Genomic DNA, 55,830 nt, shown 5'->3' with positions numbered 1-55,830 from the left:
CAAGGCCCAGATCACCAAATATCCCGAAGGCCGACAGGCGAGCGCGATCATCCCGCTGTTGTGGCGCGCGCAGGAGCAGGAGGGATGGCTCAGCCGCCCCGCCATCGAATATGTCGCCGACATGCTGGGGATGCCCTATATCCGCGCGCTGGAAGTGGCGACCTTCTACTTCATGTTCCAGTTGCAGCCCGTGGGCAGCGTTGCGCATGTGCAGATCTGCGGCACGACCAGCTGCATGATCTGCGGCGCCGAGGAGCTGGTGGCGGTGGCGAAAGAGCTGATCGCGCCGACGCCGCATACGCTGTCGGCCGACGGCAAGTTCTCGTGGGAAGAGGTCGAGTGCATGGGGGCCTGTGCCAACGCGCCGATGGCCCAGATCGGCAAGGACTATTACGAGGACCTGACGGCCGAGAAGCTGCGCGCGCTGATCGGGCGGTTCCGCAACGGCGAGGTGCCGGTGCCGGGGCCGCAGAACGGGCGTTATGCCTCGGAGCCCCTGGGCGGGCTGACCAGCCTGAAGGAACATGAGGCGGGCCGGAACCCCCATAACGCCAGCGTGCAGGCGGCGGTGGAGCTGAAGGATACGGTCAAGCGGATCGACGGGACCGAAGTGCCGCTGCGGACGCCCTGGCTGGGCGGGGCGGCAAAGCCGGTCAAGGCCGAGCCCATGCCTGCGGCCAAGCCCGCGCCGAAGCCGAAGGCCGAAACGGCGCCTGCGGCTGTGGCGACGGTGGGAAAGAAGCCCAAGGCTCTGAAGGCCGCGCGGCAGGGCAAGCCGGATGACCTGAAGCTGATCCTCGGGATCGGGCCCAAGCTGGAACAGCTGTGCCACAAGCTGGGTTTCTTCCATTTCGACCAGATCGCCGCCTGGACTGACGAGGAGATCGCCTGGGTCGACGAGAATCTGGAAGGGTTCAAGGGCCGGGTGAGCCGGGACAAGTGGGTCGTGCAGGCGAAGATCCTGGCGGAGGGCGGATCGGTCGAGGCGGCGGAGGCGGCCGCGCGGGGATGAGCCTGATGAGGGATTGCTCTGCCGGTGTCCCCTGCGGGCCCGGCGGATACGAGGAGTAGGGACGCATGAGCGACGAGCCCGATGACACGACGATCGGCCGGGGCGGCTGGGCGCTGGTGGTGGCGTCCGGTGTCGTCGCGTTCGTGGTCCTGCGCTTTCCGCTGCATTATCACCTGTTCCCCTCTCTGGTCTTTGCCCTGGCGATTGCGCTGATCGTCCTGCTGATCCTCTACCGGCTGGCCGTCGAGGTGAACCGGCACGACGATGCCGAGACCGAGCGTCAGGTGCGCAAGATCGTTCCGGCCTCTTCGGTGGCCGAGGGGACGACGCGGGTTGGCGGTCTTGAAGGGGCGCAGCCCTCGATCGCGGTGGCGGTGCCGGTGCGACCCGATGCCTCGGCGCCCGTGCCGCAGCGGCCCGCTGCCGTTGTGACGCCGCTGTCGCGCGTCGAACCGGCGCCGATCATTCCGCCGCATGGGGTGGCTGCGCCGTCGGTGCCGCCCGCGCCGCCGAAGGCCGCGGAGGAGCCTCAGCCGTTCGACACCTTTGCCAATCTGCCGGACGACATCTGGGCGCGGCCCGCCCCAACGCCCGAACCTTCGCCTGAACCCGCGCCGTCGCCTGCCATGGCGCCTGCGTCCGCCCCTGCCGCAGCCGCGGAGCCGAAAGCCGGGTTCAGGACGAAGGCCGATCTTGCGGCCGCAGCCGCCGAAGCCGGTGCCGCAAAGCCGAAGGCAGCCGCGAAGTCAGCCCCGAAGCCGAAGGCGGAACCCAAGCCGAAGGCCGATCCGAAGCCGAAGGCCGAGGCCAGGCCGAAAGCGGCTGAAAAGGCCCCCGCCAAGGCCCCGGCAAAGGCCAGGACAGCCAAGCCGAAGGCGGCGAAGGCGGCTCCTGCCGGGCTGGAGCGGCTTTCGGCGCCGCGCGGCGGAGTGGCGGACGACCTGAAGGAGATCGAAGGCATCGGGCCGGCCATCGAGAAGCTGGTCAACGGCCTTGGCTTCTACCACTTCGACCAGATCGCCGCCTGGACGGATGAGGATGTCGCCCGGGTCGATGCCGAACTGCGGACCTTCAAGGGCCGGATCGTGCGGGACAAATGGGTGGAACAGGCCCGGATCATCGTGACCGAAGGGCTTGAGGCGTTCCGGGAACGCGCCAAGACGAACGATTACTAAAGGCCCATGATGCAGCCCCGTCCCGATGATCCCGCAGATGTCCAGCGCGCCCGTCAGGCGCGGCTTGTGGCCATCGTGCTGGTCGCGACGATGGGGCTGTGGATGGGCGCCCAGTGGTTGGGCGGACAACTCGGGTTGGAGACGCGCTATGCGTTCCTCTTCGACCTTCTGGCCATCGCGGGCTTCGTCTGGGCCCTGGTGGTGACGTATCAGATCTGGCGTGGACGCCGGGGTTAGGAAGACCAAATGCTGAAGGATCAGGACCGCATTTTCACCAACCTCTACGGGATGCATGACCGCAGCCTGAAGGGCGCGATGAAGCGCGGGCATTGGAACGGCACCGCCGAGATCATCAAGCGCGGGCGCGACACGATCATCGAGCAGGTCAAGGCCTCTGGCCTGCGCGGTCGGGGCGGCGCGGGCTTTCCGACCGGGCTGAAGTGGTCGTTCATGCCGAAACAGTCGGACGGACGGCCGTCCTATCTGGTGGTGAACGCCGACGAATCCGAGCCCGGCACCTGCAAGGACCGCGAGATCATGCGCCATGATCCGCACACGCTGATCGAGGGCTGCCTGATCGCGAGTTTCGCGATGGGGGCGAACACCTGTTACATCTACATCCGCGGCGAATACATCCGCGAGCGCGAGGCGTTGCAGGCCGCGATCGACGAATGTTACGACGCGGGCCTGCTGGGCAGGAACGCCGCGAAATCGGGCTGGGACTTCGACCTGTATCTGCACCACGGGGCAGGGGCCTATATCTGCGGCGAGGAAACCGCGCTGCTGGAAAGCCTTGAGGGCAAGAAGGGCATGCCCCGGATGAAGCCGCCCTTCCCGGCGGGAAGTGGCCTTTACGGCTGCCCGACCACGGTGAACAACGTGGAGAGCATCGCCGTGGTGCCCACGATCCTGCGCCGGGGGGCGGACTGGTTCGCCAGCTTCGGCCGGCCGAACAACACCGGGACCAAGCTGTTCGGCATCTCGGGCCATGTGATGAAACCCTGCGTCGTCGAAGAGGCGATGTCGATTCCGCTGAAAGAGCTGCTGGAGCGGCATTGCGGCGGGGTCCGGGGCGGCTGGGACAACATCAAGGCGGTGATCCCCGGCGGGTCCTCGGTGCCCTTGCTGACCAAGGAACAGTGCGACGACGCGATCATGGATTTCGACTGGCTGCGCGAGCAGCGGTCGGGTCTGGGCACGGCGGCGGTGATCGTGATGGACAAGTCCACCGACGTCATCAAGGCGATCTGGCGGCTGTCGAAGTTCTACAAGCATGAGTCCTGCGGCCAGTGCACGCCCTGCCGTGAGGGCACCGGCTGGATGATGCGCGTGATGGACCGTCTGGTGCGCGGCGAGGCAGAGATCGAGGAGATCGACATGCTTCTGAGCGTGACGAAGCAGGTCGAGGGCCACACCATCTGTGCGCTCGGCGATGCGGCGGCCTGGCCGATCCAGGGCCTGATCCGCGCCTTCCGCGACGAGATCGAGGACCGGATCAAGGCCCGGCGCACCGGTCGGATCAGCGCGGTCGCGGCGGAGTGATGCGGGTGGCGCTGGCCCTTTCGGTGACCCTGGCCCAGGCGGCCTGTGTGGGGACGGTTGCGACCGTTCCCGCATCGCGTGAGCCTGTGCGGGTCACCAACGGCGGCCAGCCGTTCCAGATGTGGGAAGGGGCCCTGGCGCGCAAGGCGGCGGATGCGGCCTGCGGCGGCAAGGTCAACGTCTCGATCTACGACCGCCATGATCCGGCCACCGGCGAATGGGTCTATCCGGGGGGCTGCGCATGACAAAGCCCGTCATCCCCGGTCACAAACCGCTGAGAACGGCGGCTTGTCATGGCATATCAAGGGGGCTTGGCCCCATCTCCCTGGCACGAGCAGCAGCCGGTCGTCGGCTGCCGGAAGCAGCCAAGGAGGCCATCATGCGCCCGTTCAAGACCCTGACCCTGATCATCCTCGCCGCCGGCACGCTGGCCGCGTCCGCCCAGGCGCGGGTGCCGATCAACGAGGAGCCGACGATCATCAACACCCTCCTCCAGGGGTTCATCGGCGATGCGATCGACGACAACTGCCCGACCATCGAGGCCCGCAAGCTGCGTGCGCTTGGCGAGTTGAACAAGCTGCGCGACTATGCGCTGAAGCAGGGCTATTCGGCGGACGAGATCCGCGCGCTGGTCAGGTCCAAGGAAGAGAAGGCCAAGGGCAAGGCTCTGGCCGCGCAATGGCTGAAGGAACGCGGGGCCGAGCCCGGCAATCCGGAAGCCTATTGCCGGATCGGCGAAGAGGAAATCGCCAAGAACAGCCTGATCGGCTATCTGCTGAGGTCGACCAGATGACCGAAGCGGTGCTGCACCTGGCCGAGCTGAACGTGGGGCGCCTTCCGGCCCCCACCGACGACCCGCGCGTGGCCGAGTTCATGGCGGCGCTCGACCGGGTGAACGGGCTGGGCAAGCGGATGCCGGGGTTCGTCTGGATGATGGAAGGTTCGGGCGAGCCGGGCACCGGGAATACGGAAACCAAGATCGAGGGCGCCCCGCAGGTCGTGTCGAACCTGACGGTCCGGGAAAGCGTCGGGACGCTGGAGCAGTTCGTCATGTGGCGGTTGCCTGCGGGGCATAAGCCCAGCCTCGACGAGGGGCAGGTGCGGCTGAAGCATCGGGAAGCGCATGGTGACAGCCTCCATGCGTTCGGCTGGAAATATCTGAAGGAAGCGCAGGCATGGAAGACCCATGGTCGCGCGCAAGGGGCGGCGGAGTAAGGCCATGACCAATCTCAGGAAAATCAACATCGACGGGATCGAGGTCGAGGTCGATGGCGCGATGACCATCATCCAGGCGGCCGAGGTCGCCGGGGTGGAAATCCCGCGCTTCTGCTATCACGAGCGGCTGTCGATCGCCGGCAACTGCCGGATGTGCCTGGTCGAGGTGGTCGGAGGGCCTCCGAAGCCTGCGGCAAGCTGCGCGATGCAGGTGCGCGACCTGCGGCCCGGCCCGAATGGCGAGGCTCCGGTCGTCAAGACCAAGTCGCCGATGGTGAAGAAGGCCCGCGAAGGGGTGATGGAGTTCCTGCTCATCAACCATCCCCTGGACTGCCCGATCTGCGACCAGGGCGGCGAATGCGACCTGCAGGATCAGGCGATGGCCTATGGCGTCGATTTCAGCCGCTACCGCGAGCCGAAGCGGGCGTCCGAGGATCTGGACCTTGGCCCGCTGGTCGCAACCAAGATGACGCGCTGCATTTCCTGCACCCGCTGCGTCCGGTTCACGACCGAGGTCGCGGGGATCACCCAGATGGGCCAGACGGGCCGGGGCGAGGATGCCGAGATCACGTCCTATCTGAACGCCACGCTGGATAGCAACCTTCAGGGCAACATCATCGACCTTTGCCCGGTCGGCGCGCTGACCTCGAAGCCCTATGCCTTCACGGCGCGGCCCTGGGAGCTGACCAAGACGGAATCCATCGACGTGATGGACGCCCTGGGGTCGAACATCCGCGTCGACACCAAGGGCCGCGAAGTCATGCGCATCCTGCCGCGCAACCATGACGGCGTGAACGAGGAGTGGATCAGCGACAAGACCCGCTTTGTCTGGGACGGGTTGCGCCGTCAGCGTCTGGACGTGCCTTATGTCCGCGAGAACGGCAAGCTGCGGAAGGCGACCTGGGGCGAGGCGCTGACCAAGGCGGCCGAGGCGATGAAGGGGAAGAAGGTTGCGGGCCTTGTCGGCGATCTGGTGCCGGTCGAGGCGGCCTATTCCCTGAAAATGCTGGTGGAATCGATCGGCGGTCATGTGGAGTGCCGCACCGATGGCGCGCGGCTGCCGATCGGCAACCGCTCGGCCTATGTCGGCACGGCGAAGATCGAGGACATCGACACGGCCAAGGAGATCCTCCTGATCGGGACCAATCCGCGGGTCGAGGCTCCGGTCCTGAACGCCCGCATCCGCAAGGCCTGGGCCAATGGCGCGATGGTGGGGCTGATCGGCGAGAAGGTCGATCTGACCTATGATTACAAGCACATGGGCACCGACCGCGCGGCCCTGGTCGATCTGGTGGGCCGGGTGACGCCGAAAGAGAACGCTCTGGTCATCATCGGCCAGGGCGCGATCAACGAGGCCGATGGCGAGGCGGTCCTGTCCCAGGCGATGGCCTATGCCACCGGCGCGCAGGCGAAGTTCCTGGTGCTGCACACGGCAGCGGGGCGCGTCGGCGCGATGGATGTGGGGGCGGTGACCGAGGGCGGGCTGGCGATGGCGACGCAGGGCGCGCAGGTGGTCTACAACCTTGGCGCGGACGAGGTCGAGATCAGCCGGGACGGGGCGGATGCGCCCTTCGTGATCTATCAGGGCTCGCACGGCGACCGGGGCGCGAACCGGGCCGACATCATCCTGCCGGGCGCGGCCTACACGGAAGAAAACGGGCTGTTCGTCAACACCGAAGGGCGCCCGCAGCTGGCCTTCCGCGCCGGCTTTGCCCCCGGTGAGGCAAAGGAGAACTGGGCGATCCTGCGTGCCTTGTCGGCCGACGTTGGCCAGCAACTGCCATGGGATTCGCTGGCGGGCCTGCGGTCGGCGCTGGTCGCTGCACATCCGCATCTGGGCCGCATCGACGAGGTGCCGGAGAACGACTGGCAGCCCCTGCCGGTGAAGGCCCCGGCCAAGGCGACCTTCCGCAATGCGATCAGGGATTTCTACCTGACCAACCCGATCGCGCGGGCCTCCAGCGTGATGGCGGAACTCAGCGCCATGGCCAAGGCCCGTGCGGCGACCCCGATTGCGGCAGAGTAAGATGGCGCAGCGCCTTTCCCTTCTGGCGACCCTTGGCACCGCGACAGCGGCGCTGGGGGCTTGCACCCCGGCGGGAGAGGTGCCAGAGGAGCGCGGGCAGACGGCGGTCTATCAGGGGGTCTCGACGATCCTTCTCGACAGGGACCTGGTCAGCTTCAACCTCGCCATGACGGGGGCGAAGGACCGGGCGGATGTCGAGGCCTATGGCCGCTGTGCTGCCGCGCAATATGCGCTGGATCAAGGGTTTGGCTTCGCGCGGCATGTGCGGACCATCGTGACGAAGAAGGGCCGGACGTGGTACGGGGATGCGGTCTATCTGATCTCCTCCAGCCTGCCGCAGGGTCTGCGGGCGATGGACGCCGAGGCGATGGCGTCCGAGTGTGCGGAACTTGGCATACCGGGCCGGTGAGACGGACGAATTGAGGATGAGGGACTGACATGGACGGGTTTCTTGCCACGGGCTTCGGGACGGCGGTGCTGATCGCGGCGCAGTCGCTTCTGATCGTGGCCTTCGTGATGCTGAGCCTGCTGTTCCTCGTCTATGCCGACCGCAAGGTCTGGGCGGCGGTGCAGATGCGGCGGGGACCGAACGTGGTGGGGCCGTTCGGCCTGCTGCAATCGGTGGCCGATGCGCTGAAGTATGTGGTCAAGGAAATCGTGATCCCGGCGGGCGTGGACCGTCCGGTGTTCTTCCTGGCGCCGATGCTGTCCTTTGTCCTGGCGATCCTAGCCTGGGCGGTGATCCCCTTCGATGACGGCTGGGTTCTGGCCAACATCAACGTGGCGATCCTGTTCGTCTTTGCCGTGTCCTCGCTGGAGGTCTATGGCGTGATCATGGGCGGCTGGGCCTCGAACTCGAAATACGCCTTCCTCGGGTCGCTGCGGTCGGCGGCACAGATGATCTCGTATGAGGTGTCGCTGGGCCTCATCATCATCGGGGTCATCATCTCCACGGGTGCGATGAACTTCGGCGCCATCGTGGCCGCACAGGACGGGCCTTACGGCCTGTTCAACTGGTACTGGCTGCCGCACCTGCCGATGGTGGTGCTGTTCTTCATCAGCGCGCTGGCCGAGACCAACCGCCCGCCCTTCGACCTGCCCGAGGCGGAGTCGGAACTGGTGGCGGGGTTCATGGTGGAATATTCCTCGACCCCCTACCTTCTGTTCATGGCCGGCGAATACATCGCGATCTTCCTGATGTGCGCGCTGATCAGCCTCTTGTTCTTCGGCGGCTGGCTGTCGCCGATCCCGGGGCTCGCCGATGGCTGGTGGTGGATGGTCGCCAAGATGTGGCTCTTCTTCTTCATGTTCGCCATGGTGAAGGCGATCGTCCCCCGCTACCGCTATGACCAGCTGATGCGGATCGGCTGGAAGGTGTTCCTGCCGCTGTCGCTGGCCTGGGTGGTGATCGTGGCGTTCCTGGCGAAATTCGAAGTGCTCGGCGGCTTCTGGGCCCGCTGGGCTGTGGGGGGCTGATCCATGACGGAAAACGTCGAGAATCTGATCCTTGCTCAACTTCGGGAGATCCGAGAGCGGCTTGGCAAGATCGAGTCCGGTCTGGAGGACGTGAAGACGGGGCAGCAGAGCGTCACTGGCATCCTGATCGGGCTTGGCGGCTACATCCGGGCCATCGATGAGCGCGTGGAGCATATCGAAGAAAAGCTGGGGATCGAACAGTGAGCAACATCGACTGGACCCGTGCGACGCGCTATTTCCTGCTGATGGATTTCATCAAGGGCTTCGGCCTGGGGATGAAATACTTCTTCGCGCCGAAATCGACGGTGAACTACCCGCACGAGAAGGGGCCGCTGTCGCCCCGCTTCCGCGGCGAGCACGCGCTGCGCCGCTATCCCAACGGCGAGGAACGCTGCATCGCCTGCAAGCTGTGCGAGGCGGTCTGCCCGGCGCAGGCCATCACCATCGACGCGGAGCCTCGCGAAGACGGGTCGCGGCGGACCACCCGCTATGACATCGACATGACCAAGTGCATCTACTGCGGCTTCTGTCAGGAAGCCTGCCCCGTGGATGCCATCGTCGAAGGCCCGAACTTCGAATTCTCGACCGAGACGCGGGAAGAGCTGTTCTACACCAAGGAGAAGCTCCTCGAGAACGGCGCCCGCTGGGAGGCGGAGATCGCCCGCAACCTTGAAATCGACGCCCCGTATCGGTGAGACCCCATGACCGACGACCTCGCCAAGATGTTTTCCGCCTGGATGGAGCAGGGCCAGAAGATGGCCAGCGCCTTCATGCCGGGCATGGAGAATTTCGACGCGAAGGCGATGGAAAAGTTCTTTCCGGCCATGCCGAAGGAATTGCTGGAGATGTGGTTCGGCAAGACCTTCAACCCCGAGGGTCTCGATGCCCGCACCCGGTTTCTGGTGACCATCGCGGCGCTGACGGTGCTGGGGCCGGTGGGCGAGCCGCAACTGCGGATGACGATCAAGAATGGCCTTGCGGCCGGGGCCACCAAGCGCGAGATCGCGGAAGTGATCTGGCAGATGTCCATGTTCGGCGGTCTGCCCGCCATGCAGAAGGCGCTGGAAGTGGCCCAGTCCGTCTTCGCCGAGATGCCTGAGGAGAAAGACGCATGACCGTCTTCGAGTTCGCCTTCTACATGTTCGCCGTCATCACGGTGGCGTCGGGCCTGATGGTCACGCTGTCGCGGAACCCGGTCCATTCGGTGCTGTGGCTGATCCTGGCCTTCCTGTCCACCTCGGGCCTGTTCGTGATGCTGGGGGCCGAGTTCGTGGCGATGCTGCTGGTCATCGTCTATGTCGGCGCGGTGGCGGTGCTGTTCCTGTTCGTCGTGATGATGCTGGACATCGACTTTGCCGCGCTGAAGGGGGAGCTGGCGCGCTACATGCCGCTGGGCCTGCTGATCGGCGTGGTCCTTCTGATGCAGGTCGCCATCGGCGTCGGCGTCTGGCAGGTGGCTGACGGGGCAGAGGGCTTGCGGCAGGCGGTGACGCCGACCGGGATCGAGAATACCCGGGCGCTGGGGCTGCTGCTTTATGACCGGTATTTCCTTCTGTTCCAGCTTGCGGGCCTGATCCTGCTGGTGGCGATGATCGGGGCGATCCTGCTGACGCTTCGGCACAGGAAGGACATCAAGCGGCAGAACGTGCTGGCCCAGATGTGGCGCGATCCGGCCAAGGCGATGGAGCTGAAGGACGTCAAGCCGGGGCAGGGGTTGTAACGGCGTGACCCCGCCCCGGACCTGATCCGGGGCCTCGGGTTGCAGAAAGAGGCCCCGGGTCAGGCCCGGGGCGCGCGACGACGGAACGAACGGGCCGCAAGACGCCCAAGAGGGAACGAGAGATGGTGGGACTTGAACATTACCTGACGGTGGCCGCGGCGCTGTTCGTCATCGGGATCTTCGGGATCTTCCTGAACCGGAAGAACGTGATCGTCATCCTGATGTCGATCGAGCTGATGCTTCTGGCGGTCAACATCAACCTTGTCGCCTTCTCCAGCTTCTCGGGCGATCTGGTGGGGCAGGTCTTCACCATGTTCGTCCTGACCGTGGCCGCCGCCGAGGCTGCCATCGGTCTGGCCATCCTGGTCGTCTTCTTCCGCAACCGCGGGACGATCGAGGTGGAAGACGTCAACGTGATGAAGGGCTGACCCAGATGGCAACGATCATCCTTTTCGCTCCCCTGATCGGGGCCATCCTCTGCGGCTTCGGCTGGCGGCTGATCGGCGAGCGCGCGGGTCAGGTCATCACCACCGCGCTGGTGTTTCTGGCGGCGGCGCTGTCCTGGTGGATCTTCCTGACCTTCGACGGCACCACGCAGCAGATCGTCCTGATGCGCTGGATCGAAAGCGGCACGATGGGCAGCGAGTGGGCGATCCGGCTGGACCGGCTGACCGCGATCATGCTGGTCGTGGTGAACTCGGTCTCGGCTCTCGTCCACCTCTACAGCTTCGGCTACATGGCGCATGACGACAACTGGCGCGAGGGCGAGCATTACAAGGCGCGCTTCTTCGCTTACCTGTCGTTCTTCACCTTCTCGATGCTGATGCTGGTGACGTCCGACAACCTGGTCCAGATGTTCTTCGGCTGGGAGGGCGTGGGGGTCGCGTCCTACCTGCTGATCGGGTTCTACTACCGCAAGGCCAGTGCCAACGCGGCCGCGATGAAGGCCTTCATCGTCAACCGGGTCGGCGACTTCGGCTTTGCGCTGGGCATCTTCGCGCTGTTCTATCTGACCGACAGCATCCGCTTTGACGACGTCTTTGCCGCCGCCCCGGCGCTGGCCGAGACGAACCTCACCTTCCTCTGGGGCGAATGGAACGCGGCGAACCTGGTCGGGGTCCTCCTCTTCATCGGCGCGATGGGGAAATCGGCGCAATTGTTCCTGCACACCTGGCTGCCGGACGCGATGGAGGGCCCGACGCCTGTCTCGGCGCTGATCCATGCCGCGACGATGGTGACGGCGGGGGTGTTCCTCGTCTGCCGGATGTCACCGCTTTATGAATACGCGCCGCAGGCTCTGGCCTTCATCACCGTTCTGGGCGCATGCACGGCCTTTGTCGCGGCGACCATTGGCCTGGTGCAGAACGACATCAAGCGCGTGATCGCCTATTCGACCATGTCGCAGCTGGGCTACATGTTCGTGGCTGCGGGCGTGGGCGTCTATCCGGTGGCGATGTTCCACCTGTTCACCCATGCCTTCTTCAAGGCGATGCTGTTCCTGGGCGCGGGCTCGGTGATCCACGCGACGCACCACGAACAGGACATGCGCAACTACGGCGGCCTGCGGAAGCAGATCCCGCTGACCTTCTGGGCGATGCTGATCGGCACGCTGGCCATCACCGGGGTCGGCATTCCGCTGACGCATTACGGTTTCGCCGGGTTCCTGTCGAAGGATGCGGTGATCGAGAGCGCCTGGGTCGGATCGGGCTTTGCCTTCTGGCTGCTCGTGGTCGCCGCCTGCTTTACCAGCTTCTATTCCTGGCGGCTGATGTTCATGACCTTCTTCGGGGAAAGCCGCGCGCATGGGGCCGGGCATGGTCATGGCCACGACGCGCATGGACATGACGCACACGGCCACGACGACCACGGCCATCACGAGCCGCACGAAAGCCCGATGGTCATGCTGATCCCGCTGGGGGTGCTGGCGCTGGGGGCGGTGTTCTCGGGGATGATCTGGTACAACGTCTTCTTCGGGGAAGAGACCGCCGTCCGCGACTGGTTCGGGATGGAAGCCGTCGCCCACGGCGAGGCGCATGGCGCGGATCACGGCGCGGTTGCTGCGGTGAACACCGAGGGCGAGACCGTCACCGCCGAAGCCGCCCCGGCCGAGGGCCATGCCGCCGAAGGCCATGCCACCGGCGTCGCCCCGAAGGGCGCGCTGCTGATGCTGCCCTTCACGCCGGAAGAGCAGGCGGTGGTGGATACACGCCTTGACGCCGAAAAGGCTGCCAAGGCGGAACACGCCCCGACCACGATCATCAACGCGGCGCATCTGGTGCCGACCTGGGTCAAGGTCGCGCCCTTCATCGCCATGCTGATCGGTTTCGCCGTGGCCTGGCTGTTCTACATCAAGGACCCCAGCCTGCCGCGGCGTCTGGCCCAGCAGCAGCGCCCGCTCTACCTGTTCCTCCTGAACAAGTGGTATTTCGACGAACTCTATGACGTGATCTTCGTCCGTCCCGCCCGGTGGCTGGGGGGCTTCCTGTGGAAGCGCGGCGACGGCGCGGTCATCGACGGGTCGATCAACGGGGTGGCGCTGGGGATCATCCCGATGCTGACCCGGCTCGCAGGCCGCGCGCAGTCCGGCTACCTGTTCCACTATGCCTTCGCGATGGTGCTGGGGATCGTGCTCCTCGTCACCTGGATGACGCTGTTCGGCGGCGCGAAGTAAGGGGCGCGGATCAATGGAAAACCAACTGCTTTCGATCATCACCTTCCTGCCGCTGGTCGCGGCGCTGATCCTTGCGCTGTTCATGCGCGGCGACGACGCGGCAGCGCGGCAGGGGGCGAAGTGGCTTGCGCTGTTCACCACCAGCGCGACCTTCGTCATCTCGCTGTTCGTGCTGTTCCGGTTCGATCCGTCGAACACCGGCTTCCAGTTCGTCGAGGAGCGCCAGTGGATCCTGGGCCTGAGCTACAAGATGGGCGTCGACGGGATCTCGATCCTGTTCGTGATGCTGACGACATTCCTGATGCCGCTTACCATCGGGGCCTGCTGGGGGGTGGAGACGCGCGTCAAGGAATACATGATCGCCTTCCTGGTGCTGGAGACGCTGATGCTGGGCGTCTTCATGGCGCTGGACCTGGTGCTGTTCTACCTGTTCTTCGAGGCGGGCCTGATCCCGATGTTCCTGATCATCGGCATCTGGGGCGGCAAGGACCGCATCTATGCGGCGTTCAAGTTCTTCCTGTATACCTTCCTCGGGTCCGTCCTGATGCTGGTCGCGATGATCGCGATGTATCTGGAGGCAGGGACCACGGATATCGTGAAGCTGCTGGCGCATGACTTCGGGCATGAGACCTTCAGCCTGCTGGGCTTCCAGGTCGTCGGTGGCTTGCAGACCATGCTGTTCCTCGCCTTCTTCGCAAGCTTCGCGGTGAAGATGCCGATGTGGCCGGTGCACACCTGGTTGCCCGATGCGCACGTTCAGGCCCCCACGGCGGGGTCGGTGGTCCTGGCCGCGATCCTTCTGAAAATGGGCGGCTACGGCTTCCTGCGCTTTTCGATCCCGATGTTTCCGGTGGGCTCGGACGTGATGGCGCCGCTGGTGCTGTGGCTTTCGGCCATCGCCATCGTCTATACCTCGCTGGTGGCGCTGGCGCAGACCGACATGAAGAAGCTGATCGCCTATTCCTCGGTCGCGCACATGGGCTATGTGACCATGGGCATCTTCGCCGCGAACCAGCAGGGCGTGGACGGGGCGATCTTCCAGATGATCAGCCACGGCTTCATCTCGGGCGCCCTGTTCCTGTGTGTCGGCGTGATCTACGACCGGATGCACACGCGCGAGATTGACGCCTATGGCGGCCTCGTGAACCGGATGCCCGCCTATGCGCTGGTGTTCATGTTCTTCACCCTGGCGAACGTGGGCCTGCCGGGCACCAGCGGGTTCGTGGGCGAATTCCTGACCCTGATGGGCATCTTCCAGGTCAACACCTGGGTCGCCGCCGTCGCCGCGACGGGGGTGATCCTGTCGGCGGCCTATGCGTTGTGGCTCTACCGCCGGGTCGTGTTCGGCGACCTCATCAAGGAGGCGCTGAAGTCGATCACCGACATGGACCGCCGCGAGAAGGCGATCTTCGCCCCGCTGATCGCCATGACCCTGATCCTGGGCGTGTACCCGAGTCTCGTGACCGATATCATCGGCCCCTCGGTTTCGGCCCTTGTCACCGACTATCACGCCGCTCTGCCCGCTGACGGGGCCGAGCTGGCCATGCACTAAGGACGCCCGCGATGACCTCTGCAGATTTCCGGACCCTGCTGCCCGAGATCCTTCTGTCGGGCTATGCCATGGCCGCGCTGATGGCGGCGGTCTACACCACCCGAGACAAGCTGGCGGCAACGCTGGTCTGGGCCACGGCGGGGCTGTTCGTGGCGCTGGCGCTGTACATCGGCGCGGGCGGGACGGGGCAGCGGCTGGTCTTCAACGGCCTGTTCGTCGATGACCCCTTCGCGCGCTTTGCGAAGGTCACGATCCTGATCTCGGCGGCGGCGGTGCTGGTGATGAGCCAGGACTACATGTCCCGCCGCGACATTCTGCGGTTTGAATATCCGTTGCTCGTCACGCTGTCGGTGGTGGGGATGATGGTGATGGTGTCGTCCGCCGACCTCATCACCCTTTACATGGGGCTCGAACTCCAGTCGCTGGCACTTTACGTCATCGCCTCGATCCGCCGCGACAGCGCCAAGTCCTCGGAAGCGGGCCTGAAGTATTTCGTGCTCGGCGCGCTGTCCTCGGGGCTGCTCCTGTACGGCGCCTCGCTGGTCTACGGCTATGCGGGCACGACCCAGTTCGCGGGGATCCTGTCCACGGTGCAGGCCGGCGTGCCGCTGGGCCTGCTCTTCGGCCTTGTCTTCATGCTGGCGGGCCTTGCGTTCAAAGTGTCTGCGGTCCCCTTCCACATGTGGACGCCCGACGTCTACGAAGGCTCGCCCACGCCCGTCACCGCCTTCTTCGCCACCGCGCCCAAGGTGGCCGCGATGGCCCTGATCGCCCGGCTGGTGCAGGATGCGTTCGGAGGCATCCCGGGCCAATGGGGCCAGGTGCTGGCGGCGCTGGCGGTGGCGTCGATGTTCCTCGGCGCCGTGGCCGCGATCGGGCAGCGCGACATCAAGCGGCTGATGGCCTATTCCTCGATCGCCCACATGGGATATGCGCTGATCGGGCTTTGCGTGGGCACGGCCTACGGGGTGCAGGCGACGATGATCTACATGGCGATCTACGTCACGATGAACGTCGGCACCTTCGCCTTCATCCTGTCGATGGAGCGTGACGGCCGCCCCGTCAGCGACATCGCCGGGCTGAACCAGTTCGCCAGGAAGGAACCGCTGAAGGCCCTTGCCATGCTGGTCCTGCTGTTCTCGCTGGCCGGCGTTCCCCCGATGGTCGGCTTCTTCGGCAAGTTCTACGTGTTGAAGGCGGCGGTCGATGCGGGCTGGGTCTGGCTGGCCGTGGCGGGGGCCGTCGCCTCGGTCATCGGCGCCTTCTACTATCTGCGCCTCGTCTACTTCATGTATTTCGGGGCCGAGCAGGACCCCGTCGACAGCCGCATGGCCCCGGTGCAATGGGGGATGCTGGTCGCAGTGGCCGCGATCATGCTTCTGGGCATCGTGAACCTCTTCGGTATCGAAGGCCCCGCGGCGCTGGCCGCCCAGGCACTTGTCCGGTGACGGCAGGGCAGGGCGCATCACCCTGCCCGAGATCGACTCGACCAACGCCGAGGGGTTCCGGCGCGCCCCGACGCTCGCCGGTCCCACCTGGATCCTGGCCGGGGTCCAGACCGCCGGCCGGGGCCGCCGCGCACGGCCCTGGTCCAGCCCCCCGGGCAACTTCCACGGCACGCTGGTCCTGCACCCGACCGAGCCACCCGAGATCGTGGCGCTGAGGTCCTTTGCCGCCGCCCTCGCGCTCCGCGATGCCTTCGTGCAGATCACCGGGCTTGACACCAGCTTTGCGCTGAAATGGCCCAACGATGTCCTGTGCAACGGCGGCAAGATCGCGGGGATCCTGCTGGAATCCCAGGGCCTGAATACCCCCGACGCGACGCTCTGCATCGGCATCGGCGTCAACCTGATCGCCGCCCCCGATGCCGCCCAGATCGAAGCCGGGGCGGTTCCGCCCGTTTCGCTCCTGCAGGAGACCGGCCTGAGGATCACGCCCGAGACCTTCCTCGACGCCCTCGCCCCCGCCTGTGACCGCTGGGAGACGACTTTCCGCCGCGAAGGCTTCGCCCCCCTGCGCGCTGCCTGGCTGTCGCATGCCGCCCGTCTTGGCCAGCCGATCCGCGCCCGCACCGGAAGCCAGACGCGGGAGGGCACGTTCGAGACCATCGACCCGCAAGGCAACCTGGTCCTGCGCACTCCGGCCGGAACCCTTGCCATCCCCGCCGCCGAGGTGTTCTTCTGACCACGCCAGGCTTGCTCTTTTCAGAAATACTCCACGGGGGTCCGGGGGTGTGAAACCCCCGGTCCGCCGCCTCAACCCGAGACCACCGCCCATGCTTCTTGCCATCGACTGCGGCAACACCAACACCGTGTTTTCCATCTGGGATGGCGCGCGCTTCCTCGCCACCTGGCGCATCGCCACCGATCACAAGCGGACGGCGGACGAATATTTCGTCTGGCTCTCCAGCCTGATGTCCCTGACGAAAACCGAAGCCACGATCACCGAGGCGATCATCTCCTCGACCGTGCCGCGCGTCGTGTTCAACCTGCGCGTCCTGTGCGACCGCTACTTCGGCTGCCGCCCCCTTGTCGTCGGCAAACCGGAGTGCCTGCTGCCCGTCCCGCCGCGCGTCGATCAGGGCACCACGGTCGGCCCGGACAGGCTGGTCAATACCGTCGCGGGGCACGCCCGGCACGGGGGCGACCTTGTCATCGTCGATTTCGGCACGGCCACGACCTTCGACGTGGTCGATACCGACGGCGCGTATATCGGCGGGGTGATCGCACCGGGCGTGAACCTGTCGCTTGAAGCCCTGCACATGGCCGCCGCCGCCCTGCCGCATGTCGATGTCGCCAAACCCCTGAAGGCCATCGGCACGAATACGGTGGCCTGCATGCAGTCGGGCGTGTATTGGGGCTACATCGGCCTGGTCGAGGGCATCGTGCGCGAAGTGCGCCGCGAACGCGACCGGCCGATGAAAGTCATCGCGACAGGGGGCCTTGCCTCGCTGTTCGCGCAAGGGACCGCGCTATTTCATTCCATCGAGGACGATCTGACCATGCATGGCCTCGTCCTGATCCACGACCACAACAAGGAAACTGCATGAACCGCCTTATCTATCTTCCCCTCGGCGGCGCCGGCGAGATCGGCATGAACGCCTATGTCTACGGCTATGGGCCGAAGGGGAAAGAGCATCTGATCCTCGTCGATCTGGGCGTGGCCTTCCCGGACATGGACACCTCGCCCGGCGTGGACCTGATCCTGCCCGATGTCGGCTGGCTGCACGACAAGCTGGACCGGCTGGAGGCGATCTTCATCACCCACGCGCATGAGGACCACATCGGCGCGCTGCCGCATCTCTGGCCGGGGCTGGAGAAGAAGGTCTACTGCCGCCGCTTCACCGCGACCATCGGGCGGCTGAAGTTCGAGGAGGCGGGCCTGCCCGTCGATCAGATCGTGACGGTCGAACCCCGCCCCGCGACAGTCGAGGTCGGGCCGTTCAAGGTGCAGTTCGTGCCTGTCAGCCATTCGATCCCGGAAAGTTCGGCCCTGGTGATCGACACGCCCGCGGGCCGCATCTTCCATTCCGCCGATTTCAAGATCGACCATACGCCTGTGGTGGGCGAAGGCTGGGACGACGCGCGCTTCTCCGAGATCGCCGCCGAACGGCCGGTGAAGGTGATGGCCTGCGATTCGACCAATGTCTTTTCCACCCATCCCGGCCGGTCCGAGGCGTCGCTGGCCGAACCGCTGACCGAACTGATCCGCAGCCGCAGCGGCATGGTGGTGGCCACGACCTTCGGGTCGAACGTGGCGCGGCTGAAGACCCTGGCCGAGGCGGCGCGGGCCGCCGACCGGACGATCTGCGTCCTGGGCCGGTCGATGAAGCGGATGCTTTCGGCGGCGGAAGAGGCGGCGGTGCTGTCGGGTTTCCCGAAGACCGTCAGCCCGGAAGAGGCGCTGGAGGTGCCGCGCCGCAACCTGATGCTGCTGGTGACCGGAAGCCAGGGCGAACGCCGGGCGGCCAGCGCGCAGCTGTCGCGCGGCAAGTATCTGGGGATCGAGATGAAGGAGGGCGACACCTTCCTGTTCTCGTCCAAGACCATCCCCGGCAACGAACGCGACGTGCTGCGGGTCTGGAACGCGTTTTCCGAAATGGGCGTGCAGGTGATCGACGACCAGGGCGGGAAGTATCACGTCTCGGGCCATGCCAACCGCCCGGACCTTGAACATGTCCACCGGCTGATCCTGCCCGACATGCTGATCCCGATGCATGGCGAGCACCGGCACCTGACCGAACATGCCCGCATCGCCACGGAAAGCGGCATCGCGGCTGCCGTGGCGCCGAACGGGACGATGCTGGACCTGACGGGCGATGTGCCGGAAGTCGCGGAATATGTGGAAACCGGGCGGCTTTACCTGGACGGCACCGCGCTGATCGGCGCGCTGGACGGGGTGGTGCGCGACCGGATCCGCATGGCGCTGAACGGGCTGGTCACCGTCACCTTGATCCTGGACGAGACCGATACGCCGATGGGCGAGCCCTGGGTGGAACTCATGGGTCTGCCGCCGACGGGGCGCGGGGAACGGCCGCTCTCCGAGACGATGGAGGCCGACCTTGACGAGGTGATCGGACGCCTGGGCCGCAAGGTTCTGGCCGATGACGGCAAGCTGGAGGAAGAGATCCGCAAGGTCGTCCGGCAAGTCGCCATGGAAGAGATCGGCAAGAAGCCGGAGGTGACGGTGGTCATCAGCCGGCTTGTGGCCGAGTAGTCCAGGGCAGACCGCGCGTCGTCGACTTCGTCGCTTCTCGCTGGGCCGCGCCCGACGAGACGACGAAGTCGCACGAGGGGGCGCTTCAGCCCTCGGTGCCGGTCGCGGTCAGGTCCTCGGCCTCTTCGGCCTTGGCGGGGGCCAGCGCAAAGCTGCGCAGGATGAAGTCGGGCACATGGTCGCCCATGCCGATCACCGAAGGCCCGGGATCGCGGTCGCGACGGTAGTCGCGGCGGTCCTCGCGCGGCTCCCGGCGCTCGCCGCGATCCTCGCGTCTGCGGTCGCCCGACCGCTCGGCGCTCCGCTCGGCGCTCCGCTCGGCCCGGGGCTCTTTCTGGCTGTCCCGACGCTCTTCGCGCGGCGCGTCCTCGGCGGGCTCGGCGCGGGCCACGACGACCAGCGGCTCCATCGGCGCGGCCTCGTCATGCGGCTTGACCGGACGTTCGCGGTCGCGGCTACGGCCGCCACGGTCGCGGCCCTTGCGGTCTTCGCGCGGGGCGCGATCCGGCTTGCCTTCACTGGTGTCGGGCTCGAAGCCCTCGGGCAAGGCGCCGCGCGGGATTTCCGTCTTGATAAGGTTTTCGATGGCCTTCAGATACTTTTCGTCCGACGGCACCGAAATGGTGAAGGCCTTGCCCAGTCGCCCCGCGCGGCCCGTCCGGCCGATGCGGTGGACGTAATCCTCGGGGTGCGAGGGGACGTCGAAGTTGAACACATGGCTCACCGCCGGAATGTCCAGACCGCGTGCGGCCACGTCCGAGGCGACCAGAAGGTGCAGCGTCCCGTCGCGGAAGGCGTCCAGCGTCTTCATCCGTTCGGACTGCGCGAGGTCGCCGTGGATCGGCGCGGCGTTGAACCCGTGCGCTTTCAAGGACTTCGCCACCACGTCCACATCCATCTTGCGGTTGCAGAAGATGATCGCGTTGGTACAGGCCTCGCCCTCGGCGCGGATCAGGGCGCGCAGGACGGCGCGCTTGTCGGCGAAGCTGCGGTCCTTGCGCACCGGCTTCACCTCGATCAGGCTTTGCGTGATCGTGGTCGAGGCCGTCGCCTGACGCGCCACCTCGATCTTGGCGGGGTTCGTGAGGAAGGTGTTGGTGATCCGCTCGATCTCGGGCGCCATGGTGGCGCTGTAGAACATGGTCTGGCGGGTGAAGGGGGTCAGCTGGAAGATGCGCTCGATATCGGGGATGAAGCCCATGTCGAGCATCCGGTCGGCCTCGTCCACCACCATGATCTGCACGCCGGTGAGAAGGAGCTTGCCGCGTTCGAAATGGTCCAGCAGGCGGCCGGGCGTGGCGATCAGCACATCGACGCCGCGGTCGATCAGCTTGTCCTGCTCGCCGAAGGCGACGCCGCCGATCAGAAGCGCCTTGGTCAGCTTGGTGTGCTTGGCGTAGATGTCGAAGTTCTCGGCCACCTGGGCGGCCAGTTCCCGAGTGGGCGCCAGCACCAGGCTGCGCGGCATCCGGGCGCGGGCGCGGCCCTGGCCCAGCAGCGTGATCATCGGCAGCGTGAAACTTGCCGTCTTGCCGGTGCCGGTCTGGGCGATGCCCAAGACGTCGCGGCCTTTCAGCGCTTCCGGGATGGCCTGGGCCTGGATCGGGGTGGGGGTCTCATAGCCGGCTTCGGAGACGGCTTGCAGCACGCGCGGGTCCAGCGCGAGGTCGGAAAATTTGGTCATCAGCGTCCTATGGATGCGGTATCGGACCGCATGTGTGATGGGACGCTAGTTTCCGGGCGCCCCGGCGTCTCGGCCCCATTTGGCCGCCTCTGGCGCATAGCGGAAATCGTCGCAAGGGTCAAGTCGGGCGGCCTGCATCGACGTCGCGGGCGGAAAATGGCAGGATGCGAGCATTGAGTCCCTTCGCTTTGACCGCAATCCATTTCCCGCAGGACCCCGATGAGATGTGCTTTCGCCCTGGCCTGGCTTGCGCTGGCCTCTCCATCAAATTCCGATATCGACAGCGGCGGATGCAGGCAGCCGAACTGCGCCACGTCTGTCCAGTTTGCCTCGACATCCGAAGACCGCAGCTATGGCCTTCTTGTCGCCGCCCCTGACGGGGGCTGCCGGCATGTGCGGTTCCGCATCCATGACGATCACGCCCGCCTTCTGGGCCAGTCGCCGCCGCTGGCTCCGGGCGAGCTTGCCCTTGTCCGCCTCGGGCGGGGCTTTCCGCAGGGCAGTAACCTGGTCACCGTCGCCTCGATCGGCTGCGACCAGCCGCCCGCTGCGATCCGGCGGGTGATCCTGGCCAAGGCGGGGCCGGATCACGGTTGGCGCGCCGAGGGCTTCTAGCCGTCCGCCCGACCGGGGTCGTCCGTGGCCTCTGGCGCGGGCTTCAGCACCCGGTCGATCCGCGACATGTGCTTTCCCGCCCGCATGATGCCGATCCGTCGGAAAAGGCCGCCCTCGTCCCGGTTCAGACGCTGCAGAAGATGGCAGGCCAGCGGCCCGACGACAGGCGTCTTGCGCGCCTCGTTCCAGATCTGGGCCAGAAGGTTGATGTCGAGGCCCCCGTCGCCCAGGTTGAAATGCGGCATGTCGAGAGGCAGGCGGCGGGACCGGATGCGGCGGATCGGGAAGGGGGTTGCGGCGTCAAGGCCCGAGTGCAGGCGCTCATACTCGTAGAGTTTCATCAGCGAAAACAGCACGTTGATCGACAATCCGACCCGGCGCTGCGCCTCTGTCTCGCCATGGTCGCCGAAGGTGATTGCGGACGAGATCAGCCAGCGCCCCGGCAGCTCTGGCATCAGCTGCGGCCCCGCCTCGGCCCAGATGCGGCGGAAGAGGGCAGGGGCATGGGCCGGGAAACGCTGTTTTCTCAGATGCGCGATGAGGATCGCGTTGACGGCAGCAAGTTCCGGCTTTCCTGCCAGTTCGACCCGCATCTGGTGCAGTTTCTTGGCGTGGAGCGTCTGCGGCCCTTCCAGCGGCGGGATCGTCTGGGGGATGCGGGCGGCCAAGAGGGGGGCCAGGTCCAGATCCGCGGCCGGGAACCAGTCGCGCGCGGCCAGCTTCAACCGCCGCCGCCGCTGCTTCCACACGCCGATCAGGCTGTCGGGCGCGTCCGGGTAGGTCTCGACCGGGCCCTCTGCATCGGGCGCGGCGTGGGCCAGCGGGTCGGGCGTCGTCATGCTGCTGTCGGCCTCCGCCGTTGCCTCGGGCGCAGGCTAGGTCCGCACCCGGGACGGGTCAAGCGCGGCTCAGACCATCATCTCCTTGGTGGCCGTCAGCTTGACGCCGGGATAGTCGCGCACCACGCGGTCGATGTCCCATTGCAGGCGGGTCAGGAACACCAGATCCCCGTCGCTGTCATGCGCGATGTGGCCCTTGTTGACGTTCACCAGCTTCTCGATCTCGGCCTTGTCGCCGGAAATCCAGCGGGCCGAGGTGAAGTTCGAGCCCTCGAAACGCACGGGCAGGGAATATTCCTGCTCGATCCGGCTGGCCAGCACGTCGAATTGCAGGGCACCCACGACGCCGACGATATAGCCCGAGCCGATCATCGGCTTGAACACCTTGGCCGCCCCTTCCTCGGCGAATTGGGTCAGGGCCTTTTCCAGATGCTTGGCCTTCATCGGGTCAAGGGCGCGGATGGATTGCAGAAGCTCTGGCGCAAACGACGGGATGCCGGTGAAGCGCAGGGATTCCCCTTCGGTCAGCGCGTCACCGATGCGCAGCTGCCCGTGGTTCGGGATGCCGATGATGTCGCCGGCCCAGGCTTCCTCGGCCAGTTCCCGGTCGGCGGCCAGGAACAGGACCGGGTTGGTGATCGACATCGGCTTCTTCGTGCGCACGTGGTGCAGCTTCATGCCGCGTTCGAAATGGCCCGAGGCGAGGCGCACGAAGGCCACCCGGTCGCGGTGTTTCGGGTCCATGTTGGCCTGGACCTTGAAGACAAAGCCGGTGACGGCGGGTTCGGACGGGTCGATCTGGCGTTCGGCGGCCTTCTGCGGCTCGGGCTCGGGCCCGTATTCGCCGATGCCGTCCATCAGCTCCTTCACGCCGAAAGAGTTGATGGCGCTTCCGAACCAGATTGGGGTCATGGACCCGTTCAGGAAGGCCGTGCGGTCGAAGGCGGGCAGGAGTTCCCGGGCCATCTCCAATTCGTCATGGAACTTCTGCAACAGCTCGGCCGGGATATGTTCGGCCAGCTTCGGGTCATCCACGCCGCTGATCTTGATCGATTCCGCCACGCGGTTGCGGTCGGCGCGGTCCATGATCTCCAGCCGGTCGTGCAGAAGGTCATAGGCGCCGACGAAATCGCGCCCCATGCCTATCGGCCAGCTTGCGGGCGTCACGTCGATCGCCAGATTTTCCTGGATCTCGTCGATGATCTCGAACAAGTCGCGGCTTTCGCGGTCCATCTTGTTGCAGAAGGTCAGGATCGGCAGGTCGCGCAACCGGCAGACCTCGAACAGCTTGCGGGTCTGGGACTCCACGCCCTTCGCCCCGTCGATCACCATGATCGCGGCATCGACGGCGGTCAGCGTGCGGTAGGTGTCTTCCGAGAAATCGCTGTGACCGGGGGTGTCCACCAGGTTGAAGCGGAACTCGCGGTAGTCGAAGGACATGGCCGAGGCGCTGACGGAAATTCCGCGTTCCTGCTCCAGCTTCATGAAGTCGGACCGGGTGCGCCGCGCATCGCCCTTGGCGCGGACCTGGCCCGCCATCTGGATCGCGCCGCCGAACAGGAGGAACTTTTCGGTCAGCGTGGTTTTCCCGGCGTCGGGGTGCGAGATGATCGCAAAGGTCCGGCGGCGGGCGATTTCAGGCGGAAGGGGGGCACGGTTCGACATGGCGCCCCCTATAGGCCGGGCGCGGTTGCGCCGCAACCTGGACGACCGATTCATGCCGTTTCCGCCGGAAAATGTCGAATCCCGGTTGACGGTCGGGCCCTTGGCACACAGTTTCGTGAAGCACTTTTGATGGATGAGTGATGGATGGACTTTTCAACACGGCAAAACGCGTCGGCAAGTCGGTATTGCGGCAGCATTACAGCCGGAACCACCTGAACGCCGCCCGCACCACCCTGAGAAAGGTTGAAAGGGCCTATGGTCCGATCAAGCCCGCCGACCGGAAGCGGTGCGATGCCTATGCGGTCGAGGTTCTGGGTCACGCGAAATACGCGCCCTGGCTGCACGTCTATTCGGTGGTGGCGGGTCAGTTCAAGGATGGCTGGATCCCGGACAACTTCTTCGACGAATGCGTGTTGCCGCACAATTCGGGCAAGCATGGAGAGCTGTCCCAGTTCCGCAGCCTGAACTCCCTTCTCTTCGACGCGCCCGAATTTCCCGACGTCGCGGTGCAGATCAACGGGATGATCCTGGGGCGGGACGGCAGGCCCGTTGCCCGCGAGGCCTTGACCGATGTGCTGTTCGGACAATCCAACCGCATCGTCTTCAAAAGCGATTCCACGCAGTCCGGGCTTGGGCTTCGGGTGCTTGACCGGGCGACGTTCGATCCGCACCGGGTCGGGGCGCTTGGGGCGGGCGTGTTCCAGCCCTTCGTCCGACAGCACCCGGAGTTTCACCGGATCGGGAACAGCCCGGCGGTGACCACGCTCCGCCTGACCACCGCAACCGACGACCACGGCGTGCCGTCGCTGCGGGCGGCCTTTCTCTGCATCGGCAGGGCGAAGGATCAGCACATCCGGGCGGGGACCGATACCCTGGTGCCCGTCGATCCGGCCACGGGAGAAATGTCGCCGGTGGGTTACGTACCGGACTGGCAGCGCAGCGAAAGGCATCCGGATTCGGGTGTCCCCTTTGCCGGCTTTGTCCTGCCGGAATGGGAGGCCTGCCGCGACGTCGCGCTGAGGTATCATGCGCGGCTTCCCTTCGTGCGCTGCATCGGCTGGGACCTGACGGTTGACCACCAGGGCGCCGTCAGGATCCTGGAATGGAACGGAGGCCACACCGGCATCAAGTTCACCGAGGCGACGCAGGGCCCGAGTTTTGCCGACCTCGGCTGGCAGCATCTGCGGCGACCGGCTTGAAAGGCGCGGATAGCGGCGCAAGGAAGGGAAACCTGCCGCGGGAAAACCTTGCCGGACTTTCCGCCCCCGATGCCGTCTCGGTCCAAGCGATGGATATGGGCGGCGGGGACACGACCACGGGGCTTGCCGGGATCCATGGCCGTGAGGTGGGGGTCCATCATGTGCAGGGCGGCAAGATCGTCCGGGAAGAGTTCTTCTATTCCGCCTGACAGCGCGGGTGGACCCGTCGGCGGGGGTTTCACACCCCCGCACCCCCGTGGAGTATTTGTGAAAAGAGCAAGAGCCGCTGTGGGTCAGTCCTGCAGTCTTGTCCCTGCGGTCCGGCCTGCTAGGGTCTTCCAAAAGCGGGAGAGCGGACATGGATCTGGGGATCGCCGGGAAACGGGCGCTGGTCTGCGCCTCGTCCAGGGGGCTGGGGCGCGGCTGTGCCGAGGCTTTGGCCGAGGCGGGTGTCGATCTGGTGATGAACGCCCGCGGGGCCGAGGCGCTGGAAGCGGCAGCCGCCGACATCCGGGCACGGCATCGGGTGAACGTGGTCACCGTGGCGGCCGACATCACGACCGAGGCGGGCCGCGCCGCCGTGCTGGCGCAGGGGCCCTTCGATATCCTTGTGACGAATGCAGGCGGGCCGCCGCCGGGGATGTGGTCGGACTGGAGCCGTGAGGATTTCATCAAGGCGCTGGATGCCAACATGCTGACCCCGATCGCGCTGATGCAGGCGGTGCTGCCGGGGATGATGGCGCAGGGCTGGGGCCGGGTGGTCAACATCACCAGCGTCTCGGTCAAGGCGCCGATTGCGGTGCTCGGGCTGTCGAACTCGGCCCGGGCGGGTCTGACCGGCTTTGTCGCGGGCACGGCGCGGCAGGTGGCGGGCAAGGGGGTCACGATCAACAACCTGCTGCCCGGCATCCATGCCACCGACCGCGCGATCGCACTGGACGGCGCCGTGGTCAAGGCGCGCGGGATCAGCATGGAGCAAGCCATCGCCGAACGCTGCGCGACGATCCCCGCCGGGCGCTATGGCACTCCGGCCGAGTTCGGGGCGACCTGCGCCTTCCTGTGTTCGCAGCACGCGGGCTTTATCGTCGGGCAGAACCTCGTGCTGGACGGCGGGGCCACCAACACGACGCTCTAGCCAAAGCGGGCGTGCCTGCGGCCGGGGTCGACCACGCCCAGCGTGGCCAGCGTGCTGGCGCCCAGCACCCAGGCCCAGGCCCCGGCGCCCAGCATCCGGGTCGTCACCTCGGGGATGTCCGAGCCCGAGAAGGACAGCCCGGTCGCGTCGGTCTGGCGGAGCAGCGTGACCAGCGCCCAGGCCACTAGCGCCACCGGAAGCACCCCGGTCAGGAAGGCCAGAAGCCGCGATTCCCGCCCGATCAGGGCGAAGATGACGAACAGCGCCGCCAGCACGAAGGAACAGCCATAGGCGATGGTTTCCGGCCCGGCATCGGCCAGAATCGCCTGGGCGCCGGCGGCGTCCAGCTTGCTCAGCACCGACCAGGGCACGACATTCTCGCCAAAGGGCGAGGACAGCCAGGGCAGGAACAGGCTGGCCAGGATGGCAAAGGCGGCAACAATGGCAAGGGGTCGGGACAGCATCACGGCACCTGTCGGTCAATCAATCCTGCAAGGCAAACACCTGTGGTGATTCCCGTCAAATCTCGCCGGAAAACACCGGGGTATCGGATCGTTTTCCGAACCAATACCGGGCAGTTCCGCAGGTTTGATGCGCTCTGATCCCCAGTCGCCCGGCTGCTGCCCGGCGGGTCCGGTCTTGCCCGTCCGAACCGGCGCTGCTAGGGGAAAGCCTGACAGATTTTGTTGAGCATCCATGCCCGACCGCGCCCCTCTTCGTCTGGAAGTGACAAACCTGAGCCGATCCTTCGGTGGGCGAAACGTGGTTGACGGGGTGTCGCTGTCGATTGCGGCGGGGCAGGTGACCTGCCTTCTGGGCCCCTCGGGCTGCGGCAAGTCGACGACGCTGCGGATGATTGCCGGGGTGGAACGCGCCGATGCGGGCGAAGTGCGGCTGGACGGCCAGATCGTCGCGGGGCCGGGGGTGCATGTGCCACCGGAAGTGCGCTCGGTGGGCCTGATGTTCCAGGACTTCGCGCTTTTCCCGCATCTGACCGTCGCTGAAAACGTGGGCTTCGGCCTGCGGATCGACCGAGCGGAAAAGGCGCGCCGGGTGGATGAGCTGCTGGAGAAGGTCGATCTGACCGGCTTCGGCCCGAAACACCCGCACCAGCTGTCGGGCGGCGAACAGCAGCGCGTGGCCCTGGCGCGGGCGCTGGCACCGAACCCGCGCGTCATGCTGATGGACGAGCCCTTTTCCGGCCTTGACAACCGGCTGCGCGACGGCATCCGCGACCGGACGCTGGAGCTTCTGAAAGAGGCGGGCACGGCGGTCCTGCTGGTCACGCATGAACCCGACGAGGCGATGCGGATGGCCGACGAGATCGCGCTGATGCGGGCGGGGCGGATCGTGCAGAGGGGGGCGCCCTACAATGTCTACAATGCCCCCGTCGACAAGGCGGCGGCGGCTTTCTTCAGCGATATCAACGTGATCCGTGGCGTCTCGCGCGGGGCGCTGACCGAAACGCCGTTCGGGACCTTCCTGACGCCGGGCCACAGGGACGGGGCCGAGGTCGAGATCGTCATCCGCCCGCAACACCTGCGCATCGACTTCGACCGCGCAGGCCGGGGGCCGAACCCGACGCCCGAGGACGGCACTCCGGCGCGCGGCACCGTTCTGCGCAGCCGCTTTCTGGGGCGCGAAAGCCTGGTCGATTTCGCAATGGATTTCGAGGGCGCGAAACTGACCGCCAGCGTCCCGGGGGTGTTCCTGCCGAAGCCCGGCACGGTCCTGTGGCTGATGATCCGCCGCGACCGCTGTTTCGTCTTCGGGGTCTGACGCATCGGGGCAGAGCGCCCTCAGTCGTCCATCTCGATCCCCGACTGCGGCAAAAGGGTCACGACCTTGTACAAGAGGCTGCGCGCCGCCTTCGCCCTGGGGTTCCCCTCCTGCCCGACATGGCGCAGCCCTTCGACCAGCGCGTCCAGCTCGTCCGGTGTCAGCATGGTCGGCGGCAGCACCAGCGGCGAGCGCAGGATGTAGCCAAGGCCCCGCTCGCCGGTGACCGGCATGCCGCTGGCGGCCAGGATTTCCATGTCGCGCCAGATCGTCCGGGTGGAAACGCCGGTCAGCCGCGCAAGTTCCGCCGCGGTATGCAGCCGCCCATCGCGCAGGGCCTGGACGATGTCGTAAAGGCGGGCGTCGCGCTTCATGGGGTTCTCGCAAGGCAGGGTGGGCAATATTGCCCACCCTACTGACAAAATACTGTCAGTTGACTGTCCCCCGCAAGCCGGTTCGGGCTTGGAAGCGGGGGCGCGCTGGCCCTAATACGGGGTCAGACAGCAATTGCAGCCCCCGATGGGGCGTGAACCGGAGGACAATCCCATGTTGAACAATATCGGTCTTCCCGGCCTGCTTCTGATCGCCGTCGTCGTCCTTGTCCTGTTCGGCAAGGGCAAGGTCTCCAGCCTGATGGGCGAAGTGGGCAAGGGCATCACGGCCTTCAAGAAAGGCGTCAGCGAGGGCACCAGGGAGTTGGAAGACGCCAAGGCCGACGCCGCGAAGGACGTGACGCCCGCCGAGAAGGACAAGGCCTGACCCGAGGGCCCTGGGGAGACAAGGAATGGATCTCAGCTGGTCCGAACTCCTGATCGTGGCCATCGTCGCGCTGATCGTCATCGGCCCGAAGGACCTGCCCGGCATGTTCCGCGAGATCGGGCGCTTTACCGCCAAGATCCGCGCGATGGGGCGCGAGTTCAGCCGGGCGATGGAACAGGCGGCGAAGGAAACCGGGGTCAAGGATGTGGCCGACGACCTGAAGACCATGACCTCGGCCAAGTCGATGGGGCTTGATGCGGTGAAAACCGCCGCCGACAAGTTCGAGAAATGGGACCCGCTGAAGAATGCGGCCAAGCCGACAAAGCCCCTGACCCCGCCGTCGATGCCCGCTGCCGCACCCCCGACCGCTGCTGCCGCCGAGACGATCGCCGCACCCGTCGCCACCGCCGCTGCCTCTGCGCCTGCGGCGGCCGCGCCCGGTCCCGCGACCGCGGCGCTTTACGAAAAGCAGGCCGCGCGCAAGGCGGTGCTGGACGAAGCCTCGGCCAGACTGCGCGCCCTTTCCGAACCCGCGCCCGCCAGCCCCGCCCCGGCAGCCGCCGCCAAGGCTCCGGGCCGTCGGCGCAAGAAGGCCGACCCTGGCGGCGGTGATGCAGCATGAGCACCAAGGACGACATCGACGACAGCTCGGCCCCGCTGGTCGAGCACCTGATCGAACTGCGCAACCGGCTGATCTGGTCGGTCTCGGCCTTCATGATCGCCATGGTCCTGTGCTTTGTCGTGGCCGAGCCGATCCTGAACTTCCTGCTGCATCCCATCGAACGTGCGATGCGCGATCTGGGCGATCCGAACCCGGTGATGCAGTATACCGCGCCGCAGGAATACTTCTTCACGCTGGTCCATATCTCGGTCGTGGCCGGGCTGATGGTCAGCTTTCCGGTGATCGCCTATCAGCTGTGGCGCTTTGTGGCGCCCGGGCTTTACAAGAGCGAGAAGCAGGCCTTCCTGCCGTTCCTGATCGCCTCGCCGGTGCTGTTCCTGCTGGGCGCGGCCTTTGCCCATTATGTCGTGACGCCGATCGCGATGACCTTCTTCCTGGGCTTTGCCGATACCTTTTCCGTGGTCACGGCGCTTTTGCCCGGCCTTGCCGACAGCACCGCCGAAGCCGTGACGGACGGCTTGGCCCCGGCGACCGATCACGGGATCAAGATCGTCTTTCAGGGCAAGGTCAACGAAACGCTGGACATCAGTCTCAAGCTGATCCTGGCCTTCGGCCTGTGCTTCCAGCTGCCGGTGCTTCTGACGCTGATGGGCAAGGCCGGACTGGCCACCTCGCGCGGGCTGGCGGGGATGCGCAAATATGCCATCGTCGCGATCCTGCTGGTCGCCGCCCTGGTCACGCCCCCGGATGTGATGAGCCAGATGATCCTCTTCTCTGCGGTCTATCCCCTGTACGAGATCTCGATCTTCATGATCCGCCGGATCGAAAAGCGGCGCGAGGCCGAACTGCGGGCGGAAGGCCTGTGGGACGACGAGGACGAGGCCGCCGCCGACCCGGCCGAGACCAAGCCGTGAGCGATCCCCTCGACCGCATCGCCGCGGCGCTGGAGCGGCTGGCCCCGGCGCCGATGCCCGCCCCGGACTTTGCCGCCGAGGCCTATGTCTGGCACACCCAGCCGGACCGGCTTGTGCCCGTCGATCATGTCAGCCGGGTGGACATCGGGCTTCTGGTCGGGGTCAACCGGTCGCGCGACACGCTGCTGGAGAACACCCGCCACTTCGCGGCCGGGCTTCCGGCGAACAACGCGCTGCTCTGGGGCGCGCGGGGGATGGGCAAGTCCTCGCTGGTCAAGGCGGTCCACGCCAAGGTGCGCGCCGAGGGACATGACCTGAAGATCGTCGAACTCAGCCGCGAAGACCTGCCATCCGTCCAGCGCCTGCTGGCCCATCTGCGTGCTGCCCCCTACCGCTTCCTTCTGTTCTGCGACGACCTGTCGTTTTCCCACGACGACCAGCATTACAAGTCGCTGAAGGCGGTGCTGGATGGCGGCATCGAGGGGCGGCCCGAGAATGTGCTTTTCTACGCCACCTCGAACCGCCGCCACCTGATGCCGCGCGACATGATTGAGAACGAACGTTCCACCGCGATCAACCCCAGCGAGGCGGTGGAAGAGAAGGTCTCGCTGTCCGACCGTTTCGGGCTCTGGCTGGGGTTCCATCCGTGCAGTCAGGACGATTATCTGGCGATGATCCGCGGCTATTGCGCGGCGCATGGGGTCCGGGTGCCGGATGACCGGTTGACCGCCGAGGCGATCGAATGGCAGGCGACGCGCGGCGGGCGTTCGGGACGGGTCGCCTGGCAGTTCTTCTGTGACCTGGCGGCGCGCGAGGGCGTCCGGATCCGGGTGTGACATGCGATCTTCACTTGCGATGACGGGGAACGCGCCTTAGTCGGGTGGGATCATGGTTTCCGAAATCCTGGTCATTCTGGCGCTCATCGTCCTCAACGGTGTCCTTGCCATGTCGGAACTGGCCATCGTCAGCGCCAGGCCCGCGCGGCTGAAATCGCTGGAAGGCAGAAGCCGCGGCGCGCGGATGGCCCTGCGCTTGGCCGAAAATCCCGGCCGGTTCCTCTCGACCGTGCAGATCGGCATCACGGCGGTCGGCGTACTGTCCGGCGCGCTGTCCGGCGCGACCCTTGGCCTGCGGTTGCAGGCCTGGCTGGTCGCGCAGGGCATGGATCCGGACTGGGCCTCGACCCTGGGTGTCGGCGGGGTCGTCGTTGCCATCACCTATGTCAGCCTGATCGTGGGCGAACTCGTGCCCAAGCAGTTGGCGCTCGGGAATGCCGAGGCCGTGGCGATCCGCGTGGCGCCGGCGATGACCTTCCTGTCGGTGATCGCCGCGCCGCTGGTCTGGTTTCTGGACAAGTCCGGCAAGCTGCTGCTGTGGCTGCTCGGCCAGCGCGGCACCAGCGAGAACCGGGTGACCGAGGAGGAGGTCCATGTCCTTCTGGCCGAAGCGCATGAGGGCGGGGTGCTGGAGACCGAGGAACGCGAGATGATCACCGGCGTCATGCGCCTGTCGGACCGCACGGCGCGCGCGCTGATGACCCCCCGGCACGAGATCGAGATGCTGCCCCTGGACGCCACGGGGGCCGAGGCGGTGGCCGCGATCCGCCGGGTCGCCCGCCCGCGGATGCCGGTTGCCAACGCCGAGGGCGATGTGGTCGGCATCGTGCTTCTGACCGACGCCTTTCAGGTGGTTTCCCGGCGCGAGAGTCTGGATCTGAAGGCACTGGTGCGTGAGGTGCCCGTGGTGTCGGACCGGGCCGAGGCGCTGGACGTTCTGGAAATCCTGCAGAAATCCGAATACCACCTTGCGCTGGTCTATGACGAATACGGCGATTTCGAAGGCATCATCACCACTGGCGACGTGCTTGAGGCGATCACCGGTGCCGTGGCTGCCAGCGATGCCGACGAACCGGCCATGGTCACCCGCGAGGATGGCAGCTTCCTGGTCGCGGGCTGGATGCCGGTTGACGAATTCTGCGACCGTCTGGGTCTGCCGCAGGACATGGCCGGGGACTACGACACCGTCGCCGGTCTGATCCTGCACCAGATGGGCACGCTTCCCGAGCTTGGCGCAAGCTTTGTCGCCGAAGGCTTCCGGTTCGAGGTCATCGACCTCGACGGCCGCCGCATCGACAAGGTGCTGGTGGCGAGGGTCTTGGGCTGACGCAGATTGCTTCAAGGAAATCGGCCCGGAGCCCTCAAAGGCTCCGCGCCCCTATTGCAGATAGCCCACCGGATCGAAGCTCTGCTTCGAGGTGTTGCGCACCTCGAAATGCACGAAGGCCGGATCGCCCGGCGCGACCTTGCCGATCGCCTGGCCGCGCTTGACCTTGTCGCCCTTCTTCACCGCCACGGCATTGACCCCGACATAGACGGTCAGAAGATCGCCTGGATGGCGGATGATGACGATGCCCTTGCCGGTCGTGTCCGCCGAGATCACCGTCACCGCCCCCGCATCGGCCGCCACCACCGGGCTTCCGGGTGCTGCGGCAATGTCGATCCCCTGGTTCTTCTTCGCGTCATAGCCCCGGATGATCTTGCCCGACACCGGCATCGCCATCTTCGACGGGGTGGATTTCTCGGCCCCGAGATCGGGCGAGGGCGGGGTGGCCTTGGGCTTGGTGGCGGCAGCCTCGGTCTTCTCGTCCGGCAGGGGTTTCTTGGCCGAGGGCGGCTCGGGCGTCGGGCTGCCTGCACCGGGCGGGGTCGGGACCGGCTCGGGGTTCGGCGCCGGGCCGGTCGCGATCGGGATGATCAGCGTCTGGCCCTCGCGCACCGCCATGTCCGGGCCAAGCTGGTTCCAGTCCGCCAGCGCCTTGGCCGACACGTTGTAGGTCCGGGCGATGGTGAAGGCCGTCTCGCCCCGCGCGACGCGGTGGGTCACGGGCTGGTTCGGAATGGGCTTGGACGCCGCGGGCGATGTCCCGGCGGCAGGTGTCGAGGGCCCCGCCTTGTCCAGCGCCGTCGTCGCGATCGAGGTGATGTCGATCGACCCGCCGCCCGCAGGCAGGGCCGAGCCGCCGATCACCGCGGGCTGCGGTGTGGCCGCCACCCGGTCGGGCAGCAGCAGCATCTCGCCGTCGCGCAAGGGGTCGGTCGGGCGCAGCGCGTTTTCGCGGGCCAGAGCCTCGGGGCTGAGGCCCAGGCGACCGGCCATGCTGGCGACCGTTTCGCCGCGCCGGGCGGTTGCCAGCTGGTAGTCCGGGTACGAGATGATCCCGTTCGCATCGGGCGTCGGCGCCGCAGCCGTCGCCTGACGCGCCGCATCCGTCGTGTCGCTGGCGTTGTTGCGCAGGTCCCAGTCCAGCGCCCCCGTGTCGATGCACCCGGTCAGGGCCAGCGCGCTGACCCCAAGCACGAAGCCGGTCTTGAATCGTGTGGATAGTGCCATCTGGTCCTGCCTGTTCATCTGCCGTCCGGTTTCGGCCCGGTTCTGTGGGGCCGGATATTACTCGGAGCCCATGCCCTCTACCAGTGGAACAAACCGAACTGGGCGAAGTTCCTCGTAGTCAAACCCGCGTGAGGTGCGCGTGACCTTGATCAGCGCCTGCACCGCATCCGACTGGCCCACGGGCACGACCATGATCCCGCCGGGCTTCAACTGTTCCAGCAGCGGCCCGGGAGGGTCCTCGGCCGCCGCCGTCACGATGATCCTGTCGAAGGGCGCCTGATCGGGCAGCCCGTGCGACCCGTCCGTCGGGATTGCGGTGATGTTGACAAGATCCAGCTGACGGAACAGTTCGGTCGCCTCGCGCACCAGGCGGCGATAGCGGTCCACCGTATAGACCCGACGCGCCAGCTGCGACAGGATCGCCGCCTGATAGCCCGATCCGGTCCCCACCTCCAGCACCGTGTCGCGCGGGCTGACCTGCAAGGCCTGCGTCATCAGCCCTACCACCGAGGGCTGGCTGATCGTCTGGCCGCAGGCGATGGGCAGCGGCATGTCCTCGTAGGCGCGGTCGGCAAAGATGTTGCGCACGAACAGGCCGCGGTCGATCTTCTCCATCGCGGTCAGGACGCGGGTGTCGGTCACCCCGCGCGAGCGGAGGGCAAAGAGAAAGCGCATCTTGCGTTCGGCAAGCTCTTCGGAGGTCGGATGGTCCTCCGGTCCTTCGCTCATGCGAGCCGGGCCTCGAGGTCAGACAGCAGATCATGCGCCGTCAGGTCGGCGCGCATCGGCGTGACCGAGATGAAGCCATCCAGGTTCACCGCCGCATCGGTGCCGGGCAGGGTGGGCGTGTGCTGGTGCCCGCCCTTGATCCACAGGAACCGCCGGCCCGAGGGCGAGATATGCGGATCGACCGAAAAGGCCGTGTCGCGCCGGAAGCCCTGGGCGGCCACCTTCATCCCCCTTGTCGTTGCCGCAGGCAGGGGCGGGAAGTTCACGTTGTAGAACACGCGGTAATCGGCTTCGGTCCAGAGCCCGCGCTCCAGCAGCGCCCGCACCACGCCCGCGCCATGCACCCGGGCGCTTTCGAACGGATCGGCGAGCCTGGCGTTCTCCGGCCCGAAGAACTGCGACAGGGCGATGGCGGGCACGCCCTGCAAGGCCGCCTCCATCGCCCCGCCGATCGTGCCGGAGTAAAGCACGTTCTCGGCCGCGTTGTTGCCCCGGTTCACGCCCGACAGCACGAGGTCGGGTTTCGCCCCGTCCAGCACGTCATAGATCGCCGCCAGCACGCAATCGGCCGGGCTGCCTTCGGCGGCAAAGCGGCGCGGGCCAAGTTCCGCGATCATCATCGGATGGGTGTAGCTGATGCAATGCCCCACGCCCGACTGCTCGAAGGCCGGGGCGACGGTCCAGACCTCTCCGTCCGGCCCGGCAATCTGGGTGGCGATCTCGGTCAGAACCTCCAGCCCGGGCGCGTTGATGCCGTCGTCATTGGTGATCAGGATGCGCATGGTCTGGGAGGTTCCTTCCGGTCTGCCCCTGATTAGACGAGGCCCGCGCGGCCTTCAAGGCAAAGGCGGCTGGTCGTGCGACTTCGTCTTCTCCTCGCGCGCGGCCCGGCGAGGACAAGCGACCGCGCACGACGAGCGGACGACAGCAGTCAGGCGTCGCGCTGCGCGATCCAGTCGTGATCGGGGTCGTTCTGGAACCGCCACTTGCGGATCGGCCCGGCCATGACGTTCAGATAATACATCTCATAGCCATAGGGCGCGCCGCAGGGATGGTGGCCTTTCGGCACCAGCACGACATCGTGGTTCTTCACCGCCATCGTCTGATCCAGCGCCCCGTCCTCGGTATAGACCCGCTGGATGCCGAAGCCCTGGGCCGGGTTCAGGCGGTGATAGTAGGTTTCCTCCAGATAGGTCATCCGGGGAAAGTCGTCCTCGTCATGCCGGTGGGACGGATAGGACGACCAGTGCCCGGCGGGCGTGAAGACCTCGGTCACCAGAAGGCTGTCGGCCACCTCGCGGCCCTCCATCGCGATGTTGTTCACATGGCGCGTGTTGGTCCCCTTGCCACGCGGGGTCAGTTCGATCCCCTCCGGCCCCAGCCGCCGCGCCTTGTGGCCGCCCTTGCCCGGCGCCTTGCAGACGGCAAGCGTGCAGGGGGTGGTCGCCACCGCCCGCCAGCTCTGGCCGTTCGGGACGTAAAGGCAATGCGGCGGGGTCTTCTCGAACACATCCATCCGCGCGCCCATCTCGCCCCAGTCCTGGCCTGCCGCCTGAACCCTCGCCTTGCCCTCGACGAGGACCAGGATCACCTCGGTCTCGCCGGTCGCTTCCTCCGCCACATCGCCCGGCTCCAGCCGGTAGAGCGTGAAGCCGACATAACCCCAGCCCGCATTGGCCGGGGTGATCTCGTGCACCTTGCCGCGGATGCCGGTCGGGTGGCGGAGGAGGTCGGGCATGGCGTTCCCCTTACGTCGGGCGCGAATGGTCGATGGTCAGCCCGGCCTGGGCGCAGACCTTCAGGATGTGCTCATAGCCCATCTTCGAGTAGTCGTAGGGCGAGGCCTTGGCCGGGTCCTGCTCGGCCTCGACCACGATCCAGCCGTGGTAATCCATCGCCTTCAGCTTGTCGGCCACCGCCTGAAAGTCGATGCAGCCGTCGCCCGGCACGGTGAAGGCCCCGGCGATCACCGCGTCCAGGAAGCTGCGGTTGTTCGCCCGCACCTCCGCCACCACATCGGGCCGGATGTCCTTGAAATGGACATGATGCACCCGGTCCGCCCAGCGGTTCAGCACCCGCATCACATCGGCCCCGCCGAACAACAGATGCCCGGTGTCGAACAACAGCTTCACCTCCGGCGTGGAGCCCTCCATCAGCGCGTTCACGTCCTCCTCGCTTTCGATGAAGGACCCCATGTGGTGGTGGTAGGCCAGCGTAACGCCCTGATCCGCCATCCATTTCGCCAGTTCCGACAGCTTCGCCCCATAGGCCCGCACGTCGGCGGCGGCGAATTTCGGGCGGTTGTTCACCGGCACGGCGATGTTGCCCTGCACGGTGTTCGAACATTCCGCATAGACGATGCAGGGGGCCTTCAGCGCCGCGAACTGCTCCACCTGCTGGCGCACCGCCTCGATTTCCGTCTTCACGTCGTTGACGAGAAGATTGCCGGAACACCAGCCGCCGCACAGGAAAAGCCCGTTCGCGGTCAGATAGGACCGCAGGCCCTCGGTGTCCGCCGGCATCCGCCGCCCGCGTTCGACGCCGGTATAGCCGATCTCGCGCGCCTCGCGCAGGGCCTGCTCCATCGTGTAGGCGGCGGTCAGGTCCGGCAGGTCGTCGTTCTGCCAGCTGATGGGGGAAATCCCGATCCTTACGGTCATATTGTCCTCAGTTCACAAGCCTTTGGGCGCGGGCCGCCGCTTCATGTTCCTTGCGGGCCGCCAGCACTTCCTTGCGGGTGGAGACCTCGGGCACGCCGACCTCCCACCAGGACCCGCCCGCGCCGGTGCCCGGACCGGGATCGGTGTCGATCACGATGACCGTGGGGATGCTGGCGCCGCGGGCATCGGCCAGAGCGGCCTCCAGCTCGGCGATCCCGCCCGCCTTCACCACCTTCGCCCCCATCGACCCGGCATGGGCGACAAAGTCGATCCGGCTCGCGTTCACATGCCAGGCGTCGTCCAGCAGGTTGTTGAACGGCGCGCCGCCGGTGTGCTTCTGCAAGCGGTTGATGCAGCCGAAACCGCGGTTGTCGGTCAGGACCACGGTGAAGGGCACGCCCATCATCACCGCCGTCGCCAGCTCGCTGTTGGCCATCATGTAGGACCCGTCGCCCACCATGCAGACCACCTCGCGGTCGGGCAGCGCCATCTTGATACCCAGAGCCCCCGCGATTTCATACCCCATGCAGGAAAAGCCGTATTCCATGTGATAGCCGCCCTCCGACCCGCGCCAGAGCGTGTGCAGCACCCCCGGCATCGAGCCTGCGGCCCCCATCACCAGCGTCTTCGGCGTGGCCGCGCGGTAGACCGCCCCCACCACCTGCGCATCCGAGGGCAAAAGGTTGCCGGTCGGCGCCGCCATCACCGCGTCGGTCGCCTTGAACCAGGCATCCCGCGCCGCGAAATCGGGGTCGGCAAAGCGGTGAGCGCCCAAAGCCGCCGACAGCTTCTCCAGCGCGACCCTGGCATCGGCGACCAAGGGCTGCGCGCCGCGCTTGGTCGCGTCATGCGGCTGCACGTTGACCGACAGGATCCTGCGCCCCGGCCTTTTGAAGATCGTCCAGCTGCCGGTGGTGAAATCCTGCAACCGGGTGCCCACGGCCAGCACCACATCCGCCTCGGCCGCCAGCTTGTTGCCGCAGTCCGAACCCGTCACGCCGGGAGTGCCGAAGTTCAACCTGTCCTCCCACGAGGCGATGCCCTTGCCCGCCTGGGTTTCCACGAAGGGGATGTTGTGGGTGCGGGCAAAGTCGCGCAGCGTGGCTTCCGCACCGGAATAGATCACCCCGCCGCCCGCCACGATCAGCGGGTTCTGCGCGGCTTTCAGGGTTGCCACCGCAGCCTCCAGTTCGCGCTGGTCGGGTTCCGGGCGGCGGATGTGCCAGACGCGCGGCTGGAAGAATTCCACGGGGTAATCAAAGGCTTCGGCCTGGGTGTCCTGGCAGAAGGCCAGACAGACCGGCCCGCAGGTCGCGGGGTCGGTCATCACCTGCAAGGCGCGGGGCAGGGCGGTCAGGATGTGCTCCGGCCGGCTGATCCGGTCGAAATAGCGCACCACGGGGCGGAAGCAGTCGTTCGCGCTGACGATCCCGTCGCCGAAATCCTCGACCTGTTGCAGCACCGGGTCCGGCGCGCGGCTGGCAAAGACATCGCCGGGGATGAACAGGACCGGCAGCCGGTTCACATGCGCCAGCGCCGCCGCCGTGACAAGGTTCGTCGCCCCCGGCCCGATGGAGGTCGTCACCGCCATCGCCTTCCGCCGCTTTGACGCCTTGGCATAGGCGATGGCGGTATGCGCCATGGTCTGCTCGTTATGCCCGCGCCAGGTGGGCAGGGCATCGCGGTGGGCATGCAGCGCCTCGCCCAGGCCGGCCACGTTGCCATGGCCGAAGATCGCCCAGACGCCCTCGATGAAACGGCTGCCGTCCTCGGCCTGTTGCAGCGACAGCCAGCGCACCAGGGCCTGGGCAGCAGTCAGGCGGATCGTGGTCATTTCTTCCCTCCCTCGCGCGCCGCGTCCCACAGGGCGCACAGCCGCGCATATCTCTCTACCATGATCGACACCGCCGCCCCATCGGTGATCTCGCCCCTGAACCAGGCGCGCGCCGCCTCGGCAAAGATCGTGCGGCCCACGGCAAAGCCTTTCACCAGCGGTTGCCGCGCCGCAAGCCGGAACGAGGCGGCGAGGTCGGCCTCGGCGGCATCGAGGCCCAGGACCACGACGCCGCGCACATGGGGGTCGTTCCGTTCGATGGCGGCGCAGGCGTTCTCCCAGGCCTTCGCGGTTGCGAAAGGCTCCAGCTTCCACCAGTCGGGATAGATGCCCAGATCGTAGAACCGCTGGATCACCTGCGCGCTGGTCTCGTCCGTCACCGGGCCGACCTTCGAGGGGATGATCTCCAGAAGCATCTCAAGCCGGTTGCGGCGCGCGGCATGGAACAGGCGACGGACGGTGTCCTCCTGCGCGGCCTTCATCTCGGCGCTGTCGTCGGGGTGGGTGAAGCACAGCACCTTGACCACATGCGCCAGCGGCCATTCCTGAAGGCCCCCGAAATCCGGGCCAAGCTCGGGTTCCAGCGTCAGGGGCCGCGAGCCCGGCCATTCCACCGGCCGCCCGATCCACAGCCCCGTGCCCGCCGCCCGGAACAGGGCATCGCGGCCCAGACGGCTGTCGCAGAGGATGCCATGGCCCGGCTTGCCGTCCGCCACAGTCAGCGCGGCTTGCAGGCACAGGTCCTTGAACGCGCCGATCCTTTCCGGCGTCGCGCCCTCCATCTCCTCCAGCTGCATCCGGTGGTCGAAGGCGAAGACGCGCATGGTGGACCAGTCGCCATGCCGGTTCGTGGCCCAGTGGATCTGCTCCAGCGCCGCATCCTTGCGCAGGGCCTTTTCCACCACGCCGCGCTTCAGGAAGAACTGCAATTCCTCCCAGCTGGGATAGGCCGGGGTGCAGCCGTGGCGGCTAACCGCGAAGGCGCCGCAGGCATTGGCGTATTTCAAGGCCACGGGCCAGGGCTCGCCATCCAGCCAGCCTTTCAACAGGCCCGACATGAACCCGTCCCCCGCGCCCAGGACGTTGAACACCTCGATCGGGAAACCGGGGCCGGTCTCGCCCGCGTCCAGACTGTCGGGGATCGCGCCGGTGAAGGCCACGGCCCCCATCGGCCCGCGCTTGCAGACCAGCGTCGCCTGCGACACCGCCCGCACCGCGCGCAGGGCCGCGATGGTGTCGGTCGTGCCGCCGGCGATGTGGAACTCTTCCTCGGTGCCGACGATCAGGTCGAACAGATGCAGCGTCGATTGCAGCTTGGCGGTGACGGCGGCGCTTTCGATGAACCGGCTTTCCCCGTCGCCATGCCCGGCCAGACCCCAGAGGTTCGGGCGGTAGTCGATGTCCAGCGCCGTCTGCAGCCCGTGTTTCCGCGCCAGCGTCAGAGCCTTCAGCACCGCCGCCTCGGTGCGCGGGTGGCTGAGGTGCGTGCCGGTGGCCACGACCGACCGCGCCTCGGCGATGAAGCCTTCGTCGATGTCGTCCTCGCACAGCGCCATGTCGGCGCAGTTTTCCCGGTAGAAGATCAGCGGGAACTGCCTGTCGTCGCGGATGCCCAGCAGGACCAGCGCCGTCAGCCGGTCAGGGTCGGTCTTGACGCCGCGCACATCGACGCCTTCCCTGGTCAGCTCCTCGCGGATGAACCGGCCCATGTGCTCATCGCCGACCCGGGTAATCAGTGCCGAACGCAAGCCCAGTCGCGCGGTCCCTGCCGCCATGTTGGTAGGGGACCCGCCGATGTATTTCTGGAACGACCCCATGTCCTCCAGCCGCCCGCCCACCTGCGCGCCGTAAAGGTCCACCGAGGACCGGCCGATGGTGATGACGTCAAGGGTCTTGGACTGGGACATGACGGGCAGCTCCGGCGGGGGCCGAGTCGCCCCTGATGATGGAATGTTTATTCCATTTCTTCAGGTCGGGAAAGCGCTAAGTGTCGCGCCGCGCGGCCACGGCGACGGCCAGCGACAGGGCCAGCGCGATGGTGGCGGACAGGGACCGGAAGGCGCCGAAGTCGATCTCGGTCACCGTCAGCACGATATCCGCGACCGGGGCAAGCCGCGTCGCGGGCGGGTCGGTCAGCAGGACCACCGGCATCCCCGCCGCCCGCGCATCCGCAGCCAGGGCCAGCGTTTCCTCGGAATAGGGCGCGAAGGTGATCGCTAGCAGCGCATCGCCCGGCCGCAGCAGCGACCGCTGGCCCAGACCTGCGACTCCATCGTGCAACACCGCCGCAACGCCCAGCTTGTCGAAGACATAGCTCAGATAGCTTGCCACCGGAAACGACCTCCGGAAGCCTGCAAGATGGATCGTCCGCGCCTGTGCAAGCAGGTCAACCGCTTGAGTCAACGAAGTTTCATCCAGATCCCGCGCCAGGGCCTCGATCGACTGGCGTCCGGCCTCGACGAATTCGGCCACCAGGGTCGAGGGGTGGCCCGCCCCTCCCGCTTTCAGGTTGGCAAGCCGCGTCGCATAGTCCGGCATGCCGCGCGACAGGGCCTCGCGGAACAGGCGCTGCATCTCGGCATAGCCGGAAAACCCCATGATCTGGCAGAACCGCATCATTGCCGAAGGCGGCACCTCGGCCGCCTGGGCGACCTGTGCCACCGTGGACAGCGCGATGCTGTCCAGATTGCGCGCGACATGATCGGCGCATTGCTGCAACCGGCGCGGCAACTGGCCGTTCAGCTCTCGCAGCCGGTCGCGGAACGCCTCGACCGTCCGGGGCGGGTCACGCGGGACGATGGGGTGCAGGTCGGTCGGCATGGCGGCTCTCGGTGGTGCGGCAGGGCCAGCATAGCACATGGAACGAACGTTCCAAGCGCCCATGTGGCGATCCGGCCCCTCTCGCCGCAAATGCAGAAGGCCCCGGTCGCCAGACCGGGGCCTTCCGTCTGCTGCCGCAACCCGAAAGGGTTACTGGGTCATCTTGTTGTATTCCGCCAGCCCGGTGGCCAGGATGTCGTACCATTCGCCGGACTCGCGCATCTCGGTGATGCCGCGGTTCAGCATGGCGATATAGACCCGGCCGCGCGGATTGCTCTTCGAGGTCAGGAAGTGGTACGAGATGAAGGTGGTCAGGGCCGGGTTCGTCACCACCTTGTCGGTCACGCCCAGTTCCTTGAAGTTCGCCACCGAGGTTTCGGTCTCGATCGAGTAGATGTCCACTTCGCCCTTCATCAGCATGTTGGCGCAGTCGATCGGGTTCTTCGGCGCCACGTATTCCACGACCGGCGGGGTCAGGCCCTGCACTTCCAGGTCGCCCAGCGGCCATGCCTCGGGACGGCAGATCTTGGCGCCGGCATAGTCCGCGAAGGACCGGGCATTGGCATATTTGCTGTCGGGCAGGGTGTTGAAGGTATAGGCGGCCTCGTAGATCGGCAGCGAGAAGTCGAAGTCGGTGCACATGCGCGCCGAGAATTCGCCCAGCATGTCAAGCTTGGAGCAGTCCGGCGATTCCCAGGCGATCGACACGTCGAAGGCGCCCGAGGGCAGCAGCGTGTCGATATGCGACATCCAGTCATCGACATAGGCGACAGTATAATCCCGGTCGTTGCCGCCGCGCTGCATCGCAGTGGCGGCCATGCGCACGAAGATCCCGCCGCCGGGCAAGGATTCGTCGGTGAAGGGCGCCCAGTTGTTCGAGGTGACGAACTTCAGCGGCGGCTCGTAGACGTTCGACTTCTTGGCGGTGGCCGCCTGCTTCTGCGTCTCCGCTTCGATGACCGAACTCAGCGGCTGGTCGGGCGTCAGACGACCGTCCTCGCAGGGCAGGATCAGTTGCAGCCCGGCCGGCAGGCTGTTCGGGTTCGCCGCCAGCGCGTCGCGGTTGGCGTTGAAGATCATCTGGTAGTCGAACGTGCCATAGGCCGTCTGGGCGATCGAGCCCAGCGTGTCGCCGGCTTTCACGGTATAGGTGGTGCAGGCTTCCTGGGCAGACGCGATGATAGGCAACGAAATCATCGCAGCCGCGAGGAGAGGAAGCCGGTGCAGGTGCGAAGCGGTTCTCATGAGTGGGGGTCCCTTTTTGAGGCCGTTAGAGGGGGTGATAACTTGCATCAACCGAAACAATGCACGCGATACAGCAGGATAGCTTCGCATAAATGGCGCGAATAAGGCGAATGCGTGATCATTCTCTGCGCGACTCGTGACCGACGGGTTCATCGCGCGGTAGATCGAATGCCGCACGCTTGCAGCCATCCCGGGTCACTTCGCCTTGCGCTGCGCCAGCAGCGCGGTCGAGACGATGTCGTACCATTCGCCGGACTGGTACATCTCGATCAGGCCGGCATCGAGCTGGTTCAGCATCGCCACCGCCCGGGGGTTGGACTTGTGGGCGATCACATGCAGGCTGACGATGGTCGACAGGTGCGGGTTGGTTCCGATCTTCGAGATCAGGCCCATCCTGGCCACGGTCGCATCGCCGACTTCGGCATCGACCGACACCAGATCGACCTCACCTGCCGCAAGCTGGCGGAAACAGTCCTCGACGCGCTCTGCACGCACCAGCGTGATCGCGGGGACCGACAACCCGTAGGAATCCAGCACCCCGGTCGTATACCCCTCGGGACGGCAGATCCGCTTGCCGACAAATCCGGCGGCGCTGGTCGTCTCCAGCAGGTCGCCGTCGCGGCGGGCAAAGAAGCCATCGACGATCTCGTAGAACGGGGCCGAGAAGGCAAAATCGTTGCAGCGCGCCTGGTCGCCGGGCGACAGCATGCCGCCCTCGCAGTCCGGGCGGATCCAGGGAAAGCTCAGATCATAGGCGCCCGAGGGCAGAAGCGCGTCGATATGCGCCTGCCAGTCGTTCACGAAGCTGATGGTGTAGGGGATGCCGGGATCGGCCCGGAACACGGCCATTTCGACCAGTTGCGTCATCATCCCGCCGCCGGGCAGGGTCTTGTCGGTGAAGGGCGCATTGCCGCTGGCGGTGACCATTGCGATGGGGCGTTCAGCCGGGACTGCGGGCTGGGGGTCCACCTTGGCGGCGACCGGAACGACGGCCTCCGGCGCGGGTTCGGGCGCGGGTTCGGGCGCGGGAGCCGGGGCAGGCTCGGCCGCGGCCGTGATGTCGGCAGCGCCCGGGGCGCAGGGGATCGTCAGCGTCATGCCGACCTCGATCAGGTCGGCCTTGGCACCGATCGTTTCGACATTCGCCTCATAGATCACGCGATACAGGTCGGCATCGCCATAGGCCTTGCGGGCGATGAAGCGCAGGTTGTCCCCGGCAACGACCTTGTAGGACGAACAGGCCTCCTGCGCCTGCCCGGCCGCAGCGGTCAGGAACAAGGCGGTGCTGCCAAGAAGAAGTGCCCGTGCGAAAGTCATTGTCCTTGCTCCTTTTCTTTTGAACCGCCCGCGCCGCAGCCGTCCCGGGCGTTCCGCCCGAAGCTGCCCCGGCGGCAATCATGCCTGCCTGAATTCATCCGTCCGCTGCCTGCCGCCCCGGTCGCCCGGCGTCCTGTCGCCGGATCCGGGCCCCGCTTGCGCGGACCGCACCACGGCCCGGTCAAGCGCCCGGATCAGCGGGTCAAGCGTCCCTGGCCCGGGCGGTGCCATCGCGGTCTTCGGGTCGGGCATGACGGCAGTCTGCGGGGCGGGACGGTCCTGACCGGGACCCATGGCCTGCCGCTCTGCCGCCGACATCCTTACGGCTCCCCGGCAAGGACAAGCTTCATCGACCCCTCGCCAACCTTGTTGTCGCGGATGATCGAGAACGCGGTCTGCGTGGCATTCGCCGCCAGCAGGTTCGACATGATCGATTCCAGAGACTGCGGCCCGTCCAGGGGGATGCCGGTGGACTTGTCGCGGAACAGCACGTCGCCCTGGCGCAGCGTTGTCATGGCCGGCTTGGCCACGCCCGTCACCACGGTCTTCCAGATCCCGTCCTCGGTCGCGGTGCGCAGCCCGACGCCGTTGCTCAAGTTCACCAGACGCACGGCGTCGACCGTCAGCAGGCCCGTCTTCCGTTCGCCGTCCGACCCCGAATATTCGGCCACGACGCGCGCCCGGCCATCGGGATCGACCTGCATCGCGTTCAGGATGACGGCGGTCAGCGTCGAGGAATTGGGCGTCGGGCGGCCGTTGATCGAATGGATCACCAGACCCTGACGCAGCCAGCTTCCCGCGATTGCCGGGTCCATCGTCGGCGACAGGCGCACGATCATTGCGCCCGGCTTGCCGCCGATGAGGCGATCGTCGGCGGTGAAGGGAAGCACGGCATCCCAGGCGGCAAAGTCGATCTGGGTTGGCGCAGGCTTGCCCGACGCGGGTTCGGCGGCGGGCACGGGCTCGGTCGTCGCGGCAGCCTCTGGTTCCGGCGCAGCTTCGACGACCGGCGCGGCGGTCGCCACCTGCGGCTCTGCTGCGGGCTCTGCTGCGGGCTCTGGCACGGGCTCTGGCGCGGCTGCGGTCTCGGTCGCAGGGGCGGGCGCGGCTGCCGGTTCCGGTGTCGGCTCCGGCGTTGCCGGGGTCGTGGCTGCGGTCTCGACAGCCGGCGCGGGCTTGGTCTCGCTGGCGGTTTCCGCAGCGGGCGTCGCGGTGGCCGCGGCGGTGCTGGTCTCTGCGGCCCCGGCGAGGCTGGCCGTCGCCGTGTCGCTGGTCTGGTTCGTCCGGCTGGCGGCTTGCGGGGCTTGGGGGCTTGCGCCCAGGAACATGTATCCGCCTGCGGCAAGGGCCAGAACAACCACCGCCCCCGCGACCATCGGCATCGGGCTCTTGGCCTTCGGGGCCGGAGCCGCAACCGCCGGCTGCGGGGCCGAGGCGACCCGGGCCGGTTTGACAGGCTGATCCGGTGTCGCACTCGCCTGCGCTTCCTCGCGCTGGAAGTCGCTCACCAGCCGGTGGACCGCATCATCCGTCCCCGGTGCGGGCGTGGCCAGCGCCACCGACGCGCTGTCCAGCATCGCCAGCCACTCGGTCGCCGATTGCAGGCGCTGCTTCGGCAGAGTGCACATGGCGCGGTCGATGGCTTCGAGGAACCCGGGGGGATAGCCGGCAATCCTGCCCGTCAGCGGCACATAGGGGTCGGGCCGGTCTTCGGCCAGGGCGGCAAGACGGGCCTGCCCGTTGACCGGCGGATCGCCCGAAATCAGGTGATACAGCGTCGCGCCCAGGGCGTAGAGGTCGCTCCACGGCCCCTGTTCCGACCCGGCGATGTAGAATTCCTGCGGGCTGTAGCCGTCCTTGACCACCCGCAGCGCCGACATCGCGCGGTTCGTCTGCGACGCCTTTTCCCGTGCGGCGCCGAAGTCGATCAGGATCGGCTCGCCCTTCCTGTCGATCAGCACGTTGTCGGGCGAGATGTCGCGGTGCAGCATGTCGTGGTCGTGGATGTATCCGACCGCTTTCAACAGCTTGCGCGTGATCTCGACGATATGCTCCTTCGTCAGCGGCGGACCTTCGCCGTCGATGATCTGTTGCAGGTCCAGCCCGTCGATGTAATCGATCGCCATGTAGGCGGTGCCGTTGTCCTCGAACACCTGGTGCACGGCGACGATGTTCGGATGCACGATCTTGGCCAGGTTCCGCGCCTCGCGCACGAACAGCTGCACGACCGAACGCAGTTCCGCCGTGTGCGCGCGCGACCGGGCCGCGACCATCACCTTCGACCGCCGACAGAGAGAGGACGGGAAGCACTCCTTGATGACCACGTCGCGGTCGAGGCTGTCCTTGGCCAGATAGGTGATCCCGAACCCGCCGCTGTTGAGGTAGCGGGTGATCGTGTACTGGCCCTTCAGAAGCTTCGCGCCGGGCTGCAACTCGTCGATAAGGTCGTCAACCTCATCTTCCACGGAATCCACCGCCTTCTGTTGCGCCATCTCGTTCATCCTTCAAGCAAAGGTGCCGAAAGATCCTGGGCATGTGACCTCTCCAAGGCATGAAATCCCCCGGACGGCTCCTGTCGCAGGAACAATCGTCCACACAAAGGCACCAATTCACATTTTCCGTGATGGTTGTGGAACGGGGCGAAAATGGGGCGATCCAGAGGAGATTTGAAGAATGGCCGGGTTCAACCCAGACGCGACCGAACAGGATCGGGCCCGTCGCCCAATCCGTGCCCGTTCAGGGGCAGGTCTTTGTTTCGAGGCCGGAACGAATCCCGGATGTCCGACCTCTGCTGCGGCCTGTGGCTGATTCGCGGCCCTAGCCCTGCCGACGCCGTACGCGCCCGGGCCGCCCCGGCAACGACAGACGGGCATCGTTACGCTGCCGCTCGGCGACCAGCTTGCCCTTCGACACCACGGCCAGCCTGTCGGGCCGCAGCCGCAAGGCCTCGACCGGGTTGCCCGCGTCCAGCACCACCAGGCTTGCCAGACAGCCGGGGCGCAGCCCGTAGTCGGGCAGGCCCATGATCTGCGCGTTGGTCTCGGTCACCATGGTGAAACAGCGCGCCATTTCCGCCGGATGCATCATCTGCGCCACATGCAGGCCCATGAAGGCCACATCCAGCATGTCCGCCGTGCCAAGCGAATACCAGGGGTCCAGCACGCAGTCCTGTCCCCAGCCCACGGGGATGCCCAGGGCCTGCATCTCCTTCACCCGCGTCAGCCCGCGCCGCTTGGGGTAGGTGTCATGGCGGCCCTGCAGCGTGATGTTGATCAAGGGGTTCGGGATCGCGGTCATCCCGCTTTCGGCGATCAGCGGCAAAAGCTTGGACACATAGTAATTGTCCATCGAATGCATGGAGGTCAGGTGGCTCCCCGCCGCGCGGCCCCCCAGCCCGTGCCGCGTCACCTCGCGCGCCATTGTTTCCACATGGCGGCTCATCGGGTCGTCGGTTTCGTCGCAATGGACGTCCCACATCAAGCCGCGCTCGGCGGCGATCCGCGCCAGATCGCGCAGGGACTCGGCGCCTTCCTCCATTGTGCGCTCGAAATGCGGGATGCCGCCGACGACATCGACACCCATGTCCAGCGCGCGCAGAAGGTTCTGCCGCCCGGTCTTCGTCCGGTAAAGCCCGTCCTGCGGAAAGGCCACCAGTTGCAGGTCAAGGTAGGGCGCCACCCGACGCTTCACCTCCAGCATCGCCTCGACCCCGCGCAAATGGTCGGGCGTGGTATCGACATGGGTGCGGATCGCCAGCAGCCCCATGCTGACTGCCCAGTCGCAGTAGCGGACCGCGCGGTCCACCATCTCCTCCACCGTGGCGATCTCGCGCAGCTCTCCCCACAGCGCGATGCCTTCCAGAAGCGTGCCAGAGGCATTCACCCGCGGCAGGCCGTAGCTCAGCGTCGCGTCCATATGGAAATGCGGATCGACGAAGGGCGGGGACACCAGGTCTCCGGTCGCGTCGATCACGCAGGCACCCTCGGCCTCCAGCCTGCCCACCGCCGCGATCCGGTCGCCCCTGATGCCGATATCGGCCACCGTGCCGTCGGGCAGGGTGCCGCCCTTGACCAGAAGATCGAACATCTACCGTTCCCCCTTGTTGTAGGGCACCATCAGCGCCGCCGGCACCTCGGCCCGCCGCGACATCAGGATCAGTGCCAGGATCGACAGCAGGAAGGGCAGGGCCAGGAACAGCTGATAGGGCAGCACCGCCCCCAGCGCCGTCTGCTGCAACCGGATCTGCAACGCGTCGAAGGCTGCGAACAGGATCGCCCCCAGCACCGCCTTGCCGGGCTTCCAGGCGCCAAAGACGACCAGCGCGATGCAGATCCACCCCCGCCCGTTCACCATCTCGAAGAAAAAGCTGGAGAAGGCCGACAGCGTCAGGAACGCGCCCCCCACCGCCATCAGCCCCGAGCCCACGATCACCGCCCCCATCCGCAGGCCGGTGACCGACAGCCCCTGCGCCTCGACTGCCGCCGGGTTCTCGCCCACCGCCCGCAGCGCCAGCCCCAAAGGCGTGCGATAAAGCGTGAAGGCCACCAGCCCCGCCACCGCAAAGGCCGCCCAGGTCAGCGCCGTCTGCGACAGGGCGGCCCCCAGCCAGGGCAGGTCGGACAGGCCGGGAATGTAAAGCGGCTGGAAGGGTGTGATCTTCGGCGGGCTGGTCACCTGCGGCAGCATCAGCCGATAGGCGAAAGAGGCCGAGGCCGTGGCCAGCAGCGTCACCCCCAACCCCACCACATGCTGCGACAGGCCGAAGGGCACGGTCAGCACCGAATGCAAGAGCCCGAACAGCATCCCCGCCGCCATCGCCACCGCGACCCCGCCCCAAAGCGGCATCCCCTGATAGACCGCCATCCAGCCGGTGAAGGCGCCGATGACCATGATCCCCTCGATCCCGAGGTTCAGCACCCCCGCGCGTTCGCAGATGAGTTCCCCCATGGTGGCCAGGATCAGCGGCGAGGCGATGCGGATCACCGCCGCCCAGAAGCTGGCCGAAATGAGGATATCGACAATCTCGCTCATCCCCGCACCACCCGCATCTTGGTGAGAAGGATCGCCAGCACCATGAACAGCAGTGCCGTCGCCAGCAGCATGTCGGCGATATAGGTCGGCACCCCCGCCGCCCGGCTCATCGCGTCAGACCCGACGAAGATCCCCGCCACGAAGATCGCCGTCACCACCACGCCCAGGGGATGCAGCAGCGCCAGCATCGCCACGATGATCCCCGTGTAGCCGAAGCCCGGCGACAGGTCCGACGACAGATGCCCCTTCAGCCCGGCCACCTCGGACCACCCGGCCAGCGCCGCCAGCCCCCCGGACAAAAGGGCGGTTTTCACCAGCACCGCGTTGACCGGCATGCCTGCGAACCGCGCCGCCTCGGGGTTCTGCCCAACGGCGCGGATTTCGAAGCCCAGCGTGGTGCGGGTCTGGATCACCCAGACCGCGACCGCCGCGATGATCGCCAGCGCAAAGCCCCAGTGCAGCCGCAAGCCCTCCACGATGCGCGGCAGGCGGGCCTCGGGGATCAGGGCAGGGGACTTCGGCCAGCCCATGCCCATGGGATCCTTCATCGGGCCTTCCAGAAGATAGCTGACGAACAGAAGCATGATGAAGTTCAGCAGCAGGGTCGTCACCACCTCGTCCACCCCCAGCCGGGTTTTCAGCAGCACCGGCCCCAGCAGCAGCGCCGCCCCCGCCAGCATCGCGGCCCCCGCCGAGACGGGCAGGACCAGCGGGCTTCCCAGCGCGCCCGTGCCCAGCACCACCGCCACGATGGCGCCCGCATAAAGCTGCGCCTCGGCGCCGATGTTCCACAGTTTTGCCCGGAAGGCCACGGCCACCGCCAGCCCGGTGAAGATCAAGGGCGTCGCGCGGTTCAGGGTTTCGAGAATCGCCAGCTTCGACCCCAGCGCCCCCCGCGCGATCTGGCCCAGCACCGCGAAAGGGTTCGCCCCCGCGATCAGCGCCAGCAGCATGGCGACCCCCAGCGTGGCGAGCAGCGCCAGCGCCGGCAACCCCACCTTGCGCGCCGCCGAGGGGTTGGGGATCGTCTCAAGCCGCATGCGCTTCCCCGAACTTCTGCCCTGCCATCCACAGGCCCAATTCCGCCGCCGTCATCGTCCCACGCGCAAAGGCCGGGGAAAGACGGCCTTGAGACATCACATGAACGACGTCAGACAAGCTCATGATTTCATCCAGATCTTCCGAAATCAGCAGCACCGCCGCCCCCCGGTCGCGCGCCGCGATCAGCTGCGCCTGCACATAGGCAATCGCCCCCACATCCAGCCCCCGCACCGGCTGGTTCGCAAGGATGATGTCCGGCCCCGGCGCCAGCGCGCGGCCCAGGATCAGCTTCTGCATGTTCCCGCCCGAGAGCAGCCTGATCCGCGTCTCCGGCCCCGGACAGCGCACGTCATAGCCCTTGATGATCCCTTCCGCAAAGGCCCGCGCCGCCCGCCAGTCCATCCAGCCGCGCCGCGAGAACCGCGTGCGATACCCCTCCAGCACCGCATTCTCGGTCAGGTCAAAGTCCGCAATCGACCCCTGATGGTGCCGGTCCTCCGGGATCCGCGCCACGCCGCGCGCCAAGGCCTCGCGCGGGGTCCAGGTCTCCGGCTCCTGCCCATGCAGCCACAGCTGCCCCGCCGCAGGCAGGGCCAGCCCGCCCACGATCTCGGCCAGCGCCGCCTGCCCGTTGCCCGAGACCCCGGCAAGCCCGGTGATCTGCCCGGCCCGCAGCTCCAGCGACACCGCCTTCAGTCCCGGCGCCGCGCCGCGGTCGGGCGTCGAGACCTGATCCAGCCGCATCAGCACCGGACCCGGCGTCCGCGCCTCGGCGCGCGGCAGGGACAGTTCCCCCCCGACCATCAGCGCCGCCAGCGCGGCCTTGTCCGTGGCGTGGGTATCCACTTCGCCCACCACCCGGCCATGGCGCAGCACCACGCAACGGTCGGCCACGCCCATCACCTCGTGCAGCTTGTGGCTGATGAAGATCACCGACAGTCCCCGCGCCGTGGCCTTGCGCAGGGTCGCGAACAGCGCCTCGGCCTCCTGCGGGGTCAGCACCGCCGTCGGCTCGTCCAGGATCAGCACCCGCGCGTCACGATAGAGCGCCTTCAGGATCTCCACCCGCTGGCGTTCGCCCACCGACAGGCGGCCCACCCTGGCATCGGGATCGACCGACAGCCCGAAGTCCCGCGACAGCCGCGCCACCTTCTCCCGCGCGCCCGCATACGACCGCGACCACAGCCCCTCGGTCCCGAGGCGAATGTTCTCCAGCACCGTCAGGTTGCCCGCCAGGGTGAAGTGCTGGTGCACCATCCCCACCCCCGCCGCCAGCGCCGCGCGCGGGTTGCCGGGGGGCAGGGGGCGGCCGAACACCTCGACCGACCCCGCATCGGCCACATAGTGACCGAAGAGGATGTTCATCAGCGTGGTCTTGCCCGCGCCGTTTTCCCCAAGCAGCGCCACCACCTCGCCGCGCCGCAGGGTCAGCGACACGGCGTCGTTGGCCGTCAGCGCGCCGAAGCGCTTGGTGATCCGGTCAAGGCGAAGAACGACTTCCGCCCCGCTGTCCCGGCTCACGACGATTTCGGCTCGCTGTCGTCGATCCCGACCATGAAACTGCCGTCGCGAATCGCCTTTTCCTTCTCGGCCACCAGAGCCTTGATCTCGGCGGGAACCTTGTCCTCGAAGGTGCCCAGCGGTGCCAGCGAACAGCCGCCCTCGCGCATGAAGGAATAGGTGCCGTAATTCGCCGCCTTGAACGTCCCGGCCTGCACCGCAGCGACGGCGGCGTTCAGCGTGGGCTCGAAATGCCACAGGGCCGAGGTGACGACCGTCTCCGGGTAATCCGGTTGCGTGTCGATCACGTTGCCGATGGCCAGAACGCCCCGCTCCTTGGCCGCGTCCGACACGCCGAAGCGTTCGGCATACATCAGGTCCGCGCCCCCGTCGATCATCGCAAAGGCGGTCTCCTTGGCCTTGGGCGGATCGAACCAGGACCCGATGAAGCTGACCTGGAATTTCGTCTCCGGCTTCACCTCGCGCACGCCGGCCATGAAGGCGTTCATCAGCCGGTTGACCTCCGGTATCGGGAAGCCGCCGACCATGCCGATGTTGCCCTTGGTCATGCCGCCCGCGACGATGCCCGAGAGATAAGCCGCGTCCTGGATGTAGTTGTCGAAGACCGCGAGGTTGGGGTTCGCGGCCTCGTCCGGCATGAAGGACGACCCCAGCAGAAATGCCACATCCGGGTATTCCGCGCAGACCTCGCGCGCCTCCTGCTCGGCGCCGAAGATCTCGCCCACGATCAGCTTGACCCCCGCCTCGCAATATTCGCGCATCACGCGGGGATAGTCGGTGTTCGCCACATTTTCGGTGTAGGTGTAATCCACCGTCCCCGCCGCCTTCAGCGCCTCGGCGGCGATGTGGATGCGGCTGACCCATTGCTGTTCCACCGGCACCGTGTAGATGCCCGCCATTTTGATCGGCTCTTGCGCAAGGCCAGCGCGCGGCAGGTTCGCCGCCACCGTTGCCGCCGCCCCACCCAGAAGCAGCCCGCGCCGCGATACCGTGAAGGTTCCCGTTGTCATCTGATGCCTATCCCTGTTGCTGGTCTTCGGTTGGAATTTTTACCAAGAGGTAAAACTCTTTCCCGATTCGTTACAAGCGGCAGTTTCCCCGGTCAAATCGCGCGGCGCACCTGCGACCGCGCCGGTAGAATTTGCCGGAAAATATGGCATTTCATGGCCTTGCCGGTCAATGCGAAAGCATTGTCTGAAGTCGGGACGGGCATCGACGCCGCGCCCGCCGCATGGCAGGGTCGCCAGGAAGGAGGTTCGCCATGTCCATTCCCTTCGCCGGCCCGCAGATCCCGACCCTCGTCCAGCACATCCTGGACCGGATCGACCTTGGCCAGCTGAACCCGGGCGACCTTCTGGACGAGGCCGAACTGTCGGCGACCTACGGCGTCTCCCGCACGCCGGTGCGCGAGGCGATCCTTTATCTCGAAGCCCTCGGCCTCGTCCGCCGCCTGCCGCGCAAGGGGGCCGCGATCTTCCGGCCCACGCTGGAGGAATTTCTCGCCATCCTCGAGGTCCATGCCAAGCTGGAAGGCCAGGCCGCGGGCCTTGCCGCCCGCCGCCTGTCGCGGCAGGGGGCCGAAGAGCTCGAGGCCGCCGTCCGCGCCTGCGAGGCGCAGGCCGCCGCCGATCCGACCGGCGACCCGGACGGCTATTACCAGTTGAACCTGCGGTTTCATGCCTGCGTGGCCACTGCCTCGGGCAATGGCGTGCTGCTGGAAAGCCTCAAGACCAACGCCCGCCGCCTGCTGGCCTACTACCGCGCCCGCTATCGTTTTCAGGGTGCGATCCCGAAATCCGCCGCCGAACACCGGGCCATCGCGCGCCTCATCACCGACCGCGATTCGGCGGGGGCCGAGGCGATGATGCAGGCCCATGTCCAGTTCGATCAGGTGACGGCGATGGACCTTCTGGCCGCGCTCTCCTAGCCCTTCGCCTGTTCGAAGAACCGCGCGATCCATTCGGCAAAGCGGGGGCCGTCGGTTCTCTGACAGAGTGAGTCCCTTGCGGCCACCGCCACCTCTGCCGGGACCTTCGGCGCGAACTCCTCCACCAGCGCGGCCAGGAACTCCGGCGTCATCTCCGGGTGATACTGCGTGGCAAAGACCCGGTTGCCGATCCGGTAGCACGCCGTCGGACACCCCGGCGTGACCCCCACCACCTCCGCGCCGGGGGGCAGCGCCGTCACCTGCTCGCCATGCGCGGCGGCCAGCCGGAACCGTGTCACGGGCTCCATCCAGGGGGCAGGGGCGATCACCTCGGTCTCCGCCGTCCCCAGCACGAAGGCCCCCGGATTAGGCCCCACCGTTCCCCCCAGCGCCTTGGCGATCGCCTGATGCCCGAAACAGGCCCCGGCCAGCGGGACCCCTGCCGCAAAACCGTCGCGGATCAGCTGCATCAGCCGGTCGATCCAGGCCTCCTCATCATGCACCGAGGCCGGGCTGCCCCCGATCAGCGCCCCGTCAAACCCTTGCAGATCATCGGGAAACTCGCCTTTCGGCAGATCGAAGGCCATCACCTTCCACCCCGGCCGCACCCCCTGCAACAGGGCCTTGAACTTCTCCACATCGCGCGGATGGCGGGCGGCGAAATCGCTGTCATCGGTGTTCGTGGCCAGCACCGCGATATGCATGAGATTTCCCTTTACATATTTAACATGCGTATCATTATGCAAATCGCAGGAGGGAGCAACCCATGACAGTCTGGACACCGACCGACGACGGTTACGCCGACCTGACCAGCCACGACACTTTCCTGAACGGCGCCCCGCACAACACCTTCGCCCGCCTGCGCCGCGAGGACCCCTGCCACTGGACCCCATACCCCCAAGGCCAGGGCTTCTGGTCCCTGACCCGGCACGAGGACATCCTGCGCCTGAACGGCCAGCCCGACCTCCTGTCCTCCGCCCGCGGCATCCGCATGGAGGATCAGAGCTACGAGGAATACCTCGCCCGCCGCACCTTCCAGGAAACCGACCCGCCGGACCACATGCTGACCCGGGTGAAGGTCGCCAAGGCCTTCTCGAAACCCGTCATCGCCACCTTCGAACAGGCGATCCGCGACCTCTGCACCACGATCCTCGACGCGGCCCTGCCCAGGGAAACCTTCGACGCCACCAGGGAAATCGCCCGCGAACTGCCCATGCGGATGCTCGGCCGCATCGTGGGCCTTCCCGACGAGGACCTGCCCTGGCTCGTCGAGAAAGGCGACGCGCTGATCGCCAACACCGACCCCGACTTCACGCCCCACGTCCTTGACAAACTCACCACCGACGAATTCCGCATGATGCCCTTCAACTCTCCGGCAGGCGCGGAACTCTTCGTCTACGCCAAGGACCTGATGGCCCGCAAAGCGGCCATCGGCGACACGGGCGGCGTGCTCCACATGATCCTGCAACCCGGCCACGACGGCCAGGTCATGCCCGAACACGAATTCCGCAACTTCTTCTGCCTGATCGTCGCCGCCGGGAACGACACCACGCGCTACTCCATCGCCGCCGGGATCCAGGCGCTCGCCCACCAGCCCGAGCTTCTCCCCCTGATCCAGTCCGGCGCCGTCGATGACACCATGGCCGACGAGATCATCCGCTGGGCCAGCCCCACCAGCTACTTCCGCCGCACCGCCACCCGCGACTTCGACCTGCACGGCAAGACCATCCGCGCGGGCGACAAGGTGCTCTACTGGTTCGCCTCCGCCAACCGCGACGAGGCCGTGTTCGACGACCCCTTCCGCGTCAACCTCGCCCGCAACCCGAACAGACACCTCGCCTTCGGGCAGGGCGGCCCGCACCTCTGCCTCGGCATGTGGCTCGCCCGCCTCGAAGTCCGCGTGCTGTTCCAGGAACTGGCGAAACGCATCACATCCATCGAACCGGCCGGAGAGCAGAAATTCCTGCGCTCGAACTTCGTCGCCGGATTGAAAAGCCTG

At 66.7% G+C, this 55,830-nt stretch carries 55 protein-coding genes (2 of these 55 only partly in view); 33 read left to right on the top strand and 22 right to left on the bottom strand.

The features are described from left to right. The 21 genes from nuoE to D5084_RS13290 all read left to right on the top strand — a co-directional run. Positions 1 to 1,012, top strand: the 3' portion of a protein-coding gene (nuoE, locus tag D5084_RS13390; RefSeq protein WP_128515996.1) for an NADH-quinone oxidoreductase subunit NuoE. 68 nt of this gene lie to the left of the window's left edge; only the last 1,012 of its 1,080 coding nucleotides appear in the window; its start codon lies off the left edge, out of view; it ends in the stop codon at positions 1,010 to 1,012. A 65-nt stretch (positions 1,013 to 1,077) separates the two neighbouring features. Beyond that, the gene (locus D5084_RS13385) at positions 1,078 to 2,187 is read left to right on the top strand and encodes a helix-hairpin-helix domain-containing protein (protein ID WP_128515995.1); all 1,110 of its coding nucleotides are present in this window, start codon (positions 1,078 to 1,080) and stop codon (positions 2,185 to 2,187) included. A gap of 6 nt (positions 2,188 to 2,193) precedes the next feature. Then, entirely contained in the window at positions 2,194 to 2,424 is a 231-nt protein-coding gene (locus tag D5084_RS13380; protein WP_238382647.1) for a DUF5337 domain-containing protein, read from the top strand. A gap of 9 nt (positions 2,425 to 2,433) precedes the next feature. Continuing rightward, positions 2,434 to 3,729: an NADH-quinone oxidoreductase subunit NuoF gene (gene nuoF / locus D5084_RS13375; protein WP_128515994.1), complete on the top strand. Its 1,296-nt coding sequence runs from the start codon at positions 2,434 to 2,436 to the stop codon at positions 3,727 to 3,729. Positions 3,730 to 3,734: 5 nt separating this feature from the next. After that, the gene (locus D5084_RS13370; RefSeq protein WP_128515993.1) at positions 3,735 to 3,974 is read left to right on the top strand and encodes a hypothetical protein; all 240 of its coding nucleotides are present in this window, start codon (positions 3,735 to 3,737) and stop codon (positions 3,972 to 3,974) included. A 134-nt stretch (positions 3,975 to 4,108) separates the two neighbouring features. Beyond that, complete coding sequence (locus D5084_RS13365; protein WP_128515992.1) at positions 4,109 to 4,522, top strand: DUF5333 domain-containing protein; 414 nt, start codon at positions 4,109 to 4,111, stop codon at positions 4,520 to 4,522. Next, positions 4,519 to 4,944: a DUF3291 domain-containing protein gene (locus tag D5084_RS13360; protein WP_128515991.1), complete on the top strand. Its 426-nt coding sequence runs from the start codon at positions 4,519 to 4,521 to the stop codon at positions 4,942 to 4,944. Before D5084_RS13365 ends, D5084_RS13360 begins: the two co-directional genes overlap by 4 nt. A gap of 4 nt (positions 4,945 to 4,948) precedes the next feature. Continuing rightward, on the top strand, positions 4,949 to 6,970 hold the full coding sequence (gene nuoG, locus D5084_RS13355; protein WP_128515990.1) for an NADH-quinone oxidoreductase subunit NuoG: 2,022 nt from the start codon (positions 4,949 to 4,951) through the stop codon (positions 6,968 to 6,970). A gap of 1 nt (position 6,971) precedes the next feature. Next, positions 6,972 to 7,379: a YNQ4 family lipoprotein gene (locus D5084_RS13350; RefSeq protein WP_128515989.1), complete on the top strand. Its 408-nt coding sequence runs from the start codon at positions 6,972 to 6,974 to the stop codon at positions 7,377 to 7,379. 29 nt (positions 7,380 to 7,408) lie between these two features. Next, the gene (gene nuoH, locus D5084_RS13345) at positions 7,409 to 8,446 is read left to right on the top strand and encodes an NADH-quinone oxidoreductase subunit NuoH (protein ID WP_128515988.1); all 1,038 of its coding nucleotides are present in this window, start codon (positions 7,409 to 7,411) and stop codon (positions 8,444 to 8,446) included. A gap of 3 nt (positions 8,447 to 8,449) precedes the next feature. Further along, positions 8,450 to 8,650 carry a hypothetical protein gene (locus D5084_RS13340; protein ID WP_128515987.1) on the top strand — a complete coding sequence of 67 codons (201 nt, stop codon included), beginning with the start codon at positions 8,450 to 8,452 and terminating at the stop codon, positions 8,648 to 8,650. Then, positions 8,647 to 9,141: an NADH-quinone oxidoreductase subunit NuoI gene (nuoI, locus tag D5084_RS13335; protein ID WP_128515986.1), complete on the top strand. Its 495-nt coding sequence runs from the start codon at positions 8,647 to 8,649 to the stop codon at positions 9,139 to 9,141. Before D5084_RS13340 ends, nuoI begins: the two co-directional genes overlap by 4 nt. Before the next feature lie 6 nt (positions 9,142 to 9,147). Then, entirely contained in the window at positions 9,148 to 9,561 is a 414-nt protein-coding gene (locus D5084_RS13330; protein ID WP_128515985.1) for a carboxymuconolactone decarboxylase family protein, read from the top strand. Next, a complete protein-coding gene (locus tag D5084_RS13325) occupies positions 9,558 to 10,166 on the top strand; it encodes an NADH-quinone oxidoreductase subunit J (RefSeq protein ID WP_128515984.1) in 609 nt (202 codons plus the stop codon). The genes D5084_RS13330 and D5084_RS13325 overlap by 4 nt, the downstream gene beginning before the upstream one ends. Positions 10,167 to 10,288: 122 nt before the next feature. Continuing rightward, complete coding sequence (gene nuoK, locus D5084_RS13320) at positions 10,289 to 10,594, top strand: NADH-quinone oxidoreductase subunit NuoK (protein ID WP_103258174.1); 306 nt, start codon at positions 10,289 to 10,291, stop codon at positions 10,592 to 10,594. 5 nt (positions 10,595 to 10,599) lie between these two features. Further along, entirely contained in the window at positions 10,600 to 12,837 is a 2,238-nt protein-coding gene (gene nuoL / locus D5084_RS13315) for an NADH-quinone oxidoreductase subunit L (protein WP_128515983.1), read from the top strand. A gap of 13 nt (positions 12,838 to 12,850) precedes the next feature. Then, entirely contained in the window at positions 12,851 to 14,389 is a 1,539-nt protein-coding gene (locus D5084_RS13310) for an NADH-quinone oxidoreductase subunit M (RefSeq protein ID WP_128515982.1), read from the top strand. Between the two features lie 11 nt (positions 14,390 to 14,400). Beyond that, positions 14,401 to 15,837: an NADH-quinone oxidoreductase subunit NuoN gene (nuoN, locus tag D5084_RS13305; protein WP_128515981.1), complete on the top strand. Its 1,437-nt coding sequence runs from the start codon at positions 14,401 to 14,403 to the stop codon at positions 15,835 to 15,837. Further along, positions 15,827 to 16,573, top strand: coding sequence for a biotin--[acetyl-CoA-carboxylase] ligase (locus D5084_RS13300; protein WP_128515980.1), 747 nt, complete (start codon positions 15,827 to 15,829; stop codon positions 16,571 to 16,573). The genes nuoN and D5084_RS13300 overlap by 11 nt, the downstream gene beginning before the upstream one ends. Before the next feature lie 91 nt (positions 16,574 to 16,664). Then, positions 16,665 to 17,438: a type III pantothenate kinase gene (locus D5084_RS13295; protein ID WP_128515979.1), complete on the top strand. Its 774-nt coding sequence runs from the start codon at positions 16,665 to 16,667 to the stop codon at positions 17,436 to 17,438. Next, positions 17,435 to 19,105: a ribonuclease J gene (locus tag D5084_RS13290; protein WP_128515978.1), complete on the top strand. Its 1,671-nt coding sequence runs from the start codon at positions 17,435 to 17,437 to the stop codon at positions 19,103 to 19,105. Before D5084_RS13295 ends, D5084_RS13290 begins: the two co-directional genes overlap by 4 nt. 85 nt (positions 19,106 to 19,190) lie before the next feature. Here the strand turns inward: D5084_RS13290 and D5084_RS13285 are convergent, their stop codons facing one another. Further along, positions 19,191 to 20,789, bottom strand: coding sequence for a DEAD/DEAH box helicase (locus D5084_RS13285; RefSeq protein WP_128515977.1), 1,599 nt, complete (start codon positions 20,787 to 20,789; stop codon positions 19,191 to 19,193). Between the two features lie 219 nt (positions 20,790 to 21,008). On the opposite strand from D5084_RS13285, the gene D5084_RS13280 reads away from it, so the two are divergent. Beyond that, on the top strand, positions 21,009 to 21,404 hold the full coding sequence (locus D5084_RS13280; protein ID WP_128515976.1) for a hypothetical protein: 396 nt from the start codon (positions 21,009 to 21,011) through the stop codon (positions 21,402 to 21,404). Here the strand turns inward: D5084_RS13280 and D5084_RS13275 are convergent. Then, positions 21,401 to 22,243: a hypothetical protein gene (locus D5084_RS13275; RefSeq protein ID WP_128515975.1), complete on the bottom strand. Its 843-nt coding sequence runs from the start codon at positions 22,241 to 22,243 to the stop codon at positions 21,401 to 21,403. The genes D5084_RS13280 and D5084_RS13275 overlap by 4 nt on opposite strands. Positions 22,244 to 22,312: 69 nt before the next feature. Then, complete coding sequence (locus D5084_RS13270) at positions 22,313 to 23,908, bottom strand: peptide chain release factor 3 (protein WP_128515974.1); 1,596 nt, start codon at positions 23,906 to 23,908, stop codon at positions 22,313 to 22,315. Between the two features lie 140 nt (positions 23,909 to 24,048). Between D5084_RS13270 and D5084_RS13265 the strand changes: the two genes are divergently transcribed. The 3 genes from D5084_RS13265 (at position 24,049) to D5084_RS13255 (ending at position 26,242) form a co-directional block, all read left to right on the top strand. Further along, positions 24,049 to 25,107, top strand: a complete 1,059-nt coding sequence (locus tag D5084_RS13265) for a sugar-transfer associated ATP-grasp domain-containing protein (protein WP_128515973.1) — start codon at positions 24,049 to 24,051, stop codon at positions 25,105 to 25,107. Further along, entirely contained in the window at positions 25,104 to 25,316 is a 213-nt protein-coding gene (locus tag D5084_RS13260) for a hypothetical protein (RefSeq protein WP_128515972.1), read from the top strand. The genes D5084_RS13265 and D5084_RS13260 overlap by 4 nt, the downstream gene beginning before the upstream one ends. Positions 25,317 to 25,465: 149 nt before the next feature. Continuing rightward, positions 25,466 to 26,242 (top strand): SDR family oxidoreductase, encoded by a 777-nt coding sequence (locus D5084_RS13255; RefSeq protein ID WP_128515971.1) that lies wholly within the window; start codon positions 25,466 to 25,468, stop codon positions 26,240 to 26,242. On the opposite strand, the gene D5084_RS13250 is transcribed toward D5084_RS13255, so the two are convergent. Continuing rightward, positions 26,239 to 26,706: a hypothetical protein gene (locus D5084_RS13250; protein WP_128515970.1), complete on the bottom strand. Its 468-nt coding sequence runs from the start codon at positions 26,704 to 26,706 to the stop codon at positions 26,239 to 26,241. The two genes, D5084_RS13255 and D5084_RS13250, sit on opposite strands and share 4 nt — an antisense overlap. A gap of 232 nt (positions 26,707 to 26,938) precedes the next feature. On the opposite strand from D5084_RS13250, the gene D5084_RS13245 reads away from it, so the two are divergent. Further along, complete coding sequence (locus D5084_RS13245) at positions 26,939 to 28,021, top strand: ABC transporter ATP-binding protein (RefSeq protein WP_128515969.1); 1,083 nt, start codon at positions 26,939 to 26,941, stop codon at positions 28,019 to 28,021. A gap of 20 nt (positions 28,022 to 28,041) precedes the next feature. Here the strand turns inward: D5084_RS13245 and D5084_RS13240 are convergent, their stop codons facing one another. Then, positions 28,042 to 28,395 carry a helix-turn-helix transcriptional regulator gene (locus tag D5084_RS13240; protein WP_128515968.1) on the bottom strand — a complete coding sequence of 118 codons (354 nt, stop codon included), beginning with the start codon at positions 28,393 to 28,395 and terminating at the stop codon, positions 28,042 to 28,044. Between the two features lie 172 nt (positions 28,396 to 28,567). Between D5084_RS13240 and D5084_RS13235 the strand changes: the two genes are divergently transcribed. The 5 genes from D5084_RS13235 to D5084_RS13215 are packed head-to-tail and all read left to right on the top strand — an operon-like array spanning position 28,568 to position 32,479. Next, entirely contained in the window at positions 28,568 to 28,780 is a 213-nt protein-coding gene (locus D5084_RS13235; protein WP_128515967.1) for a twin-arginine translocase TatA/TatE family subunit, read from the top strand. 25 nt (positions 28,781 to 28,805) lie between these two features. After that, complete coding sequence (tatB, locus tag D5084_RS13230) at positions 28,806 to 29,402, top strand: Sec-independent protein translocase protein TatB (protein WP_128515966.1); 597 nt, start codon at positions 28,806 to 28,808, stop codon at positions 29,400 to 29,402. Next, the gene (gene tatC / locus D5084_RS13225) at positions 29,399 to 30,316 is read left to right on the top strand and encodes a twin-arginine translocase subunit TatC (protein ID WP_128515965.1); all 918 of its coding nucleotides are present in this window, start codon (positions 29,399 to 29,401) and stop codon (positions 30,314 to 30,316) included. The genes tatB and tatC overlap by 4 nt, the downstream gene beginning before the upstream one ends. Beyond that, entirely contained in the window at positions 30,313 to 31,152 is an 840-nt protein-coding gene (locus D5084_RS13220; RefSeq protein ID WP_238382646.1) for an ATP-binding protein, read from the top strand. Before tatC ends, D5084_RS13220 begins: the two co-directional genes overlap by 4 nt. A gap of 52 nt (positions 31,153 to 31,204) precedes the next feature. Beyond that, on the top strand, positions 31,205 to 32,479 hold the full coding sequence (locus D5084_RS13215) for a hemolysin family protein (RefSeq protein ID WP_128515964.1): 1,275 nt from the start codon (positions 31,205 to 31,207) through the stop codon (positions 32,477 to 32,479). 51 nt (positions 32,480 to 32,530) lie between these two features. On the opposite strand, the gene D5084_RS13210 is transcribed toward D5084_RS13215, so the two are convergent. From D5084_RS13210 to D5084_RS13135, 16 genes are all read right to left on the bottom strand, one after another. Next, a complete protein-coding gene (locus D5084_RS13210; protein ID WP_128515963.1) occupies positions 32,531 to 33,706 on the bottom strand; it encodes a M23 family metallopeptidase in 1,176 nt (391 codons plus the stop codon). 57 nt (positions 33,707 to 33,763) lie between these two features. Next, positions 33,764 to 34,435: a protein-L-isoaspartate(D-aspartate) O-methyltransferase gene (locus D5084_RS13205; RefSeq protein WP_128515962.1), complete on the bottom strand. Its 672-nt coding sequence runs from the start codon at positions 34,433 to 34,435 to the stop codon at positions 33,764 to 33,766. Then, the gene (gene surE / locus D5084_RS13200) at positions 34,432 to 35,217 is read right to left on the bottom strand and encodes a 5'/3'-nucleotidase SurE (protein WP_128515961.1); all 786 of its coding nucleotides are present in this window, start codon (positions 35,215 to 35,217) and stop codon (positions 34,432 to 34,434) included. Before surE ends, D5084_RS13205 begins: the two co-directional genes overlap by 4 nt. Positions 35,218 to 35,366: 149 nt before the next feature. Continuing rightward, positions 35,367 to 36,173, bottom strand: coding sequence for a 5-deoxy-glucuronate isomerase (iolB, locus tag D5084_RS13195; RefSeq protein ID WP_128515960.1), 807 nt, complete (start codon positions 36,171 to 36,173; stop codon positions 35,367 to 35,369). A gap of 10 nt (positions 36,174 to 36,183) precedes the next feature. Then, positions 36,184 to 37,095, bottom strand: a complete 912-nt coding sequence (gene iolE / locus D5084_RS13190; protein WP_128515959.1) for a myo-inosose-2 dehydratase — start codon at positions 37,093 to 37,095, stop codon at positions 36,184 to 36,186. Positions 37,096 to 37,102: 7 nt separating this feature from the next. After that, a complete protein-coding gene (gene iolD / locus D5084_RS13185; protein WP_128515958.1) occupies positions 37,103 to 38,929 on the bottom strand; it encodes a 3D-(3,5/4)-trihydroxycyclohexane-1,2-dione acylhydrolase (decyclizing) in 1,827 nt (608 codons plus the stop codon). Then, a complete protein-coding gene (locus D5084_RS13180; RefSeq protein WP_128515957.1) occupies positions 38,926 to 40,836 on the bottom strand; it encodes a bifunctional 5-dehydro-2-deoxygluconokinase/5-dehydro-2-deoxyphosphogluconate aldolase in 1,911 nt (636 codons plus the stop codon). The genes iolD and D5084_RS13180 overlap by 4 nt, the downstream gene beginning before the upstream one ends. A 76-nt stretch (positions 40,837 to 40,912) precedes the next feature. Next, on the bottom strand, positions 40,913 to 41,749 hold the full coding sequence (locus D5084_RS13175) for a MurR/RpiR family transcriptional regulator (protein WP_128515956.1): 837 nt from the start codon (positions 41,747 to 41,749) through the stop codon (positions 40,913 to 40,915). A 150-nt stretch (positions 41,750 to 41,899) separates the two neighbouring features. Then, positions 41,900 to 42,994 carry a LysM peptidoglycan-binding domain-containing protein gene (locus D5084_RS13170; protein ID WP_128515955.1) on the bottom strand — a complete coding sequence of 365 codons (1,095 nt, stop codon included), beginning with the start codon at positions 42,992 to 42,994 and terminating at the stop codon, positions 41,900 to 41,902. Between the two features lie 195 nt (positions 42,995 to 43,189). Further along, positions 43,190 to 44,311: a transporter substrate-binding domain-containing protein gene (locus D5084_RS13165; protein WP_128515954.1), complete on the bottom strand. Its 1,122-nt coding sequence runs from the start codon at positions 44,309 to 44,311 to the stop codon at positions 43,190 to 43,192. A gap of 320 nt (positions 44,312 to 44,631) precedes the next feature. Continuing rightward, complete coding sequence (locus D5084_RS13160; protein WP_162302438.1) at positions 44,632 to 46,803, bottom strand: serine/threonine-protein kinase; 2,172 nt, start codon at positions 46,801 to 46,803, stop codon at positions 44,632 to 44,634. Between the two features lie 325 nt (positions 46,804 to 47,128). After that, positions 47,129 to 48,397, bottom strand: coding sequence for an amidohydrolase family protein (locus D5084_RS13155; protein ID WP_128515952.1), 1,269 nt, complete (start codon positions 48,395 to 48,397; stop codon positions 47,129 to 47,131). Then, complete coding sequence (locus D5084_RS13150) at positions 48,398 to 49,342, bottom strand: ABC transporter permease (protein ID WP_128515951.1); 945 nt, start codon at positions 49,340 to 49,342, stop codon at positions 48,398 to 48,400. Next, positions 49,339 to 50,382: an ABC transporter permease gene (locus D5084_RS13145; protein ID WP_128515950.1), complete on the bottom strand. Its 1,044-nt coding sequence runs from the start codon at positions 50,380 to 50,382 to the stop codon at positions 49,339 to 49,341. Before D5084_RS13145 ends, D5084_RS13150 begins: the two co-directional genes overlap by 4 nt. Further along, on the bottom strand, positions 50,372 to 51,904 hold the full coding sequence (locus D5084_RS13140; protein ID WP_128515949.1) for an ABC transporter ATP-binding protein: 1,533 nt from the start codon (positions 51,902 to 51,904) through the stop codon (positions 50,372 to 50,374). The genes D5084_RS13145 and D5084_RS13140 overlap by 11 nt, the downstream gene beginning before the upstream one ends. Further along, entirely contained in the window at positions 51,901 to 52,914 is a 1,014-nt protein-coding gene (locus D5084_RS13135) for a BMP family protein (protein ID WP_128515948.1), read from the bottom strand. The genes D5084_RS13140 and D5084_RS13135 overlap by 4 nt, the downstream gene beginning before the upstream one ends. A 251-nt stretch (positions 52,915 to 53,165) precedes the next feature. Here D5084_RS13135 and D5084_RS13130 point away from each other — a divergent pair, with 251 nt between their 5' ends. After that, a complete protein-coding gene (locus tag D5084_RS13130; protein ID WP_128515947.1) occupies positions 53,166 to 53,831 on the top strand; it encodes a GntR family transcriptional regulator in 666 nt (221 codons plus the stop codon). Here the strand turns inward: D5084_RS13130 and D5084_RS13125 are convergent. Continuing rightward, complete coding sequence (locus D5084_RS13125) at positions 53,828 to 54,535, bottom strand: type 1 glutamine amidotransferase (RefSeq protein WP_128515946.1); 708 nt, start codon at positions 54,533 to 54,535, stop codon at positions 53,828 to 53,830. The genes D5084_RS13130 and D5084_RS13125 overlap by 4 nt on opposite strands. Positions 54,536 to 54,597: 62 nt before the next feature. Here D5084_RS13125 and D5084_RS13120 point away from each other — a divergent pair, with 62 nt between their 5' ends. Further along, positions 54,598 to 55,830 carry the 5' portion of a cytochrome P450 gene (locus D5084_RS13120; RefSeq protein ID WP_128515945.1) on the top strand. It continues 24 nt past the right edge of the window, so 1,233 of the gene's 1,257 nt are visible here — the first part of the coding sequence; it begins with the start codon at positions 54,598 to 54,600; its stop codon lies beyond the right edge, outside the window.

It is taken from the genome of Tabrizicola thermarum (assembly GCF_003574395.1).
Lineage (GTDB): Bacteria > Pseudomonadota > Alphaproteobacteria > Rhodobacterales > Rhodobacteraceae > Tabrizicola > Tabrizicola thermarum.
Note: the sequence above shows the minus strand (reverse complement) of the source record. Positions and strands in the feature narration are given on the sequence as shown.

Excerpts from the sequence above, each read along its gene's own strand:
- D5084_RS13145 (WP_128515950.1), bottom strand. The coding sequence starts at position 50,382 with ATGCGGCTTGAGACGATCCCCAACCCCTCGGCGGCGCGCAAGGTGGGG.
- D5084_RS13160 (WP_162302438.1), bottom strand. The coding sequence starts at position 46,803 with ATGGCGCAACAGAAGGCGGTGGATTCCGTGGAAGATGAGGTTGACGAC.
- nuoK (WP_103258174.1), top strand. The coding sequence starts at position 10,289 with ATGGTGGGACTTGAACATTACCTGACGGTGGCCGCGGCGCTGTTCGTC.
- surE (WP_128515961.1), bottom strand. The coding sequence starts at position 35,217 with ATGCGCATCCTGATCACCAATGACGACGGCATCAACGCGCCCGGGCTG.
- D5084_RS13125 (WP_128515946.1), bottom strand. The coding sequence starts at position 54,535 with ATGCATATCGCGGTGCTGGCCACGAACACCGATGACAGCGATTTCGCC.
- D5084_RS13235 (WP_128515967.1), top strand. The coding sequence starts at position 28,568 with ATGTTGAACAATATCGGTCTTCCCGGCCTGCTTCTGATCGCCGTCGTC.
- D5084_RS13170 (WP_128515955.1), bottom strand. The coding sequence starts at position 42,994 with ATGAGAACCGCTTCGCACCTGCACCGGCTTCCTCTCCTCGCGGCTGCG.
- D5084_RS13135 (WP_128515948.1), bottom strand. The coding sequence starts at position 52,914 with ATGACAACGGGAACCTTCACGGTATCGCGGCGCGGGCTGCTTCTGGGT.
- D5084_RS13275 (WP_128515975.1), bottom strand. The coding sequence starts at position 22,243 with ATGACGACGCCCGACCCGCTGGCCCACGCCGCGCCCGATGCAGAGGGC.
- nuoL (WP_128515983.1), top strand. The coding sequence starts at position 10,600 with ATGGCAACGATCATCCTTTTCGCTCCCCTGATCGGGGCCATCCTCTGC.
- D5084_RS13205 (WP_128515962.1), bottom strand. The coding sequence starts at position 34,435 with ATGAGCGAAGGACCGGAGGACCATCCGACCTCCGAAGAGCTTGCCGAA.
- D5084_RS13250 (WP_128515970.1), bottom strand. The coding sequence starts at position 26,706 with ATGCTGTCCCGACCCCTTGCCATTGTTGCCGCCTTTGCCATCCTGGCC.
- D5084_RS13350 (WP_128515989.1), top strand. The coding sequence starts at position 6,972 with ATGGCGCAGCGCCTTTCCCTTCTGGCGACCCTTGGCACCGCGACAGCG.
- tatC (WP_128515965.1), top strand. The coding sequence starts at position 29,399 with ATGAGCACCAAGGACGACATCGACGACAGCTCGGCCCCGCTGGTCGAG.
- D5084_RS13280 (WP_128515976.1), top strand. The coding sequence starts at position 21,009 with ATGAGATGTGCTTTCGCCCTGGCCTGGCTTGCGCTGGCCTCTCCATCA.
- D5084_RS13150 (WP_128515951.1), bottom strand. The coding sequence starts at position 49,342 with ATGAGCGAGATTGTCGATATCCTCATTTCGGCCAGCTTCTGGGCGGCG.
- D5084_RS13295 (WP_128515979.1), top strand. The coding sequence starts at position 16,665 with ATGCTTCTTGCCATCGACTGCGGCAACACCAACACCGTGTTTTCCATC.
- D5084_RS13360 (WP_128515991.1), top strand. The coding sequence starts at position 4,519 with ATGACCGAAGCGGTGCTGCACCTGGCCGAGCTGAACGTGGGGCGCCTT.
- tatB (WP_128515966.1), top strand. The coding sequence starts at position 28,806 with ATGGATCTCAGCTGGTCCGAACTCCTGATCGTGGCCATCGTCGCGCTG.
- D5084_RS13210 (WP_128515963.1), bottom strand. The coding sequence starts at position 33,706 with ATGGCACTATCCACACGATTCAAGACCGGCTTCGTGCTTGGGGTCAGC.
- D5084_RS13245 (WP_128515969.1), top strand. The coding sequence starts at position 26,939 with ATGCCCGACCGCGCCCCTCTTCGTCTGGAAGTGACAAACCTGAGCCGA.
- nuoN (WP_128515981.1), top strand. The coding sequence starts at position 14,401 with ATGACCTCTGCAGATTTCCGGACCCTGCTGCCCGAGATCCTTCTGTCG.
- D5084_RS13155 (WP_128515952.1), bottom strand. The coding sequence starts at position 48,397 with ATGTTCGATCTTCTGGTCAAGGGCGGCACCCTGCCCGACGGCACGGTG.
- D5084_RS13330 (WP_128515985.1), top strand. The coding sequence starts at position 9,148 with ATGACCGACGACCTCGCCAAGATGTTTTCCGCCTGGATGGAGCAGGGC.
- D5084_RS13215 (WP_128515964.1), top strand. The coding sequence starts at position 31,205 with ATGGTTTCCGAAATCCTGGTCATTCTGGCGCTCATCGTCCTCAACGGT.
- D5084_RS13180 (WP_128515957.1), bottom strand. The coding sequence starts at position 40,836 with ATGTCCCAGTCCAAGACCCTTGACGTCATCACCATCGGCCGGTCCTCG.
- D5084_RS13310 (WP_128515982.1), top strand. The coding sequence starts at position 12,851 with ATGGAAAACCAACTGCTTTCGATCATCACCTTCCTGCCGCTGGTCGCG.
- iolE (WP_128515959.1), bottom strand. The coding sequence starts at position 37,095 with ATGACCGTAAGGATCGGGATTTCCCCCATCAGCTGGCAGAACGACGAC.
- D5084_RS13365 (WP_128515992.1), top strand. The coding sequence starts at position 4,109 with ATGCGCCCGTTCAAGACCCTGACCCTGATCATCCTCGCCGCCGGCACG.
- nuoG (WP_128515990.1), top strand. The coding sequence starts at position 4,949 with ATGACCAATCTCAGGAAAATCAACATCGACGGGATCGAGGTCGAGGTC.
- D5084_RS13290 (WP_128515978.1), top strand. The coding sequence starts at position 17,435 with ATGAACCGCCTTATCTATCTTCCCCTCGGCGGCGCCGGCGAGATCGGC.
- D5084_RS13380 (WP_238382647.1), top strand. The coding sequence starts at position 2,194 with ATGATGCAGCCCCGTCCCGATGATCCCGCAGATGTCCAGCGCGCCCGT.
- D5084_RS13325 (WP_128515984.1), top strand. The coding sequence starts at position 9,558 with ATGACCGTCTTCGAGTTCGCCTTCTACATGTTCGCCGTCATCACGGTG.
- nuoF (WP_128515994.1), top strand. The coding sequence starts at position 2,434 with ATGCTGAAGGATCAGGACCGCATTTTCACCAACCTCTACGGGATGCAT.
- D5084_RS13285 (WP_128515977.1), bottom strand. The coding sequence starts at position 20,789 with ATGACCAAATTTTCCGACCTCGCGCTGGACCCGCGCGTGCTGCAAGCC.
- D5084_RS13165 (WP_128515954.1), bottom strand. The coding sequence starts at position 44,311 with ATGACTTTCGCACGGGCACTTCTTCTTGGCAGCACCGCCTTGTTCCTG.
- iolB (WP_128515960.1), bottom strand. The coding sequence starts at position 36,173 with ATGCCCGACCTCCTCCGCCACCCGACCGGCATCCGCGGCAAGGTGCAC.
- iolD (WP_128515958.1), bottom strand. The coding sequence starts at position 38,929 with ATGACCACGATCCGCCTGACTGCTGCCCAGGCCCTGGTGCGCTGGCTG.
- D5084_RS13265 (WP_128515973.1), top strand. The coding sequence starts at position 24,049 with ATGGATGGACTTTTCAACACGGCAAAACGCGTCGGCAAGTCGGTATTG.
- D5084_RS13340 (WP_128515987.1), top strand. The coding sequence starts at position 8,450 with ATGACGGAAAACGTCGAGAATCTGATCCTTGCTCAACTTCGGGAGATC.
- D5084_RS13130 (WP_128515947.1), top strand. The coding sequence starts at position 53,166 with ATGTCCATTCCCTTCGCCGGCCCGCAGATCCCGACCCTCGTCCAGCAC.
- D5084_RS13385 (WP_128515995.1), top strand. The coding sequence starts at position 1,078 with ATGAGCGACGAGCCCGATGACACGACGATCGGCCGGGGCGGCTGGGCG.
- D5084_RS13255 (WP_128515971.1), top strand. The coding sequence starts at position 25,466 with ATGGATCTGGGGATCGCCGGGAAACGGGCGCTGGTCTGCGCCTCGTCC.
- D5084_RS13270 (WP_128515974.1), bottom strand. The coding sequence starts at position 23,908 with ATGTCGAACCGTGCCCCCCTTCCGCCTGAAATCGCCCGCCGCCGGACC.
- nuoH (WP_128515988.1), top strand. The coding sequence starts at position 7,409 with ATGGACGGGTTTCTTGCCACGGGCTTCGGGACGGCGGTGCTGATCGCG.
- D5084_RS13240 (WP_128515968.1), bottom strand. The coding sequence starts at position 28,395 with ATGAAGCGCGACGCCCGCCTTTACGACATCGTCCAGGCCCTGCGCGAT.
- D5084_RS13175 (WP_128515956.1), bottom strand. The coding sequence starts at position 41,749 with ATGCCGACCGACCTGCACCCCATCGTCCCGCGTGACCCGCCCCGGACG.